This is a genomic window from Streptomyces zaehneri (assembly GCF_032248645.1).
GTDB lineage: Bacteria > Actinomycetota > Actinomycetes > Streptomycetales > Streptomycetaceae > Streptomyces > Streptomyces coriariae.
On sequence record NZ_JASTTJ010000015.1, the window covers coordinates 113,895 to 170,849 of the forward strand.

Here is a 56,955-nt window from a genome sequence, read left to right on the forward strand (position 1 = left end):
GGCTTTCCCTCGCGCCCACGCACGCCCGCCCCACGGGACACCCGTGACGGTGGTGATCTTCCCCGTATGCCCCAAGTCCCGTCCGGCCGGGGCTACCAGCGGAAGGTGCGCATGCGCATCGCGTGGCGCAGCCGGGCGGTCTTGGCGCGGCGCGGCTGGACCCGGTCGCGCAGTTCGCGGGCCTCCGCCAGCTCGCGCAGGAACCGGGCGCGGCGCCGTCGTCGCTCGGCGTCGGTCTCGTCCGGACGCGCCTTCCGCGGCGAGTCGTTGTCGGGCAGGTTGGGCAGCTCAGGCATCAGCACACCACTTCGGGTACCCCGGTCCGGCTCCTTACCTTTCCCCACTTTCCCTCCGACGGGCGGTTTGACGCCAGCCAATGGCCCAACCCGAGGGCAAGCCGAGGGGGAGAGGTTCACTGTGAGTGGGGACGCCGGGCGGGTTCGGCCCGGTTACTGTTGTGGACATGCGTCTCCACGTCGTCGACCACCCTCTGGTCGCCCACAAGCTCACCACGCTGCGCGACCAGCGCACGGACTCCGCGACCTTCCGCCGGCTGGCCGACGAACTGGTCACCCTGCTCGCCTACGAGGCCACGCGTGACGTGCGCACCGAGCAGGTCGACATCAAGACGCCGGTCTCCCCGACCACCGGCGTGAAGCTCTCCCACCCGCGCCCGCTGGTCGTGCCGATCCTGCGCGCGGGTCTCGGAATGCTGGACGGCATGATGCGGCTGCTGCCGACCGCCGAGGTGGGCTTCATGGGCATGATCCGCAACGAGCAGACGCTCGAGGCGTCCACGTACGCCACGCGTATGCCGGAGAACCTCCTCGGCCGCCAGGTGTACGTCCTGGACCCGATGCTGGCCACCGGCGGCACGCTGGTCGCCGCGATCCGCGAGCTGATCCGGCGCGGCGCCGACGACGTGACGGCCGTGGTGCTGCTCGCGGCCCCGGAGGGTGTGGAGCTCATGGAGCGCGAGCTCGCGGGCACCCCGGTCACCGTCGTCACGGCGGCGGTCGACGACCACCTCAACGAGCACGGCTACATCGTCCCGGGCCTGGGCGACGCGGGCGACCGGCTGTACGGCGCGGCCGAATAGGCCGATGCGCGACCGCCTGACCGCCTGAGCGGGCCGAGACGTCCGGCAGGCTCGCTCGCGAGGCGGAAGGCGGAGTGGGGCGGGAAGGGCTGCTGTCAGCAGCCCTTTTTCGTGGACGCCGTCGGCTGCGGTGCGGCCAGGGCCGTCAGCGCCTTGACCGAGGCCGTCGGGCTGGTCAGCGCCTTGAACCGGTTGCCGATGATCAGGTCGACCGCCGTGCCCGCCCGGGCCGCGTCGGTGCGGCGCTCGGCGGTGGTGAGCTGGGTGGCGAGCACCGGCAACGAGGTGTTCAGCGAGGCCGCGGGGCCGAGCAGTATCCCGGTGCCGGTGACCTTCTTGTCGTACTGCTTGGTGGCGTTGCCCACCTCGCCGATCTTGAAGCCACGTTTCTTCAGCTCGTCCGCGGTGGTCTTGGCGAGGCCGCTGCGGGTGGTGGCGTTGAAGACGTTCACGGTGATCTGCGCGGGCTTGGGCACCGCGCCGACTACAGCGGCGGCGGACGCGGAAGGGGAAGCTGAGGCCGCGGGGCTCGCCTTGGTCGCCTTCGTCGAGCAGCCGACCCCGGCAGCGGTGGCCGTGCCCCCACCGCCCGTGAAGACGTCGATGAGCTGGAGGGTGCCCCAGCCGGCCACGCCGAGCACGGCGCCGCAGGCGACGACCACCACGACCAGCCTGCCGCGTCGTCGGTGGGGGCGCATGCGGGGGTATTTGTCCCCCGTGATCCGGTACTTGCCGCCCATGCCGGGGGGAGTCAGCATGCTCATGGGCGCAGCGTAGTGCGCCCGGGCGGCCGTGACGAATAAACGATCATCCGACACCGCTCGAGGCACGGGAAAGCACCCGAAAGGGTCAACCCGAAGGGTCGGCCGGGGCCGGGGCGGGGTTCTGGCAGGGCTCCTCGCGGGGCTCCGGGCTGGGGTCAGTCCAGCTCGAGCACGCGCGCGTGCAGTACCTGTCGCTGCTGGAGTGCCGCCCGCACCGCGCGGTGCAGTCCGTCCTCCAGGTACAGGTCGCCCTGCCACTTCACGACGTGCGCGAAGAGGTCGCCGTAGAACGTGGAGTCCTCCGCGAGCAGGGTTTCCAGGTCGAGTTGCTGCTTGGTGGTCACCAGCTGATCGAGGCGGACCGGGCGCGGCGCGACGTCCGCCCACTGCCGGGTGCTTTCCCGGCCGTGGTCGGGGTACGGCCGGCCGTTTCCGATGCGCTTGAAGATCACACGGAAAGCCTACCGGTCCAGGCGTTCCGGGCGCAGCCATGGAGACGGAGTGCGACGCTGGAAAAGACGTGATGAACAGGGGTAAAACGGAACGAGGGTCTGCCGATGAGTGAGCCGACGAGCGCCGCCGACATCGCCGCCGGGTACGCCTTCGCCGGGCCCGCCCTCGACCTGGGCGCGCTGCTGTGGGACGGGAAGTGTCTGCCCGAGGCCCCCGTCCGCATCCCCCTTCCCATGCTGAACAGGCACGGACTGGTCGCGGGCGCCACCGGCACCGGAAAGACCAAGACGCTCCAGCTGATCGCCGAGCAGCTCTCGGCGCAGGGCGTGCCGGTGTTCCTCGCCGACGTCAAGGGCGATCTGTCCGGGGTCTCGGCGCCGGGAGCGGCGAACGACCGGGTGCGGGGGCGGGCGGCGGAAGTCGGCCAGAAATGGACGGCGACCGGCTTCCCGGCCGAGTTCTACGCCCTCGGCGGCCTCGGCCACGGCATCCCGCTGCGGGCCGCGATCACCAGCTTCGGCCCGGTGCTGCTCGCCAAGGTGCTCCAGCTCAACCACACCCAGGAGCAGTCCCTCGGCCTGATCTTCCACTACGCCGACCAGAAGGGCCTGGAGCTGCTCGACCTCAAGGACCTCCGCTCGGTCGTCGCCTTCCTGACCTCGGACGAGGGCAAGGCGGAGCTGAAGGGCATCGGCGGGCTGTCGACGGCCACTGCCGGGGTGATCCTGCGCTCGCTGACCGCCTTCGAGGCCCAGGGCATGGCGAGCTTCTTCGGCGAGCCGGAGTTCGACACGGCCGAGTTCCTGCGCACGGCCCCCGACGGCCGCGGGGTCGTCTCGGTCCTGGAACTGCCCGCCGTCCAGGAGAAGCCTCAGCTCTTCTCGACGTTCCTGATGTGGCTGCTGGCCGATCTCTTCCACGACCTGCCCGAGATCGGCGACGCGGACAGGCCCAGGCTCGTCTTCTTCTTCGACGAGGCGCACCTGCTCTTCAACGACGCCTCGAAGGCGTTCCTCGACTCCATCACGCAGACCGTCCGGCTGATTCGCTCGAAAGGGGTCGGCGTGTTCTTGGCTTCCGATACTTTCTCCCTATGAACGCGAAGCAGCGGGCCGGGGGGTACATCCGGCAGAGCCAGGAACGGCAGGACAGGTCCGAGGGATCACCGCGCGCTCAGCGCGAGGCGTGCCGGGCGGAGGCCGCGAGGCGGGGTTACGAGTACGCGGGGGACTACGAGGACAGGGACCTGTCCGGCTACAAGGTCGGGGTGGTCCGGCCCGAGTTCGAGCGCATGCTGAGTGACGCCCGCGCCGGACGGCTGGACGTGATCGTCGTCCACTACGTCAGCAGGTTCTCTCGGCAGCGCCCCGAGGACGCGGTTCCGGTCGTGATGGAGCTGCACCGGCTCGGCGTCACGATCGTCTCGGCCAATGAGGGAGACTTCCCGCCGGGCGACACCATGAAGTTGATCATGCTCATCATGCGGCTGGACCAGGCCCATGAGGAGAGCGCCAACAAGTCCAAGGCGGTCAAAAGCACGAAGAAGATCCTCCGTGACGCCGGTTCGTGGGTCGGGGGACTCCCGCCGTACGGGTACGCGACGGAGGAGGTCCGGGAAGGCGGTCTGACGCTCCGGAAACTCGTGATCGTCGAGGACGAGGCCGAAGTGATCCGCGAAGTCGTGAACACGATCCTGGAGAACAAGGACCGCCCAGCGGAGGCGGGTCGCCGGAGCCCCGGCTCACTCGCGGGTATCTGTGCCGACCTCAACGCGCGAGGTGTCCCGACGAAGACCGCCCGCCTGAACGGCAAGTGGCGAGGCGCTGTGACCATCAGTACACCGGGCCGGAGCAAGCCGCCGCAGTGGGAGGTGACCACCCTCAAGCGGATCTTGCAGGACCCCCGCATGATCGGGCACGCGGTCGAGCCGGTCTACGAGCGAAAGGAGACCAAGGACGGGGCGATCCGGGAGCAGATCACGGGCTATCGGACCATCCGCGACCCGAAGACCCAGGAGCCCGTGATCAGCCACGCCGCCATCCTGGAGCCCGCCGACTGGCATGTCGTGCAGGAGTGGCTGAAGACGCGAGGGCGAGGACAGGGGCTCAACCGAGGAAGCGCACTCCTCAGCGGGCTCGCCCTGCTGTTCTGCGAGTGCGGGTTCACGATGTCCAGCAACGGCGTCCGCAGCGCTACGGCGTCCTACAGGTGTTCCCGGCCCAGGGGTGCCGCCACCGAAGGGCACACCGGCGGGAACAGCATCAAGCGCGACCACATCGAGGACCACGTTGCGCGTGCCGCTCTGGCGAAGGTGTCGAGCGCTGACGAGGACGTCCCCGAAACCCTGGAACTGATCGAGGAAGCCACGCGTCGGTTCGCCGCCACCATTGCGAGCCCCGAATTGGTTGCCGAACGCGCCGAGTTGGTGATGAGGAAGAAGGACCGTGAGATTGCGCTCAACGAGCTGTATGACGACCTGGAGAACGACGTCTACAGCGGTCCGATCGGTCGAGAGCGATTCAAGGTGAAGAAGGCGGAAATGGAAGGGGAGATTGCGGGCTTGGACTCTCGTATTGCGGAGTTGTCTCGTATGGAGATGCCCGCTCTCCCTATTGAGCAGTGGGTGGGCGGCGATGAGCCTGACGGAGACCCGATCGGACCGGGGTCGTGGTGGTATTCGGCAAGTCACGAAGAGAGGCGCTCTTTCCTCCGTCTCTTCATCGATCGCATCGAGATCACGAAGGCCGAGGGGCGCGGGAACAGGTGGGAGGAGTACGACGCGGGCAAGCGCGTGACGATCGAGTGGGCCAGGAAGCCCGTACCGTCTGAGGCGTAACACCTCCCCGAACATTGATCAGCCCCGTCCAGGTGTCGAACCCGGGCGGGGCTGATCGCTGTCGCGATGGTGTCTTACGTCGCCGTAGTGCCCTCCGGCAGGAGGAGCGGCTGAAGGTACGTCGACCTGCGGCCGGCCGCGCCTCTGAATTCCACGGTCGAGAGTGAGAGCGCGCACGTCACGGCGTCTCCGGCCTAATTAATCAGGTCGCGTATGGCGGAGGCAGATTCGGCGAACCTCCAGGAAACGGAGTGCATGCGGAAGTATCCGAGTGAGGGAGCGTCGCTGACCTTGAAACTCACTTCCGTGCTCGGTTGAGGTCCCAGATAGCTGCGAGCTCTTTCCTTGCGTTCGCACAGGGATTCAGGACATCCGCAATAACTGCCTTTCTTTTGGTGCGGCGACAAGAACTGACTTCCATCGCAATGATGCATCAGTCCTTTGTGGCCCCACTTCTTCATTTCGGGCGTAATACAGTGCGGGTCATTCAGGGTTATCCGGACCATTGGGGTTCCCGTTAACACCTCAAAGTGGTCTGGGCTGTTCGTCCGCCAACGGTTAGGGATCCCGCCGAAGAATTGGCCGATGGAATTTGCAGTACTCAGGTCCTGGGTCGTGATGCGCCAACTGGACAACGCCTGAGGCTGATTGTCGACCAGGCGACCGAAGCGAAACCATCCGGCGAAGTCGTCAGGCATCCCGCCACCGCCGTTCTTCGGCGATCGCCTCGCGGGCGAGTTCGCGGCTGGTGGCGATGTCATAGGCGATCCCGGCGGCGAGTCGGGCAGCGCCGGGGGTGTAGCCGGAGCCCACGTAGCGCCACTGCGACTCTGTGATCACGGTCGGGTTGTCGGTCGGCCCTGTGTCGCCACGCCGGTATTCGGCTCGTTCCTCGCGCAAGGCCGCGTACGTCGTCGAGTAGTGGCGGGTCTTGGTGAGGATGTGGCCCCGGTAGCCGAGGCTGTGAGCGCATGACCGCAACCTGAGGTGTCCCAGTTCGGGCAGGCCGCCCAGACGCCAGCAGGTGGCCATCAGAGCCCGTACGTGGGGTGTGACGACCGCCGCATGGATGTCGTTCGGACTGGTGACGCGGTAGTCCACTCCCGCGCCGGTGTCGGCCGTGCCCTTGGAGACGTACTTGGCCACGTAGGCGGCGACAGCGTCGTCTGTAGGCCCCTCACCGTCCGCGAAGGCCCGGATCGGCCTTACGTCCAACTGCTGCCCCCAGAGGAGGAGCACGTCCCCGTAGGCGTCCGATTCCGGGGTCCGCACATTCGCCGAGGCGGCAGCCGCGTGTATGGCTTCGGAGAGGAGCTCGGCTGTGGCCCAGGGCGGGGGCGGGTCACCGGGTCCGGCCGGACCGTCGAGGCGTACCACCCCATGGAAATGGATCGCCGCCCGCTTCTGGTGCTCGGCCACTTTCGCGAAGGAGGCCACCAGGTGTTCACGGAGCCTTGAGCGCGGTATGCCCGCTGCGGAGGCGAGGTGCCGCCGTGCGGCGGTGGTGAACCGGTCCCACAGCCGTCCCGCGTGCGCGTGCCACAGCACATGGCCCACGTAGTCGTAGCAGTCGGCGCACAGCGGACGGCCGAGCGCCGGATCTCCCTCGGTGTGGACCAGGCCGCAACCGACGGGTCGTCCGTGTTCACACGTGCCGCCGTCCCTGCGCGGTCGGCACCGCTCGCTGTTGCGGAAGCGATGGACGGCCCCGAACGAGGGTGCCGTCAGGGTCACGAACAGGCGCGGCCGTTCTCGAACGCCTTCGGGCACGCTCTTGCCGCCGGACAGGCCCGCCCGGATCAGCTGATAGGTGTCGCCCGCGTGCAGGTACGCGCACGGCGCGCAGACCGAGGCGCGGCGATTGCGGCAGCGGACGGCCAGTCGCTCGCCCGGTTCTCCGGCGGTCGAGTAGGACGAGATCACCTCACCCGTCAGGGCGTCGGAGGCGATGGTGGAGCCGGACAGGTAGACCGGATGGGCACAACCCCCGACGGCTTTGATCTGCTCCAGCAAGCGCGGAAACAGGGGGTCGTGCGCGAGGCGGATGATGTCCCGATCGGCATCGGACAGCAGCCGCAGACGCTTCTCACGCTCCAGCGCGGCGGAGCGGAAAGTCGAAGAAGTCACCTCGTGTGAGGTGTTGAGCACAGGGCACCTCCAGAACAGACGGGCAGGGAGGAGCGCGAGCCGAGGCGTGGGTGTGGGTCATGTCTGATGTCCTTTGAGTGCGAAGTGATGAAGTGTCAGATGTGAGGGTGAGAGTGCGCCGAGGCATCGTGAACGTGAGTGAGAGCGGAGACAGAGAAGGCAGAAGAAGAATGTGATGTCTGCTGAAGAGAGTCTGTGTCTATGTCTGTGTTTGAGAATCGCCAGAAAGGCTCGTCGCTCGAACCGTCATGATCGCATGTCCGTCCTCAGTGACGCGAACGAATTACCGCCACTGACGCGGCACTTGAGGCCGACCGGGTGGCGTGTCGGAATCTGTCTTCACTTCCTCAAGGCGGCCCGCCTCCGGCGGACCGCGCGCGTTGGCGGCCACGGGCCGCCGCCGCTCCCTGTCTCCGCCACCGCTGCGGCGGCCCCCGGCCACTCAGCGCGCAGTACCAACAGGCGGGACCATGAGCCAAGCCCGTTCCAAGCGCCGGGCGGCTTGCGCTCCCCTACCCGGCATGCGGCCTTCGGCCGGTCCGGTCCGGGGTGCCGCCGCCCGGCGCACCAGACGACGCAGCCATGAGCCCCCTTGCTACGGCCAGGCGTGCTCACCCTCGTGCCCCTCGAACAGGCCGCACACGACGTTGTCCAACCGCGTCTCATCCCCGAACCGGCGCACCATGCACGGATCGCGCATCTCCACTCCTGAGCGCCACCACACCCATGTCATGCGCCCCGTGACGTCCTGCGCTTCCACGATCCCCGCTGCATGATCAGGCCTCTCATGCACCCTGAGCTCGCACCGCAGCACCAACGCGGGAGAGACGTCCGGATCCATCCCCGCCACACGGCACGCCTCCGCCTGCATCTCTGGCGGGGGAGCGAACTGATCGTCACAACGCTTCATGCACACCTCTCTGAGTTGCTGATCACGGATAAGCCCCCTTTCGGCGCGGGCGAGAACGGGGGATGCACACCCTCTTGGGCGGGGGCCGACGGCCTACGAGGCTTTAGACAGCCACCATGGGGCGAGCCTCTAAGAACAGGGGGCCGATCGGGCTATTGCGGGCAGGTCCCAAAGACTGCCCGATCCGCTGGCGAGCGTAAGGCCCCCTGTTCACTCGCCCCATGGCAGCTCCCGTCCAAAGCCTCTACGGCCGGCGGCGTGCCCGCAGCGCGCCGCTACCAGGGCAGAGACCCACCCCGGCGGGGGACGGGGATCTACGGCATGGACGACCCTGAAGCCCGCCAGGTGCGCCACGGGCGGGTGATGATCTCCCGGAAGGTGTGGTGCGACGGGTTCTTGCCGCAGTGCTCCAGTACCCAGCTCTGCGGCTCGGCGAAGTCCTCGTCGACTGCCGAGGACTCCCCGCACACCGCACACTCCATCGCGTACGTGATCGGCTCCGCGTCCGGCTCGCGATCCGGAGTGAGCGTCCACGTCTCATGGCGAATCACTGACCGAATGCTCACAGCCCTCGCTCCGCCCGCAGATTGGCCGCCTTCACGCCCGCGCTGAGGCGTTCGGCAGGAGTAGCCGGGCGGATCAGGGCGGGGTTCGCCTCCCATTCCCGGCCGCCGCCCACCGGGCGCAGCATGGCGTACGGACCGGCCATGTCCTGGTACTCCCCGACCTTGTGTCTTGCCGGGTCGTAGACCAGTTCTCCGCGCTCTGGGACGGCCGTCTGCGCTGTTCTGCCTCGAGTCGCCATGGCAATGACGCTACGTAGTGGCGTGAATGCCCCTCAATGGCACTTTGGCGAGGTGTCAGACCGAAGTGCCACGGGACGTCACAGCGGGACGCCGATCGCGTCGGCAAGGCTCCGCATTTCCGGGGTGAGAGTGCGCCGCCGACCGATCACTCTGCCGAAGATGTCCCGCGCGTACCGCTGGTTGGGCAGCCACTGAGGAGCGTCCGCGCGGATGCCCTGAAGGACTTCGACGGTCTTCGCGTAGTCGCGTGAACGGGCGTGCGCTTCCGCGACGTCCAGGAGGTGACGGTTGCGGTTGTTGGAGGTGGGCCGCATGCCGCCGGTCGGGATACGCGCCGAGAGTTTGAGCACCAGGTCGGGCTTGTCGACGATCATGGCGTTCTCGGCCCGTTTCAGGGCCACCGTGACCGGGCCGAACGCCTGCAAGAAGTCGTCCCGCGGAGCGAACTCCCGCCCCATCGCGACCGCCGCCGAGTTGGCGTAGCGCAACGCGTCATCAGCCTCTCCGGGCCGGTTGTCCCGGATCGCCGCAGCGGAGGACCGCAGCAGCAGCCAGCCCCACGCGCTCAGCTCTGCCGGAGTCGCCCGCGAGATGCGAGGTTCCACCTCGTCGGCCCATCGAGTCGCCAGCTCCCGCGCCTCGGCCAGCCGACCGCGTCGCAGCAGGAGCCAGCACTGTGTGTTGACCGTCGCCGCCGCCTGGAGCCGATCCGACGACTCTTCCAAAGACCGGGAGAGGGCGACGTCCGCCGCCTCGAACTGCCGCGTCTGGGTGAGCAACCAGCCCGTGAGCTGTGAGAGTCGGACGCGTACCGCCCGTCCTTCCGGCCCAGTCTCGGCGATGAGGTCAGCGTCCCGCAGCAGGGGCGGAAGGATCACGCTCAGCTCTGCGAAACGATCGCCGGAGAAGAGCGGGAGGGCCGATTCCAGAGCGTCCTGAACACCGTCCACGGTCGGCTCTTCGGTCACCCCGTCCGCGCGAACCGGAGCTGTGAGCGCACGCCGGACAGCCTCCCAGCGATCGTCAGCCCCCGGCGCTGCTTCCGGTTCGTCCTCATGTCCGGCGAGCAGGTTCGTCGTCGGAACCCTTAGCGCTTGCGCCAGTTGGCGCGCGGTCTCCAGACGCGTGTCAGCCCGCTCCCCTTGCTCCAGCTTCCTGATCAAGGACAGGGGCACGCCGGATTCACTCGCAAGCTGACGCTGTGTCATACCGCGTCGCCTGCGCACCTCCTGAAGCCGCCTGCCAATGTCGGCACTCATGATTCGAGCGTACGGCGACTGACGACCATCCGGGCAGGCTTGTTGCACCTGCCGCCCTTCGGGGGGAGCCGTACGCTTCACTTCGGGGAGAGAGGCCACGAGCCCGCTGGTCCGGTACATCGGGTGGAAGTGACAGAAGCGTTCGTCACGCAGACCCCGAAGGACGTGCCCGGGGACGTCCTCGCCCAGCTCGGCAACCGGGTCCAGCACGCCCTTCGGGCCTTCACGCCGGACGACCAGAAAGCCCTCAAGGCCACGGTGAAGACGTTCCCGAACTCCTCCTACGACCTGGAGGAACTGCTCACCGGCCTCGGTACCGGCGAGGCCGTCGTGACCGTCCTGAGCGAGCGGGGCGCCCCGACGCCGGTGGCCGCGACCCGGCTGCGTGCCCCCGAGTCGCTGATGGGGCCGGTCGACGGCCCCGCGCTCGAACGGGCGGTGCGGGAGTCCCCGCTCCACGAGCGGTATGCACAGGCTGTGGACAGAGAATCCGCGTTCGAGAAGCTGGCGGCCCGGCCCGCCGGGCAACCGGAGTCACCGCACGGGACGCGGGACACGCGAGACACGCGAGGGACGGACGGGACGAAGAAGGCGAAGCAAGCACGGGAGGCGGGAGAAGCGGGAGAAGTGGGGGAAGCGGGGGAAGCGAAGGGGCCCAGGTCCCGGAAGCCCGAGGAGGATCGCTCCGTCGTCGAGCAGGTCGTCGGCAGCGGCATGTTCAAGTCGCTGGCCCGGTCCGTCGGCACGCAGATCGGCCGCGAGATCACCCGGTCGCTCTTCGGCACGGCCCGGCGGAGGCGGTAGTCCCGCCTCCGCCGACCGGTCAGCGGTCCCGGTGTTCCGGGGACTGCTGCGGCTTCGCTTCCTTCACCTGCGGTTTCCGTGTGCTGCGCGCGGCCTCCGCGCGCAGCAGGGCGCGCAGGATCGCGTACGGGTCTGTGGGCATGACTCTTTCCCTCGCATGTTCCTTGCGTGAGCGTGATCGCCGACGGGCCTGGGAACGGCGTCCGTCAGCAGCGCAGGACCACGGTGCGCAGGGCGTGCAGGGTGTACGACGGCCGGTGCGGCGCGGGGCGCGGCCGGTCCGCGGGGACACCGGGCGCCGGGGCCGGAAGGGCCGCGGGGCGCAGCGGGGCGGCGGGGCGGTGCGCGCAGGGGGCCGGTCGCAGCGCCGTGTCGAGGACGTCGTACTCGGCGGTCTCGGCGGCGGCTACGGGTGCCGCCGAGATCTCGGTGGCGGCCCCCGGCACCAGCAGGGCGAGCAGCAGCACGAGTGTCCGCAGCCAGCTGCGGCTGCGGGAGAGGCGTGCTGCGGGGCTCATGAGAGGTCATCTCCCCGCGACACGCCCTGGGTTCAGCATGCCGGGGGTCGGATCCGCCCGTTCGGCGGACAACCGCCTCACACGGTCTGCGGCACCTTGCGGGCCCACCCGGCAGCCCGGCCGCCCACCTGGCGGGCCCACCCGGCCGCCCACCCGGGCGGGCTACCCGGGCGGGCTACCAGGGCGGGTGGCCCGGGCTCTTCCGTCGACCCGGGCGGGCTGCCTGGCGGGCCACCCGGGCGGCTGCCCGGCCTGATCGGCGGACGTGGGCGGGCTGCCCGGCCTGTTCCGCTCAGCCGGGCGTGTGACCCCGGCCTGTTCCGTCGACGTGGGCGGGCCCCCGGCGGCCCACCCGGGCGGGCTGTCGGGTGGCCCGTCCACTACTTCTTCGCGGGCCTGTCCGCTCTGTTCGCCGTCCCCGCCTTGGCCGCCTTGGCCGCCGCCTTCATCTCCTGCTTGTGTGCCCGTACCTTCGTCAGCGACTCCGGGCCGGTGATGTCGGCGACGGAGCGGAAGGACTTCGGCTCGCCGTAGGCGCCGGCCGCCTCGCGCCAGCCCGTGGGCCGCACACCGAGCTGCTTGCCCAGCAGCGCGAGGAAGATCTGCGCCTTCTGGCTGCCGAAGCCGGGCAGTTCCTGGAGCCGCCCAAGCAGCTCCCTGCCGCTGCTCACGTCCTTCCAGACCGCGGCGGCGTCCCCGTCGTAGTGCTCGACCAGGTACTGGCAGAGCTGCTGGACGCGCTTGGCCATGGACCCGGGGTAGCGGTGCACGGCCGGCTTCTCGGAGAGCAGTGCGGCGAAGGCCTCCGGGTCCTGGGCGGCGATGTCGTGCGCGTCCAGGTCGTCGGCGCCGAGCCGGTCGGCGATCGTCCGGGGTCCCTTGAACGCCCACTCCATCGGGACCTGCTGGTCCAGCAGCATCCCGACCAGCGCGGCGAGCGGGGACCGCCCGAGGAGCTCGTCGGCCTCGGGGTCCTGCGAGAGGTGAAGGGTGACGTCCATGCGTCGATGATCCCGCCTGGGCCGTCAGCTCGCGCGCCAGTACCCCAGGGCGTGCAGCCGCTCCTTGGGGAGGCGCAGCTCCTTGCGCAGGTAGGCCGAAAGGGTCCTGGTGGTGCGGGTGTCGCAGGCGATCCAGACGTAGGGGTCGGGGGTGGCCGTCAGCAGGGCGGGCAGCTCGGCCTTGACCCGTTCGACGAGGTGGGCGCCCGAGTCCGCCCGGGGCACGTGCCGTATCTCGTGGCGTGCGGGGTCGGTCCGGAAGGGGAGGCCGTCCGTACCGTCGGGCGAGCCCTCGAACCAGACGGTCGCCGGGGCTGCGCCGAGCGCCCCCTCGCCCTCGCCGAGCAGGGAGTTGATGGCGGGCAGGGAGGCCGGGTCGCCGATCACGAGGACGTGCGAGGGAGCCGGGGCCGGCGCTTCGAAGCCGGTGCCCTGGACGGTCGCCTCGATGGTGTCGCCGGGCTTCGCCGCCCGCGCCCAGTCGCTGGCCGCGCCCTCGTGCAGCGCGAACTCCAGGGCGAAGGCGCCGGCCGCCGGGTCGGGGTCGACCAGGGTGTAGGCCCGCTGGTGCGGCCGGCCCGCGTTCTCGAACCAGAGCCGGATCCAGATCGTCGGGTGGACGCCGGTGGCGGCGAGCAGGCCGCCGTCCGAGAGGCGCAGCCTGCGGTACTCGCCGGTGACCTCCTCCACGCCCGTGACCGTGAGCGTGAAGTCCTTCGCACGCATCAGTCTGAGGACCGTGCCCTCCCAGCCCCGCCCCTGCGTCATGGCTTCCCCGCCCCTCGCGTACGATTTCCGCACAATCTACTTAGGCAAGCCTAACCTAAAGCAAAGAAGGGCCAGAGGGTGACCACCGAGATCTACCGTGACGCCTGGGGCGTCCCGCATCTGCGTGCCGACAGCGCGCACGCCCTCGCCCGCCTCCAGGGATCGGTCACCGCCCGCGACCGCGCCTGGCAACTGGAGGTCGAACGGCACAGGGCGCGCGGCACCTCGGCGTCCTTCCTCGGCTCCGAGGCCCTCCCCTGGGACCGGTTCGTGCGCCGCGCCCGCCTCGACGACACGGCGAGACGCTGCTTCGACGAACTCGTGCGACGGGACCCGGAGACGGCCGACTGGGTCCGGGCGTACGTCGACGGAGTCAACGAGGGGCTGGCCGCCTGCGAGGCCCCCGAGTTCACCCGGGTCGGCCTCGCGCCCGGCCGCTGGGAACCCTGGACCCCGCTCGCCGTCTGGCTGGCCACGCACATCCTGTTCGCCGGGTTCCCCGCCAAGCTGTGGCGCGAGGAGGCCGCCCGGCACCTCGGCCCCGAGGCGGTCGGCCTGTTCGCCACCGACGGGCCCGGCACCTCCGGCAGCAACGGCTGGCTGGTGGAAGGGACGCGGACGGTCACCGGGCAGGCGGTCATCGCCGGCGACCCGCACCGCTTCATCGAGGACCCCGGCGTCTACCAGCAGATCCGGCTGGCCTGCGACGAGTTCGACGTCGTCGGGCTCGCCGTCCCCGGTGTCCCCGGCATCGCCCACTTCGGCCACACCGGCACGGTCGCCTGGGCCATCACCAACGCCATGGCCGACTACCAGGACCTCTACCGCGAACGGCTGCGCCGCACCGGCGCGGGCGTCGAGGCGCTCGGCCCGGACGGCGCCTGGCGGCGGGTCGCCCGGCACACCGAACTCGTACGCGTGGCGGGCGAGGAGACCGTCGAGGTGGAGGTGCTGGAGACCGAGCGGGGCCCGGTGATCGCGGGCGGCCCGGAAGGCCTCGACGACGGCACCCCGCTCGCGCTGGCCCTGCGCCTTCCGCCCCGCGTCACCGCCGACCTGGGCTTCCAGGCGCTCCTCCCGCTGCTCCGGGCCCGCCGGGTCGCCGACGTGGACCGCGCCTTCGACCTCTGGGTCGAGCCCGTCAACGTCGTCCAGGCCGCCGACACCGAGGGCGGACTGCTGCACCGGGTCGCGGGCCGGGTGCCGCTGCGCGCCGAGGCGAACGGCACCCGGCTGGTGCCCGCCTGGGAACCCGGTCACGAGTGGACCGGCTGGCACGAGATGCCCCGCGCGGGACTGGCCGACGGCGTCGCGGTGATGGCCAACCAGCGGGGCCCCGCCGAGGAGCTGGGCGTCGAGTTCGCCCCGCCGCACCGCGCCGACCGCATCCGGGCGCTGCTGGCGGAGCGCCGGCGGTGGTCCGCGTCCGACATGCCGGCCATCCACACGGACACCCATCTGGCCTCCGCCGCGCCCCTGCTGGACCGGCTGGCCGCCCTCGACGACCTGACCGGCCCGGCCGCCGAACTCCGCGACCGCCTGCTGCGCTGGGACCGCCGGATGGACGCCGACAGCCAGGACGCGGCACGGTTCGCGGCCCTGCGCAGCGCCCTGGTCCGCCGTCTCGCCGCCCACCCGGCCTTCGCGGCCCTCACGACGCCGCCCGCCTACCCGGAGGTCTTCCTCCCCTGGCTGGCCCTCCTCCCGCGCATCGGCTTCGCCCTCGAACACCTGCTGCGCGCCGAGGAGCTGTACGGCATCGACCGGGCGGAACTCGTACGGGAGTCCCTCGAGGAGGTCGCCGGCCGGCCCGCCGCCCGTTGGGGCGACACCCACCGCCTGGCCCCCTGGCAGGCGCTGCCCGACCCCGGGCGGCAGGCCCCGGCCCTCGCAGGCGACCACGACTGCGTGCTGTGCACCTCGGCCGTGCCCGGCTGGACCGACCTCGCCGCGCGGGGCCCGGCCGCCCGGTACGTGTGGGACCTGGCCCGCCGCGAGGACAGCCTGTGGGTCGTCCCGTACGGCGCGTCCGGCCTTCCCGACCACCCCCACCACCACGACCAGCTCCCCCTGTGGCTCCGGGGCGAACTGGCCCCGGTCGTCACCGACTGGGCACATCTGAAGAAGGAGAGCGACGATGAGTGACCGCCAGGACAGCCGCAACGCGCGGGACGTCTACGTGCACGAGCAGGTGGCCGACGGGTTCGGGACCATCGGCATCCGTCCGCTCGACGCCGAGGGCGACGCGGACGTCGTCCACGGCTGGGTGAGCGAGGAGCGGGCGGCGTTCTGGGGCATGAACGGTCTGACGCGGGACCAGGTCGCCGAGATCTACGCCCACATGGCGGGTCTCGACACCCATCACGCCTTCCTGACCGAGCTGGACGGCGAACCGGTCGCCCTCCTGCAGACCTACGAGCCGACCGAGGACCGGGTCGGTGAGTGCTACCCGGTGGAGCCCGGGGACATCGGCGTCCATGTGCTCATCGCACCGGCCGGCGGGCGCGGGGCGCGACCGGGCTGGTCGGCGGCGCTGATGGGCGCGTTCGCCTCGTACGTGCTGGTCGGCCTGGACCGGACGCGCGTCGTGGTGGACCCCGACGTGCGCAACGAGAGGGCGGTCTCCCGCTTCGTGAGGCAGGGCTTCGAACAGGGGCCGGTCGTCACGCTGCCGGAGATCGACCTGCCGGACGTGTACCTGCCGGAGAAGAAGGCGCGGCTGGCCTTTCTGCGCCGGGAGGTAGCGTTCCCGGGGTGACCTCACCGCTCACCCCCGAAGACCTCGTCGCGCACTACGGCCTGGAGCCGATCCCCCGCGAGGGCGGCCTGTTCCGCCGTACCTGGGCGGGCCCGGAGGGGCCGGACGGCCGCCCCGCCGGCTCCGCGATCGTCGCGCTGCTCACCGCCGACGACTTCTCGGCCCTGCACCGCCTGCCCACCGACGAGGTCTGGCACTTCTACCTCGGCGACCCGCTCACGCTGCTGCTCCTCGCCCCCGACGGCACCTCCCGTACGGCGGTGCTCGGCCCGGACCTCGTCGGCGGACAGCGGCCGCAGCTCACCGTGCCCGCGCGCACCTGGATGGGCGCGCGGGTGGCCACCGGGGGCGCCTGGACCTTCTTCGGCTGCACGATGGCCCCCGGTTTCACCTACGGGGACTACGAGCACGGCGACGCGGCCGACCTCACGGCGCGGCACCCGGACCGGGCGGACCTCATCACGGAACTGTGCCGTCCATGACGTTGCTGGCGGGCCGGGTGGCCCTGATCACGGGTGCGGGCGGCGGCATCGGACGCGGCATCGCGCTGCGGTTCGCCCAGGAGGGCGCGGCGGTGGCGCTGCACTGCCGTACGGGGACCGAGGCGGCCCACGCGCTCGCCGAGCGGATCGCCGACGAGGCCGGCGCGCGGGCCGTCGTCCTGGCCGGCGTCGATCTGACCGTCGAGGACGAGTGCCGGAGGCTGGTCGCCCAGGCCGCCGAGTGGGGTGGCGGGCTCGACGCACTCGTCAACAACGCGGGCGTACAGCCGGTGCAGGCCCTGCCGGGCATGCCGGCGGCCGACTGGCGTGCGGTCGTCGACACCAACCTGACCAGCGTGTTCGCCTGCACGCAGGCGGCGGCGGAGGTGATGCGGGAGCACGGAGGCAGCATCACGCACATCGCCTCCGTGGAAGCGGCGAAGCCGGCTCCCGGGCACGCCCACTACGCCGCCTCCAAGGCCGCCGTCGTGATGCACGCGCGGGCGGCGGCACAGGAGTACGGGGCGTACGGCATCCGCGTGAACACGGTCTCGCCCGGGCTGATCGACCGCGAGGGGCTGGCCGAGGCATGGCCCGAGGGCGTGCGGCGGTGGCGGGAGGCGTCCGCCGTCGGCCGGCTGGGCCGCCCGGAGGACGTCGGCGACGCCTGTGTCTTCCTGGCCTCGCCGCTCGCGTCCTGGATCACCGGACACGATCTGGTGGTGGACGGCGGGGTGTCGGCACGGCCGACGTGGTGAACCGGATGTCCCGTGCACGCGTACGTATCTCCGAGCACACGAGTCTCGAGTCCCAGGCAAGGCGGAGCGCTGACGTGAGCGAAGGGCGAGATGGCGGACGACACGGTGGTGGGCGGTACGGCAGCGGGGGACCCGGCGGCGGCCGAAGGGGACTTCAAGGGCTGGTGCTGCTGGGCACCGTGCTGGTCCTGCTCCTCCTCGGCGGCGGCCCGGCCTCGGCGCACGCGGCCCTCCGCAGCGCCGATCCCGCCGACGGAAGCGTCGTCAGGACGGCCCCCGACGCCCTCACCCTCACCTTCACCGAGTCCGTAGGCCTCCTCGACGACTCCTTCCGCGTCTTCGACCCCCACAACCGGCGGGTCGACACGGGCAGGGCGGGTCACGCGGACGGCCGCGCCGACACCGCGCGGATCAAGCTCCCCGCGAAGCTCGGCACCGGCACGTTCACGGTGGCCTGGCGCGTGGTGTCGGCGGACAGCCACCCGATCGCCGGCGCCTTCACCTTCTCGGTGGGCACACCGTCCGCGACCCCGCCGGCCCTGCCCGGCACCTCCGTGGAGAACCCGGCCACCGGAGGCCTCTTCAACATCGGCCGCTACCTCGCGTACCTCGCCGCGGCGCTCCTCGTCGGCACGGCCGCCTTCATCGCCGTCTGCCGCCCGCCGGACGTCCGGCCGCTGCGCAGGCTGCTGCTGGCCGGCTGGTGGGCGCTCGCCGGATCGACGGTGTTCCTGCTGCTGCTCCGCGGCCCCTACGAGGCAGGCACCGGCCCCGCGCAGGCGCTGGACCCGTCGGTTCTGACCCGCACGCTGGGCACCCGGCCGGGCCTGGCCCTGGTGGCGCGCCTCGCGCTGCTCGCGGCGGTCGCGGCCCTGCTGCTGTGGCAGCGCAAGGCTCTCGGGCAGGGGCGGCGGCCGTCCCGCGCGGCGCTGCTGACCGGCGCCACGCTGGCCACGTGCCTGGCCCTGACCTGGGCCGGCGCCGAACACGCGTCGGCCGGTATCCAGGTCCCGGTGGCGATGACGTCCACCGTGCTGCACCTGCTGGCGATGGCGGTGTGGCTGGGCGGCCTGGCGTCCCTGCTCACCCTGTTCTACCGCGCGTCCGTCCCGTCGCGCGTGGTCGGCCGCTTCTCGCAACTGGCGGGGCTCTCGGTGACCGTCCTGGTGGTGACGGGCGTCTACCAGTCCTGGCGCGGCCTCGGCTCCGTGGCCGCGCTGACGGACACGACGTACGGGCGGGTCCTGCTGGCCAAGCTGGTCGCCGTGACGCTCCTGCTGCTGGCGGGGGCCCGGTCGCGGCGGACGGTGACAAGGGAAAGGACGGCGAGGAACGTGACGGTGGAGGTGACCTCGGTCGGCACGGAGGGCCCGACGCGGGTACCGGAGCCGGTGGGCGGCCGGGCCGAAGGCGCGGCGGACGGCCTGGCGGACGGCCGGGTGACCGGCACGGTCGACGCCCCGGCGGGCGGGCCGCCGCTCCCCGGGAAGCCCAGGCCACCGGCCGGTGCGGCCCTCACCCCGGCCGAGGACGCCCAACGCCGGGCGCTGCGCCGCTCCGTGCTGGCCGAGGTCGTCGTCTCCGTCGTGGTCCTCGTCTTCACGACCGTCCTGACGGGCACCCTGCCGGGCCGGGCGGCGGCCGAGGCGGCCACGGCGGAACAGTCCGCCGGGCTGCCCGTGGCCTCCGTGACCAACATCCCCTTCACCATCGGCTCCGGCTCCCCCGGTGTCCGCGGCGTCAGCGGCAAGGTGCAGGTCACCCTCGATCCGGGCCGGGTCGGCGACAACGGCCTCCAGGCCGTGGTCTACGGCCCCGACGGCGGCTTCGTCAGCATCCCCGAGCTGCGTGTCTCCTTCAGCCTGCCCGACCAGGACATCGGCCCCCTCGACGCCAAGGTCACCGACCGGGGCGGCTACTGGGCCGCCGACACGGTCAACCTGCCGCTGCCCGGCACCTGGGAGATGAAGGTGACGGTACGGGTGTCGGAGACCGACCAGGTGAGCGAGTCGAAGCCGGTGGAGATCGTGCGCTGAGACAGCGGCCCGCCCCCGGCGGGGCGGCCGGTCAGCGCGTCGGGTCGGGAGTGGCGTGCCGGGCCGCGAGGGCACGTTCCTCCTCCTCGAGCCGACGGGAGCAGCGGGCGTCCGGGTCGTAGGCGACGGCCGTGCTCACACAGGTGCAGAACACCCGGGCGTCGCGGGTCACGCGGCTGGTGACGCGGAAGGTCGAGCGGCGCAGGTCACCGATGGTCGTGGTGATGGTGACCGGCTCCGGCTGGAGGACGAGGGGCTCCGTGTAGTCGAGTTCGTGGCGTGCGTAGACGAACCTCGGGCGGATCTCCTGTCCGGGCAGTCCGGGGCGCAGATAGAACATGTCGATATGGGCGTCCTGGATCATCTCCAGCAGCCGGACGTTGTTCACGTGGTGCATGGAGTCCAGGTCGCTCATGCGTACCTGGCGCAGATAGAGGTGCGGCCGGCAGTCCGGCACATCGAGGGGCGCGCGGCCGGTGCCGGTGCGGCGGATGTCGGACGCCAGGGCGTGGGTCAGGGTCAAGGTGTCACTCCTCGGAACATCGGAACAGGGTCCCGGCCTCCTGGCCGGTACGCGGTACCGGTGCCGGGGCTACGGGGACTGCGGGTCTACAGGGCCCGCTCGATCAGGTCGGCCGCGGCTGCCGCCCCGCCGGCCGCCGCGATCTCCCGGCGCATGGCGGACACGCCCGCGCGGATGTCCCGGTCGGACGAGACCCGCAGGACGGCCTCGCGCAGCGCCTCGGGGGTGACGCTCTCGCGCGGCAGGTGGACGCCCAGCCGTAGGTGTTCGATCCGGGCGGCGTTGACCCGCTGCTCGGCCATCTGCGGGACCGCCACCAGCGGCACGCCGTAGTGCAGGGCCTCCATCGTGCCGCCCATCCCGGCGTGGGTGACGAAGGCGTCCGCGTGTGCGAGCACGGCGAGTTGGGGCACATGCGGATGGACCTCGACGTTGGCGGGCAGCGGCCCCAGCCCGTCCGGCGGGACGGCGCCGACGGACATGACCACATGCCAGGGCAGCTCGGCGAAGGCCTGGACGCAGGACCGGTAGAACTCCGGCCGCCGGGTGAACTGGGAGCCCAGCGAGACCAGCAGGACGGGCACGTCGGGCCGCGGCGGCTGCCAGGAACCCTGGTAGGAGCGGTCCCCGAGTGCCGGCCCGACGTACGCGACGCGCTGTGCCTCGACGGTGTCCGCCCTGCGCTGGAAGGTCCGGGGGAAGAACGCGACGGCGTGTTCGGGCCGTACGAGGTCCTGGATCCGCGCGGCCTCGATCCCCTGGTCGGCGAAGGCGGCCGCCAGCCGCGCGAAGCCCGGCAGTTGCGGGAGGCCGGGCACGCCGAAGAACTCCGGGACGATGCCGTCGTAGGCGAGATGGGTGGGCGAGGCCACGACGGTCGGCACCTGCCACCGCGCCCCCAGCAGCAGGCCCGCGAAGGCGTAGATGTCGCACAGCACCAGGTCCGGACGGTCCCTGCCGAACGCCCGGGTCAGCGCGGGCAGGGCCGCCAGCGCCACTTCGACGACCCGCGCGAACCCCTCGCCCATGTCCTCCGGCGCGTCCGAGCCGTCCCCCGCGTCCGGGTAGAGCACGGGTTCGGCACCGGCCGCCTTCACCTGGTGCACGAAGTCCTCGGTGACGGCGTAGCTGACCCGGTGCCCCCGCCGGACGAGTTCCTCGACGACCCCCAGGGTCGGATTCACGTGCCCGTGCATCGGAACGTTGAACACGGCGATGTGCGCGGGGATGTGCGCGGGATTCGGATGAGTACCAGGCACGACACACAACTCCTGTCCGGCACGGAGCCGGGGCGGGGGATTCGGGAACGGGACGCCCTGACGGCGGACGCGGAGTCCCGATTAAAGGCGCACGGACACCGTTCGTGACCGCAAACCTGCGGCAGTGTCACCCCATCAGGGAGCCTCCACGGCCGTGCGTTGACACCTGCGGAACACCTGCGGGGTACCTGGCGAGGCTGCCGGTGACGCGTCGGACGTGACCGCCGGTCCGATCGGCCGTTGGGGGTACAGGACGTCGTCCGTCAGCAGCCGGCCCACGACAGGACCGGCCCACGGCACGGACGGCCCACGACAGGAGCAGTCTCATGCCCGGATCGCATCTGCCCTTGATGGAAGAGGGGATGGCCCGCTGGCCGTTCGGCCCGCCCAACGCCGGGATCGCCCTGGACCTCGCGGGCGACCCGCCGTCGTTGGACGAGCTGCGGGCGTTGGTGGAGGAACGCTGGAAGGCGTTGCCCAGGCTCACCCAGACCCTGGTCGCTCCCGGCGGCGCCCGGACCGGCCTGGCCTGGTGGACCGGCCGGCACCGCTGGGCGCGGCGGGACGGCCACGACCTGGCCCAGCAGATCGACAGCGCGGACCTCACCCTCCGGGACGCGGTCCGGCAGTGGTTCCACAGCCCGTTCCCGGCCGACCGGCCGCCATGGAGCCTCCACCTGCTGCGCGGGGCGACGGAGGGGGAGTTCTCCCTGCTGTTCCGGATGCACCACAGCCTGCTCGACGGCCGTTCCCTGACGACCCTGCTGCGCGCCCTCTTCGACGACGGCGGGCCGCTGGACGGCGCCGCGTCCCTGGCGGTGCCCGGCCCCCGGCGACGTACGGTCGGCCCCGGCCCGACGGGGGGCGGCCCGCCGGGGCTGCTCACCACGGGCCGCGCGGTGCCGCTGCCGCACCGGGGCCCGCGGGAGCCCGCTTACACCGTCGTACGGCTGCGCGCCGACGTCCTGCTGGCCGCGCGCGCGGCCGTCTCCGTGGGAGCGGCCGGCGCCTCCCGCCCGGCGACCACCAACGAGGTGTTCCTGGCGACGGTCTCCGGAGTCCTGCGCGCCTGCCTCTCGGCTTCGGACTCCGGTTCCCGCGCCGACTCCGACGCCGAATCCGATGGTGCCTCCGTCTCCGGCGGCGGTGACCGGGATCCGGACGCGAGGCAGGTGTGGCTGTCGGTACCGGTCGACGAACGGCCCGACGACTGCGGTGAGTTCCTCGGCAACGCGTTCGCCAACGTCCGGGTCCCCGCGCCGGTGACCCTCGCCGACCCGGCGGCCCGCCTGACCGCGTGCACCGGCCTGCTGACCACCGTGACCCGCCCCCGGCGCACCGCCGAGAAGCTGGTCGAGGGCACGCTCGCGGCGGTTCCCGGGGCGACCCTGGCGCTGGCCGGCGGAAAGATCTTCGCGCCCGCGTACGCGCCGGCGGCCTGCTCCTACGTCCATCTGCGCGAGCAGGGCCAGACCCTGGCCGGACGCAGCCTGCGCCACCTCACCATCGTCCCCATGGTGCCCCCGGCCGACACGGCCACCTTCGCGCTGGGCGGCTGCACCAAGGGCCACACGCTGAGCGTCGCCACCAACTCGGGCGGCGAGGACGCCGGCCTGCTGGCGGAGGCGTTCCTCGACGAGCTGACACTGCTCGCCGAAGGGGCTCGCTGACCCGCCGGTTCCGCACATGTCGAAGGGCCCCACAGCGAACGGTGGGGCCCTTCGGCATGCGCGGAACCGGGACGGCGCGTGGCCGCCGACTGCGGGGCCACGGTCACCGGCCGGAGTTAGCTCGCCTGGCGTCGAGCCGCACCCGTGCCGGAGAGGGATGCCTGCGCATCCTCGATCAGGAAGATCTCGTCCTCCCCGAAGTCCGGGGCCTGGAAGGGGTTGGTCGTCGGAGGCGGCGATGCCGCGGTGGCATAGCGAGTCGCCCCTTCCGGAGCGGAGAACAGCGAGGTCGGGTCGATGAGAGGTCTCCCATTCGTTACAGGGCCGCGAACGGACCTGGCGTGCCGTGACCGGGCACAGCGGTCCTACAGCTTGCTCATCTTGGTGTACGGGCTCAAGATCCGCATTTGCGCCGAACCGAAATCCACGAGGGCCGCGATTCCGTCCTCGATGCCGATCACGCGGCCGAGGCCGTACATGTCGTGCGTCACCTGGTCGCCCACCTCGAAGTGCTTCGGAGACGGCGCGGCCGGGGCCTTGAAGGGACTGGTGGGCAAGTAGCGCTTCGGTGCCGATGGCTTTGTCATTGCCTCCAGTATGGGCCTGCATGCGCCAGTCGTAGCGGCCGTCTTTCCCCGCTGTTCGTCACAGACCCGGACAGCGATCATCAGCTCGGCCGGAATACGGGCAGCCATGCGCCTCTGACCTGGTGCTTCGCCGGAGAGCCCGCCGAAGCGCCCGCGGGACCCCACCACAGACCGTTACCTTCGGAACCCACTCCACCTCAGCCGGTCGCGAGCACCGGCCTCAGGGTCATGAGCATGACGCACAGCGTCGCACGCCGCCCCACCGGATGTTCCCGGACCGTCGAACGAGACGGGCATCCGCGAGGACGGCGTACGGGGACGGCGTACGGGACGGCATCGGAGACGGGCGGTCGGTTCGGGACGGGCAACGTCGAAGGGCCCCACCGCGAACGGTGGGGCCCTTCGACTTAGTGCCCGGTGAGGCACTGGCGGAGGATACGAGATTCGAACTCGTGAGGGGTTGCCCCCAACACGCTTTCCAAGCGTGCGCCCTAGGCCACTAGGCGAATCCTCCGCGGCAAACAATACAAGACGTTGAGGAGTGCTCGCGAACTCGTTCCCCCCGCTCGGATCCTGTAGCCTGTGCGCAGCCCCTCACGCGGCGCTATCTGACTGAACTCCCCCAGGGCCGGAAGGCAGCAAGGGTAGGTCGGCTCTGGCGGGTGCGTGGGGGGCGCTTGCGTGTGCGGTGGGGGCCGGGTGCCGGGTCCGCGCGTGGGACCCGATGTCAGCGGTCGCCTATAACCTCGTAAGCGTGTCGTCTCTCGCGCTGTACCGCCGCTATCGCCCGGAGTCGTTCGCCGAGGTCATCGGGCAGGAGCATGTCACCGGCCCGTTGCAGCAGGCGCTGCGGAACAACCGGGTCAATCACGCGTACCTGTTCAGCGGGCCGCGTGGGTGCGGGAAGACCACCAGCGCGCGGATCCTGGCCCGGTGCCTGAACTGCGAGCAGGGGCCCACCCCGACCCCGTGCGGGGAGTGCGAGTCGTGCAAGGACCTCGCCAGGAACGGGCCGGGGTCCATCGACGTCATCGAGATCGACGCGGCTTCGCACGGTGGTGTGGACGACGCCCGTGACCTGCGAGAGAAGGCGTTCTTCGGGCCCGCCCGCAGCCGGTACAAGATCTACATCATCGACGAGGCCCACATGGTCACGCCGGCCGGTTTCAACGCGCTCCTCAAGGTCGTCGAGGAGCCGCCGGAGCATCTCAAGTTCATCTTCGCGACCACCGAGCCGGAGAAGGTAATCGGGACCATCCGGTCGCGGACCCACCACTACCCGTTCCGGCTCGTGCCGCCGGGGACGCTGCGGGACTACCTCGGCGAGGTCTGCGGGCAGGAGGCCATCCCCGTCGAGGAGGGCGTGCTGCCGCTCGTCGTGCGCTCCGGCGCCGGTTCCGTGCGTGACTCCATGTCCGTCATGGACCAGCTGCTCGCCGGCGCGAGCGACGCCGGTGTGACGTACGCCATGGCCACCTCCCTGCTCGGTTACACGGACAGCTCGCTGCTCGACTCCGTCGTCGAGGCCTTCGCCACCGGTGACGGCGCCGCCGCCTTCGAGGTGGTCGACCGGATCATCGAGGGGGGCAACGACCCCCGCCGCTTCGTCGCCGACCTGCTGGAGCGGCTCCGGGACCTCGTCATCCTCGCCGCCGTGCCGGACGCGGCCGACAAGGGGCTCATCGACGCCCCCGCCGACGTGATCGAGCGCATGCAGGCCCAGGCCGGCGTCTTCGGCGCCGCGGAGCTGAGCCGCGCCGCCGACCTCGTCAACGAGGGGCTGACGGAGATGCGGGGCGCCACCTCGCCCCGTCTCCAGCTCGAGCTGATCTGCGCGCGCGTGATGCTGCCGGCCGCCTACGGCGACGAACGCTCCGTCATGGCCCGCCTCGACCGCATCGAGCGCGGCGTGAACTTCGCGCCGGGCGGCGCTGCGCAGGGGGCGGCGACCGGTGCGCCGGCGATGCCGACGATGGGTTACGTGCCCGGCCCCGAGGCGCACGCCGGTGCCCCCCTGGCCGGGGGCGCGCCGATCCCGCCCGGTGGCGGGGCCGCCGCCGCCCGCGCCGCGGTACGGGGCCCGGGTCCGGGGCAGGGTCCCGTACCGGGTCAGGCACCGGACCGGTCGGCAGCGCCGCCCGCGCCCGCCCAGCCTCCGGCCGCCCCGCCCGCCCCGGCGCACACCTCCGCTCCCGCCCCCGTCGCGGCCTCCGCCCCGCCGGTGGAGGAGGCGCCGGCCGCGAGCCCCCAGGCTCCCGCCCAGCCCGCCCCCGGTGCCTGGCCCACCGCCACCGCGGCGGGCAGCGGGCGCCGCCCCGGCGGCTGGCCCACGGCCGCGCCCGCGGGCGGCGGCCGACCCCCGGCGACGCCGGCCCCCGCTTCCGCCCCCGCCGCCTCGGCCGGCCCCCCGGCCCCGGCAGCCACCCCGGCGCCCGCGCCCGGCGGGTACGCGCCCCCCTCCGGCGGCCTGGACCCCCGCATGCTCTGGCCGAACATCCTGGAGGCGGTCAAGAACCGCCGCCGCTTCACCTGGATCCTGCTCAGCCAGAACGCCCACGTGGCGGGCTTCGACGGCACGACCCTCCAGCTCGGCTTCGTCAACGCCGGCGCCCGCGACAACTTCACGAGCAGCGGCAGCGAGGACGTGCTGCGGCAGGCGCTGGCCGAGCAGTTCAGCGTCCAGTGGAAGATCGACGCGGTCATCGACCCGTCCGGCGGCTCGGGCCCCCCGCCGACCGGCGGCCTCGGTGGCGGCGGAGGCGGTGCGCCCGGCGGCTACGGCAGCCCCGGGGGTCACCACAGCCCCGGTGGCTACGGCGGTGGCGGCGGTTCGTCGGCCCCGTCGGGCGCGGCCCCGACCCAGGCACCGGCGGCTCCCGCGGCCCCGGCCCAGCACGCGCCGTCGTCGACATCGGCGGCGGCCCATGCCCACGGGGCGTCCGCCCCAGCCCCGTCCCGTCCGCCCGCCCCGGAACCGGTGGCCCCGGAGGACGACACCCCCGAGGACGACGACCCCGACCTCAACGAGTCGGCCCTCTCCGGCTACGAGCTGATCGTGCGCGAGCTCGGAGCGACGGTGGTGGAGGAGTTCACCAACGAGTAGGGGGCGACACCGTCCTCGAAGGCGCCTTCCCCGCGCCCTGCCGCTTGGAGGAACGCACGACATCCGTGCCTCCCGGCTTTCGGAAGCCCGCACAAAACACCCCCGCCCCCGCCCGTTAGGCTGACCCACGTGAACGTCCTCGTCATCGGCAGCGGCGCCCGCGAACACGCCCTGTGCCGCTCACTGTCCCTCGACCCCGCCGTCACCGCGCTGTACTGCGCCCCCGGCAACGCCGGCATCGCCGAGGTCGCCGAGCTGCGCCAGGTCGACGCCCTGGACGGCGAGGCCGTGTCCGCGCTGGCCGTCGAGCTCGGTGCCGAGCTGGTCATCGTCGGCCCGGAGGCGCCGCTGGTCGCCGGGGTCGCCGACGCCGTACGCGACGCGGGCATCCCGGTGTTCGGCCCCTCGAAGGAGGCCGCGCAGCTCGAGGGCTCCAAGGCGTTCGCCAAGGACGTGATGGCCGCGGCCGGCGTGCCGACCTCCCGCTCCTACGTCTGCACCACCCCCGAGGAGGTCGCCGAGGCCCTCGACGCCTTCGGCGCGCCGTACGTCGTCAAGGACGACGGCCTGGCCGCCGGCAAGGGCGTCGTCGTCACCGACGACCTGGAGGCCGCCGCGGCGCACGCGGCCGGCTGTGAGCGTGTCGTCATCGAGGAGTTCCTCGACGGCCCGGAGGTCTCCCTCTTCGCGATCACCGACGGCGTGAGCGTCGTCCCGCTCCAGCCCGCCCAGGACTTCAAGCGCGCGCTCGACGGCGACGAGGGCCCCAACACGGGCGGCATGGGTGCCTACTCGCCGCTGCCCTGGGCCGACCCGAAGCTGGTCGACGAGGTCCTGGAGACGGTTCTCCAGCCGACCGTCGACGAGATGCGCCACCGCGGCACCCCCTTCTCCGGACTGCTCTACGCGGGCCTCGCGATCACCAGCCGCGGTGTCCGGGTCATCGAGTTCAACGCCCGTTTCGGCGACCCCGAGACCCAGGTCGTCCTGGCCCGGCTGAAGACCCCGCTGGCCGGTGTCCTCAAGGCTGCCGCCACCGGTGACCTCGCCGACCTGCCGGCCCTGCGCTGGAGCGAGGACGCGGCCGTCACCGTCGTCATCGCCTCGCACAACTACCCCGGCACCCCGCGCACCGGCGACCCGATCTCCGGCCTCGCCGAGGTGGCCGCCGAGGACGCCCCGCACGCGTACGTCCTGCACGCCGGGACGAAGTACGACGCTGACGACCGCGACACGGTCGTCAGCGCCGGCGGGCGCGTGCTGTCCGTCACCGCGACCGGCACGGACCTCACCGAGGCTCGCGAGCGCGCTTACCAGGCGGTCGGGCGCATCGGGCTCGACGGTTCGCAGCACCGCACGGACATCGCCGCGAAGGCGGCGGCAGGCGCGTAGCCACCCGCCGCGGCACGCAGCAGCCGGCGCCCTCGAGCAGGGACCCCGGCAGGCACCCCGAACGGGCACCCCGACCGGGCACCCCGGCAGGCGTCAGCAGGTATCAGCAGGGATCTCCCAGGCCCCGGGCCACCATGGAACTCCGCACGGAGGACCCGTGGAACCCGGGGCCTGATCGTTGCCCATCGTCATACACCTTTCCCCAAAGCCATTCCATCGTGTGAGCGCTGAGCTATCCGGCTGACGTGGGCCGGAGCGCCAACTAGGGTGCGGCGCAAGCGTTCCGGCACTCGTTCCGGCACTTGGCCCACCGGCATTGCGATGTCGGTGGTCGGTGCCACAGTGGGGGAGTGACCACTGCGAAGACAGCCGGGGGAAACAGGACCGTAGGGAGGGGGTGAGGTCCGGTCGTGACCGGTATGGGAGTGGAGATGGGCGCGCAGGCCGCGCGGGCCCGGGCACTGGCGGTGCTACGCATCCGCAGCCGGGCGCTCGCCGTCGCGCTGCTGCCCGCGGCCGCCGCGGTGATCCTGCTGGCGGGCGGTTCCACCGGGCACTTCGTGGGCCCGGGATGGGATGCCGCCCGCTGGACGGTGTCCGTCGTCGCGTTGGTCGTACTGCTGGCCGCCGGCGTCATCGGCCTGGTCGTCGCCCGCGCGCGTCCCGCGGTCAGCCCCACGGTCGCCGTCGCCGAGGAGGCGGCCCCCGATCTGTACCGGCTGGTCCGGGACCTCGCCGACCGCCTCGACGTCCCCGCTCCCTCCGCGATAGCGCTCACGCCGGACTGCGACAGCTGGCTGGAGGACCGTACCCACCCGGCCCACGGCCCGTCGCCGTCCCGCGGCGGTGACGAGATAGCAGGCCCTGGCGGCCCCCACGGCCCCCTCCACCGCCGTACGGGAGCGTCACCGGTGCTCGTCATCGGCTCCCCCTTCCTGTGGTGGATGCGCGTGGGCGAGCTGCGCGCCGTGCTGGCCCCGGTCGTCGCCGGTACGGGCCCTTCGGCGCACCCCGACATAGCCGCGGCCCGGCGCTTCGTGCGCGGGCTGGACGCCGCGGTGGCCGTCAGCGCCTACCGGGGAGAGCGGTATCCCGTGCTGCGCCCGGTCTGCTCGGGCATCGGCTGGGCCGCCCGCCTGATGCTGCGCGGCTGTCAGACACACGCCGGGGAGATGGAGCGGGGCGTCGCCGCCGCGGCCTCCGAGCGCGCACAGGCTGTGGATTACGGTCTGCGCATCGTCGCCCAGGAGCAGGTGGGCCTCGCCTACGCGGGCTGGGACCGTCTTCTGACGCGGGTTGCGCTGCCCGCCTGGCGGATGGGCCGCTGGCCCTCCCGGCTGGACGCCGGCGTGGTCGCCGCCCTCACCGAACTGTCCCGGCGCGACCGGCTGGCCGAGGGGTTCGCCTCCCGGCTCGGCGAGCGCCCGGCCTGCGACCTGCTCGAAGAGCCCGGCACGATCGACGAGGCCGCCTCGCTGCTCGCCGCCCGCCTCTTCCACGGCGGCCCCGCGGATCCGGGCCCGGACTGGTCACCTGTGGCCTGGGAGGACTACCCGGACGAGGTGGTCGACCGCAAGTGGCGCACCGACGCGGCCCGGCTCCACCGGGTCCTCGACACCCTCGGCGTCCGCCGCACCTGCGACCCGACCGGCACCGCCCACCCCGCCGGCCCCAACCCCGGCGGCCACAGCGGTCCCACTCTGGCCCGAGTCCTGGACCACCTGACGGACAGGCCCACCGACACGGAGGCCCCCCACCCGACGACCCTGACGGACGTGGTGGACCGGACCGACCTGGCGGCCCCGACTGACCTGGTGGACCCGCCGGACCGGAGTGACCTGGCGGACCCGACGGACGTGGTGGACCGGACCGACCTGGCTGACCCGACTGACCTGGCGGCCCCGCCGGACCGGAGTGACCTGGCGGCCCCGCCGGACCGGAGTGACCTGGCGGACCTGACGGACGTGGTGGACCGGACCGACCTGGCTGACCCGACTGACCTGGCGGCCCCGCCGGACCGGACCGACTTGGCGGCCCCGCCGGACCGGACCGACTTGGCGGCCCCGCCGGACCGGAGTGACCTGGTTGACCCGCCGGACCCGCCGGACCCGACGGACGTGGTGGACCGGACCGACCTGGCTGACCCGACTGACCTGGTTGACCCGCCGGACCGGAGTGACCTGGCGGACCCGACCGCCCTGGCCAGCCCGACGGCCACCCCTGCCGCTGCCCCCGTCCCCTCCTCAGCCGACCAGGGCACCGTCCCGAACCCGAACCCGAACCCGGCCCAGGACCAGGACCCGAGCCCCGGCCCCGCCCCCGGTGTCGGCCCCGCCCCGGGTGGCCCCGCCCCTGCTCCCGTCACAGACCCCGCCCCTGCTCCCGTCGCAGCGGCCCCCCTCTCAGCCCCCGAACCCGTCTACCTCGCCGATGACGAGGACCTCGCGCCTCCGAACCCCCGCAGCGCGGCCCTCGCCGCCGGTATCGGTGCCGAGCTGGGGCGGGAGGAGGCCGCAGCCGCGGCGGCGGTGCCCTCCGCTCCGTCCGGTTCTCCGGCGTCCGGGCAGGGCCCTGACATGGCCCTCTGGGACCAGGACGCGCTCCCCCTCTTCCCCCTCCAGCCTCCGCGCACCGACCGCGAGCTCCTGGCCGATCACGTCACGGCGATGGTCTGTTGCGCCGCCATGGACACCGTCGGTGCCATTCCGGGTCTCGACTGGCTCGACGGCCCGACCCTCCTGGTCGACGGCGAGCGCGTGGCCGACCTGGCGCCCCGGGTGCTCAGCCTCGTCGAGGACGGCGACGCGGTCCCCCTGCGCACCTGGCTGGTGGAGCTCGGGATACGCCCGGAGAAGCCGGTACGGCTCGGCTGAGCGCCCCGAAGCACCGACGCTGCCCGTGCCGTCCGACCCCAACCGACCCCAACCGATCCCAACCGATTCTCCGACCCCAGCCGACCCCAGCCGACCCTCGGCAACCCCCGGCACCTCATCGCCCAAGCCCTAGCGGAGCTCTATATTCCACTTTCGGCCAATTCGCAACGAATAGTGACTGTCTGCGCGCGTTATGTGATGTGCTGGGACCGATCGGGCCCATGGCAAGGGCTTGCGACATAGGACAACACGCGGGGCGGTCACGTACGGCGTACGCACGAACCAGTACGGGGGCACAAGGGAGGGGAGCACCATGGGACCCGGACCAGGACCGGAACACATCCGCCGATGGGAGTCGGGAGCACTGGCCCACGCCGTGACGGACCCCTTCGGGCAGGGCCCCGTCCCCTGGCTCCGCGGCGGCGAGACGTACTTCGACGACACCGGCCAGGTCGTCCCCTGGTACGTGGATGCGGCCCCCGCCCCAGCCCGGGGCGGCCTGCGCGTCCCGGCCCCCCGCACCGAGCCCTCGGCCGGCGGCCCCCGCTCGGCCGACGACGTGCGCCGCCAGATCAAGGGCTTCGTCTCCACCGGCGCGGTTGCCCCCGGTGACGCGGTCGACTTCCACATCACGGTCGACCCGCCCCAGGAATTCAGCGTCGACGTCTACCGCATAGGCCACTACGACGGCGACGGCGCCGCCAAGATCACCACCAGCCCACGCCTCTCCGGCATCGTCCAGCCCCCGCCGCTGACCGCCGACCGCACGGTCTCCTGCCACCACTGGTGGCTTTCCTGGCGCTTACAGGTCCCGTCGTACTGGAACGTCGGCGCGTACGTGGCCGTCCTCACCACCGTCGACGGCTACCGCTCGCACGTCCCCTTCACGGTCCGCGACCACCGCCCCGCCGATCTGCTCCTGCTGTTGCCCGACGTCACCTGGCAGGCCTACAACCTCTACCCCGAGGACGGCCGCAGCGGCGCCAGCCTCTACCACGCGTGGGACGAGGACGGCCGTCTCCTCGGCGAGGCCGACGCCGCGACCACGGTCTCCTTCGACCGCCCGTACGCAGGCGCGGGCCTGCCCCTGCACGTCGGCCACGCCTACGACTTCATCCGCTGGGCCGAGCGCTACGGCTACGACCTCGCCTACGCCGACGCCCGCGACCTGCACGCCGGTCACATCGACCCCACCCGCTACCGCGGCCTGGTCTTCCCCGGCCACGACGAGTACTGGTCGACGAGCATGCGCCGCACCGTGGAACTGGCCCGAGACAGCGGCACCTCACTGGTCTTCCTGTCCGCCAACACCCTTTACTGGCAGGTGGAGTTGGGTCCCTCCCCGTCCGGCGTCCCCGGCCGCCTGCTTACCTGCCGCAAGCGCAAGGGACCCGGCAAGTCCGTCCTCTGGCGGGAGATCGACCGCGCCGAGCAGCAGTTGGTCGGCATCCAGTACGCGGGCCGGGTGCCCGAGCCGCATCCGCTGATCGTCCGCAACGCCGACCACTGGCTGTGGGAGTCGACCGGCGCGTGCGACGGCGACGGCATCGAGGACCTGGTCGCGGGCGAGGCCGACCGCTACTTCCCGCGCACCCCCCTCCCGCCCCACGAGGACCGCATACTCCTCGCCCACTCCCCGTACGCCGACAGCGAGGGCGTCCTCCGTCACCAGGAGACCTCCCTCTACCGGGCCCCCTCAGGCGCCCTGGTCTTCGCCTCCGGAACCTTCGCCTGGTCCCCGGCCCTGGACCGCCCCGGCCATGTGGACCCACGCGTCCAACGCGCCACGGCCAACCTCCTGGACCGCATCTGCAAACGCGACTGACGCCGTTACGCCCGCTCGCGCCACCCGCTGTCCTTGATCGATCCCGATGTACGGGACAATCAGCCCACTAGGACAGAACCACGGGGAGGAACCGTGTCCGGATTCGTAGAAAAGCCCGAGCCCCTTCAGGTGCCGGGTCTGGTGCATCTGCACACCGGCAAGGTGCGCGAGCTGTACCAGAACGAGGCGGGCGACCTCGTGATGGTCGCCAGCGACCGCACCTCCGCCTTCGACTGGGTGCTGCCGACCGAGATCCCCGACAAGGGCCGCGTCCTCACCCAGCTCTCCCTGTGGTGGTTCGACCAGCTCCGCGACCTGGTCCCGAACCACGTCCTGAGCACGGAACTGCCCGCCGGCGCCCCCGCCGACTGGGCCGGCCGCACCCTGGTCTGCAAGTCGCTCCGGATGATCCCCGTCGAGTGCGTGGCCCGCGGCTACCTCACCGGCTCGGGCCTCGCCGAGTACAAGGAGTCCCGCACGGTCTGCGGCCTCGCCCTCCCCGAGGGCCTGGTCGACGGCAGCGAACTTCCCGCGCCGATCTTCACCCCGGCGACCAAGGCCGCCGTCGGTGAGCACGACGAGAACGTCTCCTACGAGGAGGTCGCCCGTCAGGTCGGCGCCGACACCGCCGTCCAGCTCCGCCAGGCGACCCTCGCCGTCTACGGCCGCGCCCGCGACATCGCCCGCGACCGGGGCATCATCCTCGCCGACACCAAGTTCGAGTTCGGCTTCGAGGGGGAGGACCTGGTCATCGCCGACGAGGTCCTCACCCCGGACTCCTCCCGCTTCTGGCCGGCCGACCAGTGGCAGCCCGGCCGCGCGCAGCCCTCGTACGACAAGCAGTTCGTGCGGGACTGGCTGACCTCGGCCGAGTCCGGCTGGGACCGGGCGAGCGAGCAGCCCCCGCCGCCCCTGCCGCAGCACATCGTGGACGCGACCCGCGCGAAGTACATCGAGGCCTACGAGCGCCTGACGGGCATCGGCTGGGCCTGACGCGAAAGGCCCCGGTCGATGACCGGGGCCTTTGCGATGGAGCGGACGACGAGGCTCGAACTCGCGACCTCAACCTTGGCAAGGTTGCGCTCTACCAACTGAGCTACGTCCGCAGTGCGCCGTGGCGCGAGGCCAACTATACCCAACCCCGCTCCCGGGCGAGCCGCACGGCCGCGTGCCGGTTCTCCGCCCCGAGCTTGGAGACGGCCGACGACAGGTAGTTCCGTACGGTCCCCTGGGACAGCGCGGCCCGCTCGGCGATCTCCGCGACGGGCGCCCCGTCGGCGGCGAGTTCGAGAACCTCCGTCTCACGCGAGGTCAGCGGGGAGTCACCGGCGGCGATCGCGTCGGCGGCCAACTCCGGGTCGACGTACCGGTTCCCGGCGTGCACGGTACGGATGATCTCCGCGAGCCGCTGCGCGCTCACCGTCTTGGGGACGAACCCCCGCACACCGGCCGCGAGCGCCCGCTTGAGATGCCCGGGCCGGCCGTGGCTGGTGACGATCAGTGCCTGGCACTGCGGCAGTTCGGTGCGCAGGGATGTGGCGACGTTCACACCGTCGGTGCCCGGCATCTGCAGATCCAGGACGGCGACGTCGGGCCGGTGCGCGAGCGCCATCGCCAGCGCCTCCGGCCCGGTGGCCGCCTCGGCGACGATCATCAGGTCGTCCTCCAGGGAGAGCAGCGCGGCCAGCGCACCCCGGATGAGATGTTCGTCGTCGGCGAGCAGCACCCGCACGGTCATGAAGCGACCTCTCTCACAGCAGCCTTCCCGCTCAACGGAACCTCGGCGACGACCCGGAACACGCCCGCCTCGACGAATCCGGCCTCCAGCGTCCCGTCGACGCCCCGCAACCGCTCCCGCAGCCCGGCCAGTCCCGACCCGTCGCCGCTTTCGGTGGTGGCCGGTCCGGCGCCGTCGTTCTCCACCGTCAGCACCACGTGTCCCTCCTGTATCCGCAACGCCACCGAGCAACGCCCGGCGTCTCCGTGCCGCAGCACATTGGTGGTGGTCTCCCGCACCACCCAGCCGAGCGCCGACTGCACCTCGGCCGGCAGCCCGCCGGCCTCCCCGCTCACCTCGCACACGATCCCCGCCGCCCTCAGCACCCCTTGAGCTCCGGCGAGTTCGACCCCGAGGTCGGCCTCCCGATAGCCCCGCACGACCGCGCGCACCTCCCGCTGCGAATCCTGCGCCATCCGCTGGACCTCGATCATCTGCTCCACGGCCTCCGGCCGCCCGCGCCGGGCCAGCTGCACGGCCAGCTCGCTCTTCAAAGCGATCACCGCCAGATTGCGCCCCATCACGTCGTGCAGATCCCGTCCGAACCGCAGTCGCTCCTCGGCGACGGCGAGCCGGGCCTCGACCTCCCCGGCCCGGTCCGCCTCCCACAGCACCGCCAGGTTCCAGGCGCTGCAGCGGCAGGCGAACAGGGAGAAGCAGGTTGCGAAGGCGGTCAGGAACCCGACCATGAAGATCCCCGCCGCGTCCGGTTCGGCCCAGCCGAACGCGGCCATGAGGACCACGGCGAGCAGTGCGGAGTGCCGCAGGAACCGCCGGATGGTCACCACGAGTGCGTACAGCATCCCGAAGGGCAGCAGCGCGGCTCCTATGCAGAGCCTGGTCGTCACCGGGTCGGTGGCGCCCACCAGGGTGAGCACCAGCGCCAGCGCCAGTCCGAGGGCCAGCAGCCCGGCCGCGGGGTACAGGGCGCGGGGCGGGAGCTCGGCGCGGCGCAGGTAGTGGTCGAGGACGGGCCGGGTGAGCCGGTTCGCCTCGGCGCACTGGAGGGCGCTCGCCAGCAGGAGCAGCCCGCCGACGAGCAGCGACCCGGGATTCCGCTCGAGCCCGCCCACCAGGGGCAGCGCGAGCCAGCCGAAGGGGAAGAACCAGGTGGTGAAGTACCAGGTGCCCAGGGTCTGCAACTCGACCCGCTCGGCCTTGCTGCGGTCCCGCCAGTGACGCCGCTGCCACCCCCGAATGCGACCCAACATCCTTGTCCTCCCCCGTCGTTCGGCCCACTGCGATCCCGGCCCGCCCCGGCTCCCCCGGCTCCGCCCCGGCTCCGTCCCGGCGGGTCAGCGCCGGGGCTCCCATCGGAACCACCGGCGTACAGCAAACACCGCCAGCAGGGTCCAGGCCAGTGCGGTCGCCAGGGCGCCCAGAGCCTCGTACGCCGACAGACTGCCGGTCCAGCCGCCGCGTATCAGGGTGATCACCGGGGACAGGGGCAGCAGTTCGCAGACGGAGGCGAGCCGGTCGGGCAGCAGTTCCAGGGGGACGGTCACGCCGGAGCCGGTCATCGACAGGAGCACCAAGGGCATCGTGGTGACCTGTGCGCTCTCGACGTTCCGGGTCACCGTGGCCGTGGCCGCGGCGAGCGCCGCGCACATCACCAGGCCCAACAGCATTCCCAGGAAGGCGAGATGAGGGGCCTCGGGGGCCGGCACGTCGAGCAGGACCGTGCAGCCGGCCACCAGCACCAGGGACTGCACCAGTCCCGTGGCGACGACGGGCAGCGCCGCCCCGCCGAGGATCTCCGGGTCCCGCAACTCACCGGTACGCAGCCGCTTCAGCACCAGTTCCTCGCGCCGGGCGGTGTAGATGGCCGCAAGCGCCGAGTACACCCCGAACAGCAGCGAGAAGCCGATCGCGGCGGGCAGCAGCACCAGGCCGACGCTGAGCCCGACGTCCTCCACGTCCATGTCCTCGACCACCGACGCCAGGCTCACCGGCAGCACCAGCGGCAAGAACACGGCGGCGATGATCGTGCTCTTGCTCCGCCCGAGCAGGGTCAGCTCGGCGCGGGCGAGGGCGGCCATCCGGCTCGCGGGAGTCGTGACCGCACGGCCGGCCGCACGGGTGGCCGGGTCCTTCACCGATGCCCCGCTCATGCCGCGACCTCCTCGGTCTCGTCGTCCCTCGACGCCTCCCGGGCGATCCCCAGGAACGCCTCCTCCAGCGAGGCCGAGCGCACATCCAGCCTGCGCAGCGCGACCTGGGCCCGCTCGGCCCACACCAGGAGCCCGGTCGCCGCCCGCTGGAGCTCCCGGGTGCGCAGCCGTACGACGCGCCCGTCGACCTCGTGACCGCACACGCCCAGCTCGGCCAGCGGAGGCAGATCGCCCACGAAGTACCCCTCGGGCAGTTCGAAGGTGATCCGGGACGGCTGGGCGCCGGTCACCTCGGCGGGTGTCCCGGCGGCCGCGATACGGCCCTCGTGCAGGATGGCCAGCCGGTCGGCGAGGTTCTCCGCCTCTTCCAGGTAGTGCGTGGTCAGCAGCACCGTCGTACCGGCGTCGCGCAGGGCGCGCACCAGGTCCCAGGTGTCCCGGCGGCCCTCGGCGTCCAGGCCGGTGGTCGGCTCGTCCAGGAACAGCACCTCGGGTTCGCCGAGGACCGCGAGCGCCAGGTCGAGGCGCCGCCGCTCACCGCCGGACAGCTGCTTGACCCGGACGTCGGCCCGTCCGGCGAGCCCGACCAGTGCCAGGGCCTCCCTGACGGGGCGGGCGCGGCTCACACAACCGGCCCACATGCGCGCGGTCTCGGCGACGGACAGCTCGGAGGGGAAGCCGCCCTCCTGGAGCATCACGCCGGTGCGCGGCCGGACGTCGGCCCGCTCGGCGTACGGATCGTGGCCCAGAACCCTGATCCGCCCGCCGTCGGGGCGCGCGAGCCCCTCCAGCAACTCGACCGTCGATGTCTTTCCGGCGCCGTTGGTGCCGAGCAGCGCGAAGATCTCACCGCGGTCGACGTGGAAGGAGATCCCACGGACCGCTTCGAACCCGCCCCCGTACACACGCCGTAGGTCGGTGACCTCGATCACGTGTTCATTCGTGTCCATGCCTCAAGCCTCCCCGCGGGCGGAGGCCGGCAGCAGTGCGAGGTGTCACCACTCCGCATGACAAATGTCAGACGGTCGCTCGCGCCACGTACCCGCTCAGGGAAGTTGCCGCCCCACTCACGGCGGCGGTCGCGCCCGCCCGTCCACGGCAGTCGCGCACGCCCGTTCACGGCAGTCGCGCACGCGCTCACGGCATACGAAAAGACCCCGGTCCAATGGACCGGGGTCTGATTCCCGAGCGGACGACGAGGCTCGAACTCGCGACCTCAACCTTGGCAAGGTTGCGCTCTACCAACTGAGCTACGTCCGCATTGCCTCCGACCGGCTTTCACCGATCGGCGCGAGCACCACCCTACCTGATCCACAGCAGTGGTCAGACAGGTCATGCAGAGCGGGTGACAGGGATCGCACACTGCGCCTTCCCCCTGGAAGGGGGATGTTCTACTACTGAACTACACCCGCGTGTACTCCGTGAGCTGGGCTTTTCGGCCTGGCCCCTCGGCGTGCTCCAGACTCTAGCTGACCAGGAGGGGTGCAGCGCAAGTCGGTACGTTCGAGGGGCCGGTGACCGGCCGTCGGCCCTCGGCTCACGGGGAGCCGATCAGCGGGTGCGGCTCACTGCGCGTCGGCGAACGCCTCGTAGACCTTCTTGGGGATGCGGCCGCGCGCCGGCACCTCCAGCTTGTTGGCCTGGGCCCAGGCCCGGACGGCCGCGGGGTCGGGTGCGACCTCCGTCTGCTTGTACGCCTTGCCGGACCTCGACCGCTTGCGGCCGGCGTCGACGTAGGGCTCGAGAGCCTTACGCAGTTTCTTGGCATTGGCTTCATTCAGGTCGATCTCGTACGACTTGCCGTCGAGCCCGAAGGCGATCGTTTCCGCCGCTTCCGAGCCGTCGATGTCGTCAAAGAGAGTGACCACGACCTTCTGCGCCACGAATATCGGTCCCTTCGTGCGACACCTCTGCGATGACGTGCCAAGACGTCATGGAGATGTCGACTGTCCGCCTGTTATGGGGCAAAGTATCGGCTATTGGCAATTCATTTGTACAGTGCCCGGCATTGCAATGTGAAGCTCGACTAAATCTGCCCGCGTGTCCCAGGGCAATAGGGAACGTCGGCGCACCCCGGATCTTTCCCTGAAATTTTCACCGAGGCACTGCTCCGATACCCGATCGTGATGGCGCTCACGTAGTTTCCTACAACTCTACCCGCGTAGAAATTTTGTACGGGTAGTCTGAAGACACCTGTTGGAGACACCCGCAGGCACCTGCTCAGCACCACACCACCGGGAGTGCCAGTGGCACGCGTCGTAGTCGACGTCATGCTCAAGCCGGAGATCCTCGACCCCCAGGGCCAGGCGGTGCAGCGCGCACTGCCGCGGCTGGGTTTCGAAGGCATCTCCGACGTACGTCAGGGAAAGCGATTCGAACTGGAAGTTGACGGGCCGGTCGACGAGGCCGCCCTCGCCCGCATCCACGATCTTGCGGAATCCTTCCTCGCGAACACCGTGATCGAGGACTTCACCGTCAAGGTCGAGTCGGAAGAAGCAGTCGCGGGAGCCGCGAAGTGACCGCTCGTATTGGCGTCGTCACTTTCCCGGGCAGCCTCGACGACCGGGACACTCAGCGTGCGATCCGGCTCGCGGGTGCCGAACCCGTCGCTCTCTGGCACAAGGACAAGAACCTCCATCAGGTGGACGCCGTCGTGCTGCCCGGCGGTTTCTCCTACGGCGACTATCTGCGGGCCGGAGCCATCTCCCGCTTCTCGCCGGTGATGGAGACCGTCATCGAGCAGGCGAAGGCCGGTCTTCCGGTCCTGGGTATCTGCAACGGCTTCCAGATCCTCACGGAGGCCCACCTGCTTCCCGGCGGGATGCTCGGCAACGACCACCTCCACTTCATCTGCCGCGACCAGAAGCTGCGGGTGGAGAACGCGGGGACCGCCTGGACCGCCGACTACGAGGCGGGCCAGGAGATCCACATCCCGCTGAAGAACATGGACGGCCGGTACGTCGCCGACGAGCGCACCCTCGACCAGCTCGAGGCCGAGGGCCGGGTCGTCTTCCGCTACCTGGACGTCAACCCCAACGGCAGCCTCCGTGACATCGCCGGCATCACCAACGAGGCCGGCAACGTCGTGGGCCTCATGCCGCACCCGGAGCACGCCGTCGAGCCCCTCGTCGGCTCCGGCCGCACCGACGGTCTCCCGTTCTTCACCTCGATCCTCAAGAAGCTGGTCAACGCATGAGCCGGACGCCTCTGGACACGGTCGAGCACGCGGCCGAGACCCCCGACGTCGAGCTGCCCTGGGCCGAACTCGGTCTGAAGAAGGACGAGTACGAGCGCGTGGTCGAGATCCTCGGCCGCCGCCCGACCGGCGCCGAGCTGGCCATGTACTCGGTCATGTGGTCCGAGCACTGCTCGTACAAGTCCTCCAAGGTCCACCTCCGTCAGTTCGGTGAGAAGGCCCCCCAGTCCGACGCGCTGCTCGTGGGCATCGGCGAGAACGCGGGCGTCGTCGACGTCGGCCAGGGCTACGCGGTCACCTTCAAGGTCGAGTCGCACAACCACCCCTCCTACGTCGAGCCCTACCAGGGCGCGGCCACGGGCGTGGGCGGCATCGTCCGCGACATCATCGCGATGGGCGCGCGTCCGGTCGCGGTCGTGGACCCGCTGCGCTTCGGCGCGGCCGACCACCCCGACACCAAGCGCGTCCTGCCGGGCGTCGTGGCCGGCATCGGCGGCTACGGCAACTGCCTCGGCCTGCCGAACATCGGCGGCGAGGTCGTCTTCGACGCCTGCTACCAGGGCAACCCGCTGGTCAACGCCGGTGCCATCGGTGTGATGCGGCACGAGGACATCCACCTCGCGAAGGCATCCGGCGCCGGCAACAAGGTCATCCTCTACGGGGCCCGGACCGGCGGCGACGGCATCGGCGGCGCGTCGATCCTCGCCTCCGAGACCTTCGACGACGCCAAGCCGTCGAAGCGCCCGGCCGTGCAGGTCGGCGACCCCTTCCAGGAGAAGCTCCTCATCGAGTGCACCCTGGAGGCCTTCCGGGAGAAGCTCGTCGTCGGCATCCAGGACCTCGGCGCGGCCGGCCTGTCCTGCGCCACGTCCGAGCTGGCCTCGAACGGCTCCGGCGGCATGCGCGTCACCCTGGACGACGTACCGCTGCGCGACTCCACGCTCTCGCCCGAGGAGATCCTCATGAGCGAGTCGCAGGAGCGCATGTGCGCGGTCGTCGAGCCGGCGAAGGTCGAGCGGTTCCTGGAGATCTGCGACAAGTGGGACGTCATCGCGACCGTCATCGGTGAGGTGACCGACGGCGACCGGCTGGAGATCTTCTGGCACGGCGGCAAGATCGTCGACGTCGACCCGCGGACCGTGGCCCACGACGGCCCGGTCTACGAGCGCCCCTACGCGCGCCCGGAGTGGCAGGACGCCCTCCAGGCGGACGACGCGAACCGGCTGGCCCGGCCCACGACCGGCGCCGAGCTCAAGGACCAGGTGCTCAGGCTGGTCGCCTCGCCCAACCAGGCGTCCAAGAAGTGGATCACCTCGCAGTACGACCACTTCGTGCAGGGCAACACCGTCCTCGCGCAGCCCGAGGACTCCGGCATGATCCGGATCGACGAGGAGACCGGCCTCGGCGTCGCCATCGCGACCGACGGCAACGGCCGGTACGCCAAGCTCGACCCGTACGCGGGCGCGCAGCTGGCCCTCTCCGAGGCCTACCGGAACGTGGCGACGACCGGCGCCAAGCCGCTCGCCGTCTCCGACTGCCTGAACTTCGGCTCGCCCGAGGACCCGGCCGTGATGTGGCAGTTCGCGGAGGCCATCCGCGGCCTCGCGGACGCCTGCCAGCAGCTGGGCACCCCGGTGACCGGCGGCAACGTCTCCCTCTACAACCAGACGGGCGAGGTGGCCATCCACCCGACCCCGGTGGTGGCCGTGCTCGGTGTGATCGACGATGTCGCGCGCCGCACGCCCGTCGCCTTCCAGGAGGAGGGCCAGCTGCTCTACCTCCTCGGCGACACGCGTGAGGAGTTCGGCGGTTCGGCCTGGTCCCAGGTCATCCACGACCACCTCGGCGGTCTGCCGCCGAAGGTCGACCTGGAGCGTGAGCGGCTGCTCGGCGAGATCCTGATCTCCGCCTCCCGCGACGGCATGATCGACGCCGCGCACGACCTGTCCGACGGCGGTCTGATCCAGGCGGTCGTCGAGTCGGCGCTGCTCGGCGGCAAGGGCGCGCGGCTGGTCGTCCCCGACGGGATCGACGCCTTCACCCTCCTGTTCTCCGAGTCGGCGGGCCGTGCCGTGGTGGCCGTCCCGCGCTCCGAGGAGCTCCGGTTCAACGACATGTGCGGGGCGCGCGGCCTGCCCGTCACCCGCATCGGTGTCGTCGACGGCGACACGGTCGAGCTCCAGGGTGAGTTCGAGCTGTCCCTGGAGGAGCTGCGCAAGGCTCACGAGGACACCATCCCGGCGCTGCTCGCGTAAGCACCACCCGCGGCATCCGTACGGCGGTCAGGCCTCGCCCGTTCCCACGGGCGGGGCCTTCGCCGTGCCGCCACACGGCCGCTGCCGTCACACGGTCACGCGGAGCGGGACGGCGCCGGTGTCACAGGAGGCCACTAGGCTCACCGCCATGCCCCCGGCCAGGAAACGCACCCGCGCGTACGACCCCGCCAAGACCCGCGCCGCGGTCACCGCGCAGTTCGGGAACGTACGGCGGGCCGTGGCCGGCCTCGGCCCCGAGCAGCTCGCGCTGCCCACGCGGCTGCCGGGCTGGACCGTGCGGGACCTGGCCGCGCACGTGGCCATGGCGGTGGCGACGGTCAGCCGCAACCTGGACCGGGACGAGCCCCCGAAGGCGGAGCTCACGCTCCTCGAGTGGCCGTTCGCCACCGCTGCCCGGGCCGCCGACATCTCCGACGGCACCCGGGACCTGGCCGCGGCCCATCCCGACCTGGACGCCCTGTTCGCCCGCACCGAGGAGCGCATCGCCGAGGACCTCGCCACCGCCTCCGGTGACCGCCTCCTCGCCACCCGCACCGGCGCGATGACCCTCGCCGACCACCTCGTCACCCGGACCGTCGAGCTCGTCGTCCACACCGACGACCTGAACGCCGCCGTCCCCGGCCTGGACATCCCGTACGACCGCCAGGCGCTCGCCGCCGCCACCCGGCTCCTCGCCGACGCCCTCGCCGCCAGGGCCCCCGGCGGCGCGACGGAGGTGCGGATCCCGCCATACGCCGTCGTGCAGTGTGTCGAGGGCCCCCGGCACACCCGGGGCACCCCGCCCAACGTCGTCGAGACCGACCCGCTGACCTGGATCCGGCTGGCCACGGGCCGGGTGACCTGGCCGGACGCCGTCGAGCAGGCGAAGGTCGCGGCGAGCGGCGAGCGGGCCGACCTGACGGCGCTGCTGCCCCTCATGTCCTGAAGGCTGTCCTGAATCCGACCCCAGGTGGAACCGACCGCCCCACCTGTCCCGTCGAACCGGCATGTACAGGCAGAGGCACAGCCCTACGCACACGTACACGCAGCGACTGACGCTGACCGCGGCCGTCCTGCTCATCCCGCTCGCCGCGGCCTGCGGCAGCGAGCAGGCGGGCGGCGAGCAGCCCGGCAGCGGGGCGGTGAGCGCCGAGCAGCCCGTCACCGGGGTCCGCTGGAACGTCGACAGCGTCACCGTGGACGGCGCCACCCACCGTGCCCCGGCCGGCGCGCACGTCGAGATCCGGGACGGCAAGGCGGCAGGCAGTTACGGCTGCAACAACTTCACGGCCAAGGCCGCCGTCGAGGGCGACAGCATCCGGTTCAGCGACGCCAGGTCGACCAGGATGGCCTGCGCGGACCAGCCTATGGACTTCGAGCGCACGCTGGCCGGCACCCTCGCCGAGGGCGCCCTCAGCACCGAGGTCGACGGCGCCACGCTGACGCTCGCCACGGCCGACGGCGATCAGGTCCTGCTGACCAGGAAGTGACCCGCGGGTGGCTCCTCGGCTCCGGCGAGGCGCGCCCGTCGGCCCCGACGGTGTGCGACACCTCACTCACCCCTGCGGAACGGGTGCTCGGGCACTCACCCCCGGAGCCCGTCCGACCCTCCAATGGATCACCATATCCGGCCAGTGACCTGCGGAAACGAGTCGATCATGGAGCTGGCGGTCGGCCAGTGATCGAGTTACCGGCGGGTATCCCCAATTCGGACCAGTGGTCGATCTCGCCTACACTCGGTGGCGTGCCACGTGGTGACGGTCGACTCAGTCATGATCTGCTCCCCGGCGAGAAGGGCCCCCAGGACGCTTGCGGCGTCTTCGGGGTCTGGGCTCCCGGTGAAGAGGTCGCCAAGCTCACTTACTTCGGGCTCTACGCCCTCCAGCATCGAGGTCAGGAATCCGCGGGGATCGCGGTCAGCAACGGCTCCCAGATCCTCGTCTTCAAGGACATGGGCCTCGTGTCCCAGGTCTTCGACGAGACCTCGCTCGGTTCGCTCCAGGGTCATATCGCGGTCGGACACGCCCGCTACTCGACCACCGGTGCCTCCGTGTGGGAGAACGCCCAGCCGACGTTCCGTGCCACCGCGCACGGCTCGATCGCGCTCGGCCACAACGGCAACCTCGTCAACACCGCCCAGCTCGCCGAGATGGTCGCCGACCTGCCCAAGCAGGAAGGCCGCAGCGCGCGCGTCGCGGCGACCAACGACACCGACCTGCTCACCGCGCTGCTCGCGGCCCAGGTCGACGAGGACGGCAAGCCGCTGACCATCGAGGAGGCGGCCCACCAGGTCCTTCCGCAGGTCAAGGGCGCCTTCTCGCTCGTCTTCATGGACGAGCACACCCTCTACGCCGGCCGCGACCCGCAGGGCATCCGCCCGCTGGTCCTCGGCCGCCTGGAGCGCGGCTGGGTGGTCGCCTCCGAGTCCGCCGCGCTCGACATCTGCGGCGCCGCCTACGTCCGTGAGATCGAGCCCGGCGAGTTCATCGCCATCGACGAGAACGGACTGCGGACCTCCCGGTTCGCGGAAGCGAAGCCCAAGGGCTGTGTCTTCGAGTACGTGTACCTGGCCCGCCCGGACACCGACATCGCCGGCCGGAACGTGTACCTCTCCCGCGTGGAGATGGGCCGCAAGCTGGCCAAGGAAGCGCCGGTCGACGCCGACCTGGTGATAGCGACCCCGGAGTCCGGCACCCCGGCCGCCATCGGTTACGCGGAGGCCTCCGGCATCCCCTTCGGCGCGGGTCTCGTGAAGAACGCGTACGTCGGCCGGACGTTCATCCAGCCCTCGCAGACCATCCGCCAGCTCGGTATCCGGCTGAAGCTGAACCCGCTGAAGGAAGTCATCAAGGGCAAGCGCCTGGTCGTCGTCGACGACTCGATCGTGCGCGGCAACACCCAGCGGGCCCTCGTGCGTATGCTCCGCGAGGCGGGTGCGGCCGAGGTCCACATCCGGATCTCCTCGCCGCCCGTGAAGTGGCCCTGCTTCTTCGGCATCGACTTCGCCACGCGCGCGGAGCTCATCGCCAACGGCATGACCATCGACGAGATCGGCACCTCCCTGGGCGCCGACTCCCTCTCCTACATCTCCATCGACGGCATGATCGAGGCGACCACCATCGCCAAGCCGAACCTCTGCCGCGCCTGCTTCGACGGCGAGTACCCGATGGAGCTCCCGGACCCCGAGCTGCTCGGCAAGCAGCTCCTGGAGACCGAGCTGGCCGCGGGTCCCGCAGCCACGGCCGCGGCTGACGCCATCCGTCGCCCGTAGCGCCGCAGAGCCCCGTTTCACCAACCCGAAAGATCCCAGGCAATGTCTTCTGTGTCTGATCAGTCCCCTCCGGCCACGGGCAGTGCCTCCGGCGCGTCCTACGCGGCCGCCGGAGTCGACATCGAGGCGGGCGACCGCGCCGTAGAGCTGATGAAGGAGTGGGTGAAGAAGACGCGGCGCCCCGAGGTCCTCGGCGGCCTCGGCGGCTTCGCCGGCCTCTTCGACGCCTCCGCCCTCAAGCGTTTCGAGCGTCCGCTGCTCGCCTCCGCCACGGACGGCGTCGGCACGAAGGTCGACGTCGCCCGTCAGCTGGGCGTGTACGACACCATCGGCCACGACCTGGTCGCCATGGTCATGGACGACATCGTGGTGTGCGGCGCCGAACCGCTGTTCATGACCGACTACATCTGCGTCGGCAAGGTCCACCCCGAGCGGGTCGCCGCCATCGTCAAGGGCATCGCCGAGGGCTGCGTGCTCGCCGGCTGCGCCCTCGTCGGCGGCGAGACGGCCGAGCACCCGGGTCTGCTGGGCGAGGACGACTTCGACGTGGCCGGCGCCGGTACGGGCGTCGTGGAGGCCGACCGGCTGCTCGGCCCGGATCGTATCCGCACGGGTGACACGGTGATCGCCATGGCGGCCTCCGGTCTTCACTCGAACGGATACTCCCTGGTCCGGCACGTCCTGCTGAAGCAGGCCGGGCTGTCCCTGGAGGCGCGGATCGACGACCTCGGCCGCACCCTGGGCGAGGAGCTCCTGGAGCCCACCAAGATCTACTCGCTGGACTGTCTGGCGCTCACCCGCACGACGGACGTGCACGCCTTCTCGCACATCACCGGCGGCGGCCTCGCGGCCAACCTGGCCCGGGTGATCCCGGACGGGCTGCACGCCGTCGTGGACCGCTCCACCTGGACCCCGGCCCCGATCTTCGACCTGGTCGGCAGGACCGGCTCCGTCGAGCGCCTGGAGCTGGAGAAGACCCTGAACATGGGCGTCGGCATGATGGCGATCGTGCCCGAGGAGTCGACGGACGTGGCCCTGGCGACGCTGGCCGACCGCGGCGTGGAGGCCTGGGTCGCCGGCGAGATCACCGAACGCGGCGAGCACCCGACGGGCGCGGAGCTGGTCGGTGACTACGCCGGCTGAGGACCGGGCGGGCCTGCGACCGTGCAGGCCCATGACCGCGTAGGCAGCACAAGACCCGGTCGGTGACCGAAGTCACCGACCGGGCGGGTGCTCAGTACAAGGTCAAGCGCCGCGACGGTGTTGCGAGGAATCCTCGCCGTCATCCTCGTCGTCGTCCCCGTACAGCTCGGCGTACCGGGCGTACGGGTCGTCGTCTTGCTCATCGTCATCGTCATCGTCCTCGAATGGCTCACCATTCGGCGGAATATTCGATGGCGATGCGCCCAGCTCTTCGGCCAGGCGTGAGAGATCTGTCCCGCCGCTGTTGTACTTCAGCTGGCGGGCGACCTTCGCTTGCTTGGCCTTGGCCCGGCCGCGCCCCATGGCTCGACCCCCTCAACGACGGGGCTCGACGGCCCCAGGTTGACACGCGTTCATGATCCAGGACGGTCTCTCCGTGGAGAGCCCGTCGTAGGGCTCCCACGGTACCTGAGCCCACGCCCGTACGGTACGTCGCCCGTAGCACGCGCGTGTGCGCAGCACCTTTCGGTTGCCCCGTCCTCGCTGGTCAGTGGCGATTTTAACCACTTATCCGCGGCCGACCCGCCGGGAAGAGTGAGAGTTCTCTCCAACTTTCCTCCCGGCGGTACCGCCGAGACCCCCTCGGGGGTCGCCGCGGGGCCCTACGCGAGGGTCACCAGCCGCGCGCCTGGGCGGCCTCGTGCATCCGCTGCTCGGCGATCCGGTCGGCCGCCGCGGCCGGCGGAATCCCGTCCGCCTTCGCACGAGCGAAGATGGCGAGCGTGGTGTCGAAGATCTTCGCGGCCTTCGCCTTGCACCGCTCGAAGTCGAAACCGTGCAGCTCGTCGGCGACCTGGATGACCCCGCCGGCGTTCACCACGTAGTCGGGTGCGTAGAGGATCCCGCGGTCGGCGAGGTCCTTCTCCACACCCGGGTGGGCGAGCTGGTTGTTGGCCGCGCCACAGACGATCCTCGCCGTCAGCACCGGCACGGAGTCGTCGCTCAGCGCACCGCCGAGCGCGCAGGGCGCGTAGATGTCGAGCCCGTCGATCCCGATCAGGCGCTCGGTGTCGGCGACCACACCCACCGAGGGGTGCTTGTCGGCGATCCGCCGCACGGCTTCCTGGCGCACGTCCGTGATCACGACCTGGGCGCCCTCCGCCAGCAGGTGCTCCACCAGGTGGTGGCCGACCTTGCCGACGCCCGCGATGCCGACCGTGCGGCCCCGCAGCGACGGGTCGCCCCACAGGTGCTGCGCGGAGGCCCGCATGCCCTGGTAGACACCGAAGGCGGTCAGCACGGACGAGTCGCCGGCCCCACCGTTCTCCGGTGAGCGCCCGGTCGTCCAGCGGCACTCGCGGGCCACGACGTCCATGTCGGCGACATAGGTGCCGACGTCGCAGGCGGTCACGTACCGACCCCCGAGCGAGGCCACGAAACGGCCGTACGCGAGCAGCAGCGCTTCGGTCTTGATCGTGTCGGGGTCGCCGATGATCACGGCCTTGCCGCCGCCGTGGTCGAGACCGGCCATGGCGTTCTTGTACGACATCCCGCGCGCGAGGTTCAGCGCGTCGGCGACGGCCTCCGCCTCGGTCGCGTACGGATAGAAGCGGGTACCGCCGAGGGCCGGGCCCAGGGCGGTGGAGTGGAGGGCGATGACGGCCTTGAGGCCGCTGGCGCGGTCCTGGCAGAGCACGACTTGCTCATGGCCACCCTGGTCCGAGTGGAACAGGGTGTGCAGTACATCAGCAGGTGCGCCGGAAACGTCGGTCACTGTGGTGACTCCCGGGTATCGAGCGGCGGTCGGGACGCAGGCACCGTAAGGGTGGCGGGCCTGATGGACTGAGAGTAGAGCCTGCCCGGCCCGCCGATCTCGCAGTGTCGGGGATCACCTTCTCCCGGAGTACCGCCGTGGGACGATTCGCGGGGTTTCCCGATCGGCCGAAGGGGGAGGGAGCAGGCGTGCCCAAGGTGTCCTCGGTGGTCGTTCCGTACGCGGTCTATCTGCGTGTGTACGAGCCGCTGGCCGCCTTCCCCGAGCCCGAGCGCACCCACTGGACGCGCTACGCCGGCCGTCCCGAGCTCCCCTCCTACCAGGACGAGCTGCGCCGCTCGCTGGCCGACCTGCTGCCCACGCCGCCGGTCGCGGTGCCCGTGCACGAGAGCGGCGACGCGTTCCTGGCCCAGGTGGACGGGGTGCTCTGTGTCTGCCCCTGGCGCACCCGGCTGCGCGGCTGGCTGGCCCTGGCGGAGCTGGACGACGAGCTGCCCCGGCCGGTCCTGGAGGCGGCGCTGCCCGAGGTCGTGCGTCTGGAGGCCGCCCAGGACCACGAGCGGTGGCTGGAACGCAACCCCGATGCCCGCCCGTGGATCCGTACCGCCGTCTGGCAGGTGCCCCTGAACTGGTTCGTGCTCTTCTCCGACGAGGAGCGGGAGTACGAGAAGGGGACGGCGGAGGTGGCACCCGTGCTGCGCTACCGCACCCCGATGGTGCAGGCGCGGCGCAGGGTGGCCCGGTCGCTGCGGACGCTGAAGGACACCATGGACGGCGGGCCGCTCGTCGAGGGCCTGGTGGACGTGGGTCGCTGGCTCGAGGAGTTCCACCCGCGTTCGCTGGTGGAACTGGATTACGGCGGTCTGGTGCACGTGCTGCCGGCGGGTGATCTGGAGGACGATCACTCGGCGAAGGACGTGGCCGAGGGCATCGAGGCGCTGCGGGTGGGCGACGGCGCGGCGGCCGGCGAGGCGTACGCGCGGCTCGTGGAGCGGTGGCGTTCGGTACGGGAGCGGCGCTCGGCGAACTGACGGCCGCCGTGGGTGCGCACGGCCGCCGATCTCCCGCGCTTGCTGTGATCTGACGATGTGACAGACGCGACAGCGCTTCCATTAGTGACGTACGTCACGGCCGTGAAGTAGTGGAACAGCGTACGGTCAACCGCACTTCACGGAACTGACGGGACGTAGGTCCCGATCCGGGCTTATGTCGCAAGGGTGATGGAACGCACGTACGCGGCCCTTGCGCCGCTTGCCCCTCCTCGTGCCAAAATAGGACAAGGAGTCCGGGGAGGGCTCCGTCCGCCTGCTTATGCTCCACTGTGGGGGGAAATCTCAGCATTGCAGCGCTTTGGGGGGTCTGATGCCTCCTGATCGCCCTGTGACTGATCGTCACAGTGGCGTGACTGTCCGCTATGGCATGGTCCATCGGCTTCCGTCGCCGATGAACACCTGGGGGGCAATTCCATCGGTTTGGCCGACGCGGCTGGACGGATGGTGTAGTTGTAGTGCCGAGGACAAGCCGTTCGTCCTATAACCGACTCGACTCGCGTCCGCCATTTCGGGCAACGCGGGTCAAGGTGCAGAATTTAGAGGAAAGAACCGAGAAGGTTCGGTTCTCCCGAGGAGGCCGCTCATGACCGCTCGCACCCCTGATGCTGAGCCGCTGCTGACCCCGGCTGAGGTCGCCACCATGTTCCGTGTCGACCCCAAGACGGTCACACGGTGGGCGAAGGCCGGCAAGCTCACATCGATTCGTACGCTCGGCGGACATCGCCGTTATCGCGAGGCCGAGGTCCGCGCACTGCTTGCGGGTATCCCGCAGCAGCGCAGCGAGGCCTGAACAAGTGAATAACCGGGCAACACGTCAGGTCCCCCAACCTGTTCGGACGCCCGAAACCTAGCTGTAAGCGACGTGGGTCCTGCCCCAACAGGCCCCTCGCCCACTGGGAACGTCGTCGATCGCGCTGGACTCCGCCGGGTCCAGCGCGATCTTTTTTGTGCGCTTGGGACTGCTTGAGGGTGCTCGGCGGGTCGTATCAGGTGGCTCTGTGAGCGGCCTTGTCGGAGTCTGGGGAGGCTCTGGGAGGGTTCCTGGGGGCATCCTCCGGAGTGGTGCAATTGCACATATAAAATTGACCAGTTGTAGGAGCCTGGTAAGAACCCGGCTTTTCAAAACTCATGCCGTGACACCCGTCACATGCAAGTGGCCTTGTTGCCTCCGGCTCATGTGCGCTAGAGGAGGCTCGCGTCCCAGCACCCCACGCGGGTACGGCCGTTGGCGCTCTCGTCGGCCCGCAGAGCGATCGTGGGCACGCAGGTCACGCCGTCGACGGGCTCTCCTCCTCCACGGCCCCCTCAGGGGCCTCCGTGCCCTGTGGGGCGCCGTCCATCGCCAGCCGCAGCAGGCGATGGCAGATCGGACAGTGGCGGGTCAGATGCCGGTAGGGGGTCGCGGCCGACAGGTGCGCGCGAAGCAGTGCCCGCGTCTCGTGCCTGACCGATGCCGCCATGCCCCACCTCCGTCGGGGCCACGCGGGAACGGGCCCTGACTTCTGGGGTACCGGCGGAAGGTGGCGGCGTCAAGGGAGCGTCGGACAACGTCCGGCGGACGACGCACAGAGCCCGGATCCGAAGATCCGGGCTCTGTGCGACTCACGGCGTCACTCACGACCGAGGCCCGCGTCCCTCGAGGGGAAGCGGGCCTCGCTCTTCACTGCGGTCCTGACGGGATTTGAACCCGCGGCCTCCACCTTGACAGGGTGGCGAGCACTCCAAACTGCTCCACAGGACCAGGTTTTGCGGCACTTGATGTTGCGTTGCGCTGCGAGAAGGACTGTACAGGAGGGTGAGCCCGGTGGTCGAACTCACCCTCCGTACGGGAGCCGTTACGGCGCCAGCGCGTCGATCGCCTTCACGATCCGCTTGTCGGAGACCGCGTACGCCGTGCCCAGCGCGTGGGCGAAATAGCTGACCCGGAGCTCCTCGATCATCCAGCGGACGTCCAGGACCTGCTGGGGAACCGGCCGGCCCTGCGGCAGCTGCTCCAGCAGCCACGCGTACTCGTCCTGCATCTCGTGGACCTTCTCCATGCGGCTGGTGTCCCGCTGGACGCCGGTCGGCATCTGCTGGAGCCGCCGGTCCGCGGCCACCAGGTAGCGCATGAGGTCGGGCAGGCGGCGCAGCCCCGCCCAGGTCACGAAGCCGGGCTTCACGAGGGCGTCCAGCTGTTTGCGCACGTCCGCCAGGTTCGCGAGCAGCACGGGGCTGCGTACGCCCTTCAGACGGCGCTCACAGGCCTGCCAGGCGGCCAGGACCTGCTGTACCTGCCCGACCGTGCGCACGGTCGTGTCGACGATCTCCGCGCGCACCTTGTCGTAGAGCTTCCGGTACGACTCCTCGTCCCAGGCCGGACCGCCGAAGTCGGCGATCAGCCGGTCCGCCGCCGCCATCGCGCAGTCGTCGAACAGCGCCTGGATCGAGCCGTGCGGATTCGCGGACAGAGCGAGCTTCTGGGCGTTCGTCAGCTTCTCGGATGCGAACTTTGCCGGATTGACCGGGATGGTGCGCAGGATCAGCCGGCGCGTGCCCTTCCACATCGCCTCCGCCTGCTCCGCCTCCGTGTCGAAGAGGCGCACGGACACGGTGTCGCCGTCGTCGACGAGCGCCGGATACGCCTTCACCGGCTGGCCCGCGCGGCGGGTCTCGAAGACGCGGGCGAGCGAGCCGATCGTCCAGTCCGTCAGACCCGACCGCTCCAGGGACTCGCCGCCCTGCCGTTCGGCGGTGGCCGCGGCCGCCTGTGAGATGGCCTGCCTCGCCTTCGGCCTCAGCCGGAGCTTCAGGGCTTCGAGATCCTTGTCCTCGGCCAGGTTCCGGCGCCGCTCGTCGACGATCCGGAAGGTGATCCGCAGATGGTCGGGGAGCCGCGACCAGTCGAAGTCGTCGGCCTCGAACGGGACGCCGACCATGCGCTTCAGCTCACGCGCCATGGTCGTCGTGAGCGGCTCCTGCAGGGGCACCGCCCGGTCCAGGAAACGCTTCGCGAAGTTCGGCGCGGGTACGTAGTGGCGGCGGATCGGCTTGGGGAGGGAACGGATCAGTTCCGTGACGACCTCCTCCCGCAGACCCGGGATCTGCCAGTCGAAGCCCTCGTCCGTGACCTGGTTGAGGACATGGAGCGGGATGTGGACGGTCACGCCGTCCGCGTCCGCGCCCGGCTCGAACTGGTACGTCACCCGGAACTTCAGCTGACCCTGTCGCCAGGAGTCCGGATAGTCGGCCTTGGTGACGGCCTCCGCCGACTCCCGGATGAGCATCTCCCGCTCGAAGTCCAGGTGATCGGGCTGCTCGTGCCGCTTGTGCTTCCACCACGAGTCGAAGTGCGCGCCGGACACGACGTGTTCGGGCACCCGCTGGTCGTAGAAGTCGAACAGCGTCTCGTCGTCCACCACGATGTCCCGGCGCCGGGCGCGGTGCTCCAGCTCCTCGACCTCGCTGAGGAGCCGGCGGTTGTCGGCGAAGAACTTGTGGTGCGTACGCCAGTCGCCCTCGACCAGCGCGTTGCGGATGAACAGGTCGCGGGAGGTCTCCGGGTCGATCCGCCCGTAGTTGACCTTCCGCTGGGCGATGATCGGGACGCCGTACAGCGTGACCTTCTCGTCCGCCATCACGGCCGCCTGGTCCTTCTCCCAGCGCGGCTCGCTGTACGTCCGCTTCAGCAGGTGCCCGGCGAGCGGCTCGACCCACTCCGGCTCGATCCGCGCGTTGACGCGGGCCCAGAGCCGGCTCGTCTCGACCAGCTCGGCGGACATCACGAAGCGCGGCTGCTTCTTGAAGAGGGCCGACCCCGGGAAGATCGCGAACTTGGCGCTCCGCGCACCCAGGTACTCGTTCTTGTTGCCGTCCTTCACGTCCTTCATGCCGATGTGCGAGAGCAGCCCGGCGAGGAGCGAGACATGGACGCTCTGTTCGGGCGCGTCCTCCTCGTTCAGATGGATCCCCATCTGCTTGGCGACCGTGCGGAGCTGCGAGTAGATGTCCTGCCACTCACGGATGCGCAGGAAGTTCAGGTACTCCTGCTTGCACATACGCCGGAAGGAGGAGGAACCGCGCTCCTTCTGCTGCTCGCGCACGTACCGCCACAGGTTGAGATAGGCGAGGAAGTCGCTGGTCTCGTCCTTGAAGCGGGCGTGCTGCTGGTCGGCCTGGGTCTGCTTGTCGGCCGGGCGCTCGCGCGGGTCCTGGATGGACAGCGCTGCGGCTATCACCATGACCTCGCGCACACAGCCGTTCTTGTCGGCCTCCAGGACCATCCGCGCGAGGCGCGGGTCGACGGGCAGCTGGGCCAGCTTGCGGCCGGTCTGGGTGAGCCGCCGGCGGGGGTCCTTCTCGGCCGGGTCCAGCGCGTTCAGCTCCTGGAGCAACTGCACGCCGTCGCGGATGTTGCGGTGGTCCGGCGGGTCGATGAAGGGGAACTTCTCGATGTCGCCGAGGCCCGCCGCGGTCATCTGGAGGATGACGCTGGCCAGGTTCGTACGGAGGATCTCGGCGTCCGTGAACTCCGGGCGGGCGAGGAAGTCGTCCTCGTCGTAGAGCCGGATGCAGACGCCGTCGCTGGTCCGGCCGCAGCGGCCCTTGCGCTGGTTGGCGCTGGCCTGCGAGATCGGCTCGATGGGCAGGCGCTGGACCTTGGTGCGGTGGCTGTAGCGGCTGATGCGGGCGAAGCCGGGGTCGATGACGTACTTGATGCCGGGGACGGTCAGGGACGTCTCGGCCACGTTCGTCGCCAGAACGATCCTGCGGCCCGTGTGCTGCTGGAAGACCCGGTGCTGCTCGGCGTGCGAGAGCCGGGCGTAGAGGGGCAGCACTTCCGTGAAGCGGTACTTCTTCTTCTCCAGCGCGTCCGCCGTGTCCCGGATCTCCCGTTCACCGGAGAGGAAGACGAGGATGTCGCCCTTCCCTTCGGACTGGAGCTCCTCGACGGCATCGCAGATCGCGGTGATCTGGTCGCGGTCGGCGTCCTCGGAGTCCTCTTCGAGGAGCGGCCGGTAGCGGACCTCCACCGGGTACGTCCGCCCGCTGACCTCGACGATCGGGGCTTCGCCGAAGTGCCGGGAGAAGCGCTCGGGGTCGATGGTCGCGGAGGTGATGACGACCTTGAGGTCCGGGCGGCGGGGGAGCAGCTGGGCGAGATAGCCCAGCAGGAAGTCGATGTTGAGGGACCGCTCGTGGGCCTCGTCGATGATGATCGTGTCGTACGCGCGCAGCTCACGGTCGGTCTGGATCTCCGCCAGGAGGATGCCGTCCGTCATCAGCTTCACGAAGGTGGCGTCCGGGTTCACCTGGTCGGTGAACCGCACCTTCCAGCCGACGGCCTCGCCGAGAGGTGTGCGGAGTTCCTCGGCGACCCGCTCGGCGACGGTGCGGGCGGCGATCCGACGAGGCTGTGTGTGCCCGATCATGCCGCGGACGCCGCGCCCCAGCTCGAGACAGATCTTGGGGATCTGGGTGGTCTTGCCGGACCCGGTCTCACCGGCGACGATCACGACCTGGTGATCACGGATGGCGGCCGCGATCTCGTCCTTCTTCTGGCTGACCGGAAGCTGCTCGGGGTACGAGACGGCGGGCACCCGGCCGCGCCGTAGGACCATCCGCTCCTCGACCTGTGCGACCTCCGCCTCGATCTCGGCGAGGACGGCGGCACGGGCCTCCGGCTTGCGGATCTTGCGCGCGCCTTCGAGCCTGCGCCCGAGCCGGTGCGCGTCGCGCAGGGACAGCTGGGTCAGGCGGGGGGCGAGGTCGCCGAGGGCGGGAGTGCCCGGAGCGGAGGCGCCGGGAGTGGGGTGCGTAGACATACGCGATCCAGGATCTCATCTCGGCGAAAGAAGGGGCGAGTGCTTTTGGGCCCGCCCCGTCCGACGCGCAGCGACGAAAACCCCCTCCGGGCGACCGGAGGGGGTTTTCGTTCTTGTGGCTGGGGCCGGGGTCGAACCGGCGACCTATCGCTTTTCAGGCGATCGCTCGTACCAACTGAGCTACCCAGCCACGAGGTTTCACGTGAAACCTCAGCGGTCCTGACGGGATTTGAACCCGCGGCCTCCACCTTGACAGGGTGGCGAGCACTCCAAACTGCTCCACAGGACCAAGCTGTTGTGTACGACAGTGTCGCACACGGTGTTGCGTGCCCCCAACGGGATTCGAACCCGTGCTACCGCCTTGAAAGGGCGGCGTCCTAGGCCGCTAGACGATGAGGGCTATCGGCCCGCCTGGGCGCTTCTCAGCGCGTCGGGGACGTCATGAGCATATGGGATGGCGGGGGGTATCGCCAAAACGGTTTACGGGGCGGTCCTGGAGGGGGTTCCGGAGGGGCTCACGGAGGGGCTGGGCGGCGGGCTGGGGGAGGGGGTCGGAGAGGGGCTCGGCGACGGCACGGCTCCGGGCAGGTTCTCCTTCGGGAGGTGGCGGCTGACCTCGGCCGTCGTCAGACCCAGGCCGCCGAGTTTGATCTCGTCCCAGGCCTGGAGGCGGCGGGTGTCGCGGTCGAAGTAGAGGATCGACGCCTCGATGGGGTCCGGGTACTTGCCCTCGACGGCACGCAGGCCGCTGCCGCCGGTGGAGCCCTCGACGCGCAGTCGCGTGCCCTTCTTCATGACCTCCATGTCCTCGTGGTGGAGATGCCCGGCCAGGACGAGGGGCACCTCACCGTCCGTGCCCCGGGCGGCGGAGGGCTCGTGGGCGATGGCCACGTCCGCCGGGGTGCCGGCGCCGCGCTGGGCGCGCAGGGCCTCGGCCAGCCGGGCGCCCGCCTCCTCCTGGGACTCCTCGGCGCCCGGCGCGGAGGAGCGGTCGGGGGTGAACTGGGGGTCGCCGATGCCGGCGAAGCGCAGCCCGGCGAGGCTGACCGCGCGGCCGTCGTCGAGGACGTGCACGTTCTTCATGCCCTCCAGGTAGCGCTGGGTGACGAGCGAGTCGTGGTTGCCCCTGACCCAGACGTAGGGCGCGCCGAGCGTGGCGATGGGGTCCAGGAAGCCGTTCTCCGCGGCCGAGCCGTGGTCCATCGTGTCGCCGGAGTCGACGATCACGTTGACCTTGTACTGCTCCACGAGCGAGGCGATGATCTTCCAGCTCGCGGGGTTCAGATGGATGTCGGACACGTGCAGGACGCGGACGGTGGTCGGGTCCGGCTGGAAGGCGGGGAGCGTGGAGGTGACGTCGTAGAGCTTGGTCACGTTGGTGACCAGGCGGGCGAGTTCCTGCTGGTAGACGTCGAACTCGGTGACGATGCTGCGGGCGTTGCCGACGAGCGAGGGCGCGGAGGACAGCAGGCCCGAGAACCGCGGCTCCAGCACCGACTCGGGGTTCCAGGTGGCGTACGCGGTCGCGCCCGAGGCGGCCAGCAGGGTGAGGGCGAGACCGCCGGCGGCGAGGGCGCGGCGGGGGCGGCGGTAGACGGCGAGGCCGAGCGCGGTGGCGCCCGAGACCACGGCGACGCAGGAGCGGAGCGCGAGGTCGAGGGTGCCGTGCTCGATGTCACGGGCGACCTCGTCCTGGAGGCCGGAGAGGCGTTCGGGGTGGTCGACGAGGGCCTGGGAGCGCTCCGCGTCGAGCTGGTCCACGTTCACGTCGAGGCGGACCGGGGCGATGTGGCTGTCCAGGCTGAGCGCGCCCAGCGGAGAGATGTTGATCTTCGTGCCGCCGGTGACGGACGGGCGCAGGGTCATCGTCGTGTCCATGGGGCCGACGGACACGCGGACGTCCCCGACGATCAGCAGACCGAGCCAGGCGCCGACGATGA

Annotated in this window: 47 protein-coding genes, 8 tRNA genes, 1 other RNA gene and 2 pseudogenes (1 of these 58 cut by a window edge); 25 read left to right on the forward strand and 33 right to left on the reverse strand. The window is 71.1% G+C overall.

Annotation, left to right across the window (positions count from 1 at the left end; all coding sequences use genetic code 11):
* Positions 1–92: 92 nt before the first annotated feature.
* A complete protein-coding gene (locus QQM72_RS24250) occupies positions 93–296 on the reverse strand; it encodes a hypothetical protein (RefSeq protein ID WP_082412854.1) in 204 nt (67 codons plus the stop codon).
* A gap of 167 nt (positions 297–463) precedes the next feature.
* On the opposite strand from QQM72_RS24250, the gene upp reads away from it, so the two are divergent.
* Complete coding sequence (gene upp / locus QQM72_RS24255; protein WP_314222971.1) at positions 464–1,099, forward strand: uracil phosphoribosyltransferase; 636 nt, start codon at positions 464–466, stop codon at positions 1,097–1,099.
* Positions 1,100–1,194: 95 nt separating this feature from the next.
* Here upp and QQM72_RS24260 read toward each other — a convergent pair whose 3' ends face one another.
* Together QQM72_RS24260 and QQM72_RS24265 are read right to left on the reverse strand one after the other, a co-directional pair.
* Positions 1,195–1,839, reverse strand: coding sequence for a LytR C-terminal domain-containing protein (locus QQM72_RS24260; protein ID WP_314223037.1), 645 nt, complete (start codon positions 1,837–1,839; stop codon positions 1,195–1,197).
* 179 nt (positions 1,840–2,018) lie between these two features.
* Positions 2,019–2,315, reverse strand: a complete 297-nt coding sequence (locus QQM72_RS24265) for a type II toxin-antitoxin system VapB family antitoxin (RefSeq protein WP_004943146.1) — start codon at positions 2,313–2,315, stop codon at positions 2,019–2,021.
* Between the two features lie 105 nt (positions 2,316–2,420).
* Between QQM72_RS24265 and QQM72_RS24270 the strand changes: the two are divergent.
* Together QQM72_RS24270 and QQM72_RS24275 are read left to right on the forward strand one after the other, a co-directional pair.
* Positions 2,421–3,401, forward strand: a pseudogene (locus tag QQM72_RS24270) (helicase HerA-like domain-containing protein); the annotation flags it as partial.
* A gap of 8 nt (positions 3,402–3,409) precedes the next feature.
* Positions 3,410–5,152 (forward strand): recombinase family protein, encoded by a 1,743-nt coding sequence (locus tag QQM72_RS24275; RefSeq protein WP_314222972.1) that lies wholly within the window; start codon positions 3,410–3,412, stop codon positions 5,150–5,152.
* Between the two features lie 194 nt (positions 5,153–5,346).
* On the opposite strand, the gene QQM72_RS24280 is transcribed toward QQM72_RS24275, so the two are convergent.
* The 5 genes from QQM72_RS24280 to QQM72_RS24300 form a co-directional block, all read right to left on the reverse strand.
* The gene (locus tag QQM72_RS24280) at positions 5,347–5,850 is read right to left on the reverse strand and encodes a recombination directionality factor (RefSeq protein ID WP_314222973.1); all 504 of its coding nucleotides are present in this window, start codon (positions 5,848–5,850) and stop codon (positions 5,347–5,349) included.
* A complete protein-coding gene (locus tag QQM72_RS24285) occupies positions 5,843–7,279 on the reverse strand; it encodes a replication initiator (RefSeq protein ID WP_314222974.1) in 1,437 nt (478 codons plus the stop codon). Before QQM72_RS24285 ends, QQM72_RS24280 begins: the two co-directional genes overlap by 8 nt.
* Before the next feature lie 1,245 nt (positions 7,280–8,524).
* Complete coding sequence (locus QQM72_RS24290; protein ID WP_399078430.1) at positions 8,525–8,761, reverse strand: DUF7848 domain-containing protein; 237 nt, start codon at positions 8,759–8,761, stop codon at positions 8,525–8,527.
* A gap of 11 nt (positions 8,762–8,772) precedes the next feature.
* Complete coding sequence (locus tag QQM72_RS24295; RefSeq protein WP_314222976.1) at positions 8,773–9,015, reverse strand: hypothetical protein; 243 nt, start codon at positions 9,013–9,015, stop codon at positions 8,773–8,775.
* Positions 9,016–9,093: 78 nt separating this feature from the next.
* Entirely contained in the window at positions 9,094–10,275 is a 1,182-nt protein-coding gene (locus QQM72_RS24300) for a helix-turn-helix transcriptional regulator (protein ID WP_314223038.1), read from the reverse strand.
* Positions 10,276–10,416: 141 nt separating this feature from the next.
* Here QQM72_RS24300 and QQM72_RS24305 point away from each other — a divergent pair.
* Positions 10,417–11,079, forward strand: a pseudogene (locus QQM72_RS24305) (helicase HerA-like domain-containing protein); the annotation flags it as partial.
* 19 nt (positions 11,080–11,098) lie between these two features.
* Here the strand turns inward: QQM72_RS24305 and QQM72_RS24310 are convergent.
* The 4 genes from QQM72_RS24310 to QQM72_RS24325 all read right to left on the reverse strand — a co-directional run bounded on the left by QQM72_RS24310 (position 11,099) and on the right by QQM72_RS24325 (position 13,366).
* The gene (locus tag QQM72_RS24310; RefSeq protein ID WP_314222977.1) at positions 11,099–11,221 is read right to left on the reverse strand and encodes a hypothetical protein; all 123 of its coding nucleotides are present in this window, start codon (positions 11,219–11,221) and stop codon (positions 11,099–11,101) included.
* A gap of 64 nt (positions 11,222–11,285) precedes the next feature.
* The gene (locus QQM72_RS24315) at positions 11,286–11,597 is read right to left on the reverse strand and encodes a hypothetical protein (RefSeq protein WP_314222978.1); all 312 of its coding nucleotides are present in this window, start codon (positions 11,595–11,597) and stop codon (positions 11,286–11,288) included.
* 380 nt (positions 11,598–11,977) lie between these two features.
* Positions 11,978–12,598, reverse strand: a complete 621-nt coding sequence (locus tag QQM72_RS24320) for an HhH-GPD-type base excision DNA repair protein (RefSeq protein WP_314222979.1) — start codon at positions 12,596–12,598, stop codon at positions 11,978–11,980.
* A 24-nt stretch (positions 12,599–12,622) separates the two neighbouring features.
* Positions 12,623–13,366 carry a siderophore-interacting protein gene (locus QQM72_RS24325; RefSeq protein ID WP_314222980.1) on the reverse strand — a complete coding sequence of 248 codons (744 nt, stop codon included), beginning with the start codon at positions 13,364–13,366 and terminating at the stop codon, positions 12,623–12,625.
* 78 nt (positions 13,367–13,444) lie between these two features.
* Here QQM72_RS24325 and QQM72_RS24330 point away from each other — a divergent pair, with 78 nt between their 5' ends.
* The 5 genes from QQM72_RS24330 to QQM72_RS24350 all read left to right on the forward strand — a co-directional run bounded on the left by QQM72_RS24330 (position 13,445) and on the right by QQM72_RS24350 (position 19,400).
* A complete protein-coding gene (locus tag QQM72_RS24330; protein WP_314222981.1) occupies positions 13,445–15,511 on the forward strand; it encodes a penicillin acylase family protein in 2,067 nt (688 codons plus the stop codon).
* Entirely contained in the window at positions 15,504–16,124 is a 621-nt protein-coding gene (locus QQM72_RS24335; RefSeq protein ID WP_314222982.1) for a GNAT family N-acetyltransferase, read from the forward strand. Before QQM72_RS24330 ends, QQM72_RS24335 begins: the two co-directional genes overlap by 8 nt.
* A complete protein-coding gene (locus QQM72_RS24340) occupies positions 16,121–16,606 on the forward strand; it encodes a cupin domain-containing protein (protein ID WP_314222983.1) in 486 nt (161 codons plus the stop codon). Before QQM72_RS24335 ends, QQM72_RS24340 begins: the two co-directional genes overlap by 4 nt.
* Positions 16,603–17,364 (forward strand): SDR family NAD(P)-dependent oxidoreductase, encoded by a 762-nt coding sequence (locus tag QQM72_RS24345; RefSeq protein ID WP_314222984.1) that lies wholly within the window; start codon positions 16,603–16,605, stop codon positions 17,362–17,364. Before QQM72_RS24340 ends, QQM72_RS24345 begins: the two co-directional genes overlap by 4 nt.
* Before the next feature lie 164 nt (positions 17,365–17,528).
* A complete protein-coding gene (locus QQM72_RS24350) occupies positions 17,529–19,400 on the forward strand; it encodes a copper resistance CopC/CopD family protein (protein ID WP_314222985.1) in 1,872 nt (623 codons plus the stop codon).
* Positions 19,401–19,431: 31 nt separating this feature from the next.
* Here QQM72_RS24350 and QQM72_RS24355 read toward each other — a convergent pair whose 3' ends face one another.
* The gene (locus tag QQM72_RS24355) at positions 19,432–19,923 is read right to left on the reverse strand and encodes an acyl-CoA thioesterase (RefSeq protein ID WP_314222986.1); all 492 of its coding nucleotides are present in this window, start codon (positions 19,921–19,923) and stop codon (positions 19,432–19,434) included.
* Positions 19,924–20,009: 86 nt separating this feature from the next.
* The gene (locus tag QQM72_RS24360) at positions 20,010–21,182 is read right to left on the reverse strand and encodes a macrolide family glycosyltransferase (protein ID WP_314222987.1); all 1,173 of its coding nucleotides are present in this window, start codon (positions 21,180–21,182) and stop codon (positions 20,010–20,012) included.
* 326 nt (positions 21,183–21,508) lie between these two features.
* On the opposite strand from QQM72_RS24360, the gene QQM72_RS24365 reads away from it, so the two are divergent.
* Positions 21,509–22,852, forward strand: a complete 1,344-nt coding sequence (locus tag QQM72_RS24365; RefSeq protein WP_314222988.1) for a wax ester/triacylglycerol synthase domain-containing protein — start codon at positions 21,509–21,511, stop codon at positions 22,850–22,852.
* A 365-nt stretch (positions 22,853–23,217) separates the two neighbouring features.
* On the opposite strand, the gene QQM72_RS24370 is transcribed toward QQM72_RS24365, so the two are convergent.
* Complete coding sequence (locus tag QQM72_RS24370) at positions 23,218–23,439, reverse strand: hypothetical protein (RefSeq protein ID WP_028807083.1); 222 nt, start codon at positions 23,437–23,439, stop codon at positions 23,218–23,220.
* 426 nt (positions 23,440–23,865) lie between these two features.
* Positions 23,866–23,953, reverse strand: a tRNA-Ser gene (locus tag QQM72_RS24375).
* A 71-nt stretch (positions 23,954–24,024) separates the two neighbouring features.
* On the opposite strand from QQM72_RS24375, the gene ffs reads away from it, so the two are divergent.
* The 6 genes from ffs (at position 24,025) to QQM72_RS24405 (ending at position 33,625) form a co-directional block, all read left to right on the forward strand.
* Positions 24,025–24,123, forward strand: an RNA gene (gene ffs, locus QQM72_RS24380) — signal recognition particle sRNA small type.
* Positions 24,124–24,193: 70 nt separating this feature from the next.
* Positions 24,194–26,542 (forward strand): DNA polymerase III subunit gamma and tau, encoded by a 2,349-nt coding sequence (locus QQM72_RS24385; RefSeq protein ID WP_314222989.1) that lies wholly within the window; start codon positions 24,194–24,196, stop codon positions 26,540–26,542.
* A gap of 129 nt (positions 26,543–26,671) precedes the next feature.
* Positions 26,672–27,934, forward strand: coding sequence for a phosphoribosylamine--glycine ligase (gene purD, locus QQM72_RS24390; RefSeq protein ID WP_314222990.1), 1,263 nt, complete (start codon positions 26,672–26,674; stop codon positions 27,932–27,934).
* A 419-nt stretch (positions 27,935–28,353) separates the two neighbouring features.
* Positions 28,354–30,807, forward strand: a complete 2,454-nt coding sequence (locus QQM72_RS24395) for a hypothetical protein (RefSeq protein ID WP_314223039.1) — start codon at positions 28,354–28,356, stop codon at positions 30,805–30,807.
* Between the two features lie 313 nt (positions 30,808–31,120).
* The gene (locus QQM72_RS24400) at positions 31,121–32,632 is read left to right on the forward strand and encodes a N,N-dimethylformamidase beta subunit family domain-containing protein (protein ID WP_314222991.1); all 1,512 of its coding nucleotides are present in this window, start codon (positions 31,121–31,123) and stop codon (positions 32,630–32,632) included.
* A gap of 93 nt (positions 32,633–32,725) precedes the next feature.
* On the forward strand, positions 32,726–33,625 hold the full coding sequence (locus tag QQM72_RS24405) for a phosphoribosylaminoimidazolesuccinocarboxamide synthase (protein ID WP_314222992.1): 900 nt from the start codon (positions 32,726–32,728) through the stop codon (positions 33,623–33,625).
* 37 nt (positions 33,626–33,662) lie between these two features.
* Here the strand turns inward: QQM72_RS24405 and QQM72_RS24410 are convergent.
* The 8 genes from QQM72_RS24410 to QQM72_RS24445 all read right to left on the reverse strand — a co-directional run bounded on the left by QQM72_RS24410 (position 33,663) and on the right by QQM72_RS24445 (position 38,403).
* A tRNA-Gly gene (locus QQM72_RS24410) sits at positions 33,663–33,738 on the reverse strand.
* A gap of 23 nt (positions 33,739–33,761) precedes the next feature.
* Positions 33,762–34,370, reverse strand: a complete 609-nt coding sequence (locus tag QQM72_RS24415; RefSeq protein WP_314222993.1) for a response regulator transcription factor — start codon at positions 34,368–34,370, stop codon at positions 33,762–33,764.
* The gene (locus tag QQM72_RS24420; RefSeq protein WP_314222994.1) at positions 34,367–35,620 is read right to left on the reverse strand and encodes a sensor histidine kinase; all 1,254 of its coding nucleotides are present in this window, start codon (positions 35,618–35,620) and stop codon (positions 34,367–34,369) included. Before QQM72_RS24420 ends, QQM72_RS24415 begins: the two co-directional genes overlap by 4 nt.
* 84 nt (positions 35,621–35,704) lie before the next feature.
* Entirely contained in the window at positions 35,705–36,520 is an 816-nt protein-coding gene (locus QQM72_RS24425) for an ABC transporter permease (RefSeq protein ID WP_314222995.1), read from the reverse strand.
* On the reverse strand, positions 36,517–37,470 hold the full coding sequence (locus QQM72_RS24430; protein ID WP_314222996.1) for an ABC transporter ATP-binding protein: 954 nt from the start codon (positions 37,468–37,470) through the stop codon (positions 36,517–36,519). Before QQM72_RS24430 ends, QQM72_RS24425 begins: the two co-directional genes overlap by 4 nt.
* 237 nt (positions 37,471–37,707) lie before the next feature.
* Positions 37,708–37,780 (reverse strand) — tRNA-Gly (locus QQM72_RS24435).
* A gap of 80 nt (positions 37,781–37,860) precedes the next feature.
* A tRNA-Gly gene (locus tag QQM72_RS24440) sits at positions 37,861–37,932 on the reverse strand.
* A gap of 153 nt (positions 37,933–38,085) precedes the next feature.
* On the reverse strand, positions 38,086–38,403 hold the full coding sequence (locus QQM72_RS24445; RefSeq protein ID WP_020131279.1) for a histone-like nucleoid-structuring protein Lsr2: 318 nt from the start codon (positions 38,401–38,403) through the stop codon (positions 38,086–38,088).
* 363 nt (positions 38,404–38,766) lie between these two features.
* Between QQM72_RS24445 and purS the strand changes: the two genes are divergently transcribed.
* The 7 genes from purS (at position 38,767) to purM (ending at position 46,385) form a co-directional block, all read left to right on the forward strand.
* On the forward strand, positions 38,767–39,039 hold the full coding sequence (purS, locus tag QQM72_RS24450; protein WP_020131278.1) for a phosphoribosylformylglycinamidine synthase subunit PurS: 273 nt from the start codon (positions 38,767–38,769) through the stop codon (positions 39,037–39,039).
* Positions 39,036–39,716 carry a phosphoribosylformylglycinamidine synthase subunit PurQ gene (gene purQ / locus QQM72_RS24455; RefSeq protein WP_314222997.1) on the forward strand — a complete coding sequence of 227 codons (681 nt, stop codon included), beginning with the start codon at positions 39,036–39,038 and terminating at the stop codon, positions 39,714–39,716. Before purS ends, purQ begins: the two co-directional genes overlap by 4 nt.
* Positions 39,713–41,971, forward strand: a complete 2,259-nt coding sequence (gene purL, locus QQM72_RS24460) for a phosphoribosylformylglycinamidine synthase subunit PurL (RefSeq protein WP_314222998.1) — start codon at positions 39,713–39,715, stop codon at positions 41,969–41,971. Before purQ ends, purL begins: the two co-directional genes overlap by 4 nt.
* A 148-nt stretch (positions 41,972–42,119) precedes the next feature.
* A complete protein-coding gene (locus tag QQM72_RS24465) occupies positions 42,120–42,917 on the forward strand; it encodes a maleylpyruvate isomerase family mycothiol-dependent enzyme (protein WP_314222999.1) in 798 nt (265 codons plus the stop codon).
* Between the two features lie 61 nt (positions 42,918–42,978).
* A complete protein-coding gene (locus QQM72_RS24470; protein ID WP_314223000.1) occupies positions 42,979–43,461 on the forward strand; it encodes an META domain-containing protein in 483 nt (160 codons plus the stop codon).
* Positions 43,462–43,715: 254 nt separating this feature from the next.
* Entirely contained in the window at positions 43,716–45,242 is a 1,527-nt protein-coding gene (gene purF / locus QQM72_RS24475; RefSeq protein WP_314223001.1) for an amidophosphoribosyltransferase, read from the forward strand.
* A 51-nt stretch (positions 45,243–45,293) separates the two neighbouring features.
* On the forward strand, positions 45,294–46,385 hold the full coding sequence (purM, locus tag QQM72_RS24480; protein ID WP_399078453.1) for a phosphoribosylformylglycinamidine cyclo-ligase: 1,092 nt from the start codon (positions 45,294–45,296) through the stop codon (positions 46,383–46,385).
* 102 nt (positions 46,386–46,487) lie between these two features.
* Here the strand turns inward: purM and QQM72_RS24485 are convergent, their stop codons facing one another.
* Positions 46,488–46,748 (reverse strand): DUF3073 domain-containing protein, encoded by a 261-nt coding sequence (locus QQM72_RS24485; protein ID WP_020131270.1) that lies wholly within the window; start codon positions 46,746–46,748, stop codon positions 46,488–46,490.
* A 310-nt stretch (positions 46,749–47,058) separates the two neighbouring features.
* The gene (locus QQM72_RS24490) at positions 47,059–48,159 is read right to left on the reverse strand and encodes a Leu/Phe/Val dehydrogenase (RefSeq protein ID WP_314223003.1); all 1,101 of its coding nucleotides are present in this window, start codon (positions 48,157–48,159) and stop codon (positions 47,059–47,061) included.
* A 188-nt stretch (positions 48,160–48,347) separates the two neighbouring features.
* Between QQM72_RS24490 and QQM72_RS24495 the strand changes: the two genes are divergently transcribed.
* A complete protein-coding gene (locus QQM72_RS24495) occupies positions 48,348–49,190 on the forward strand; it encodes a hypothetical protein (protein WP_314223004.1) in 843 nt (280 codons plus the stop codon).
* Positions 49,191–49,794: 604 nt separating this feature from the next.
* On the forward strand, positions 49,795–50,001 hold the full coding sequence (gene bldC, locus QQM72_RS24500) for a developmental transcriptional regulator BldC (RefSeq protein WP_003949541.1): 207 nt from the start codon (positions 49,795–49,797) through the stop codon (positions 49,999–50,001).
* Positions 50,002–50,479: 478 nt separating this feature from the next.
* Here bldC and QQM72_RS24505 read toward each other — a convergent pair whose 3' ends face one another.
* From QQM72_RS24505 to QQM72_RS24535, 7 genes are all read right to left on the reverse strand, one after another.
* Positions 50,480–50,671, reverse strand: coding sequence for a DUF6274 family protein (locus QQM72_RS24505; protein WP_314223005.1), 192 nt, complete (start codon positions 50,669–50,671; stop codon positions 50,480–50,482).
* A 206-nt stretch (positions 50,672–50,877) separates the two neighbouring features.
* Positions 50,878–50,952: transfer RNA gene (locus QQM72_RS24510), tRNA-Asp, on the reverse strand.
* A 94-nt stretch (positions 50,953–51,046) separates the two neighbouring features.
* Positions 51,047–55,015: an ATP-dependent RNA helicase HrpA gene (gene hrpA / locus QQM72_RS24515; protein WP_314223006.1), complete on the reverse strand. Its 3,969-nt coding sequence runs from the start codon at positions 55,013–55,015 to the stop codon at positions 51,047–51,049.
* Between the two features lie 116 nt (positions 55,016–55,131).
* A tRNA-Phe gene (locus QQM72_RS24520) sits at positions 55,132–55,205 on the reverse strand.
* A gap of 24 nt (positions 55,206–55,229) precedes the next feature.
* A tRNA-Asp gene (locus QQM72_RS24525) sits at positions 55,230–55,304 on the reverse strand.
* 38 nt (positions 55,305–55,342) lie between these two features.
* Positions 55,343–55,415 (reverse strand) — tRNA-Glu (locus QQM72_RS24530).
* Between the two features lie 80 nt (positions 55,416–55,495).
* Positions 55,496–56,955, reverse strand: partial view of a metallophosphoesterase family protein gene (locus QQM72_RS24535; protein WP_314223007.1) — the 3' portion only. It continues 127 nt past the right edge of the window; the window shows 1,460 of its 1,587 coding nt (coding positions 128–1,587); the start codon falls outside the window, past its right edge — the gene reads right to left on this strand; it ends in the stop codon at positions 55,496–55,498.

Excerpts from the sequence above, each read along its gene's own strand:
- QQM72_RS24250 (WP_082412854.1), bottom strand. The coding sequence starts at position 296 with ATGCCTGAGCTGCCCAACCTGCCCGACAACGACTCGCCGCGGAAGGCG.
- upp (WP_314222971.1), top strand. The coding sequence starts at position 464 with ATGCGTCTCCACGTCGTCGACCACCCTCTGGTCGCCCACAAGCTCACC.
- QQM72_RS24260 (WP_314223037.1), bottom strand. The coding sequence starts at position 1,839 with ATGGGCGGCAAGTACCGGATCACGGGGGACAAATACCCCCGCATGCGC.
- QQM72_RS24275 (WP_314222972.1), top strand. The coding sequence starts at position 3,410 with ATGAACGCGAAGCAGCGGGCCGGGGGGTACATCCGGCAGAGCCAGGAA.
- QQM72_RS24280 (WP_314222973.1), bottom strand. The coding sequence starts at position 5,850 with ATGCCTGACGACTTCGCCGGATGGTTTCGCTTCGGTCGCCTGGTCGAC.
- QQM72_RS24295 (WP_314222976.1), bottom strand. The coding sequence starts at position 9,015 with ATGGCGACTCGAGGCAGAACAGCGCAGACGGCCGTCCCAGAGCGCGGA.
- QQM72_RS24300 (WP_314223038.1), bottom strand. The coding sequence starts at position 10,275 with ATGAGTGCCGACATTGGCAGGCGGCTTCAGGAGGTGCGCAGGCGACGC.
- QQM72_RS24310 (WP_314222977.1), bottom strand. The coding sequence starts at position 11,221 with ATGCCCACAGACCCGTACGCGATCCTGCGCGCCCTGCTGCGCGCGGAG.
- QQM72_RS24315 (WP_314222978.1), bottom strand. The coding sequence starts at position 11,597 with ATGAGCCCCGCAGCACGCCTCTCCCGCAGCCGCAGCTGGCTGCGGACA.
- QQM72_RS24320 (WP_314222979.1), bottom strand. The coding sequence starts at position 12,598 with ATGGACGTCACCCTTCACCTCTCGCAGGACCCCGAGGCCGACGAGCTC.
- QQM72_RS24325 (WP_314222980.1), bottom strand. The coding sequence starts at position 13,366 with ATGACGCAGGGGCGGGGCTGGGAGGGCACGGTCCTCAGACTGATGCGT.
- QQM72_RS24335 (WP_314222982.1), top strand. The coding sequence starts at position 15,504 with ATGAGTGACCGCCAGGACAGCCGCAACGCGCGGGACGTCTACGTGCAC.
- QQM72_RS24345 (WP_314222984.1), top strand. The coding sequence starts at position 16,603 with ATGACGTTGCTGGCGGGCCGGGTGGCCCTGATCACGGGTGCGGGCGGC.
- QQM72_RS24365 (WP_314222988.1), top strand. The coding sequence starts at position 21,509 with ATGCCCGGATCGCATCTGCCCTTGATGGAAGAGGGGATGGCCCGCTGG.
- QQM72_RS24370 (WP_028807083.1), bottom strand. The coding sequence starts at position 23,439 with ATGACAAAGCCATCGGCACCGAAGCGCTACTTGCCCACCAGTCCCTTC.
- QQM72_RS24395 (WP_314223039.1), top strand. The coding sequence starts at position 28,354 with ATGGGAGTGGAGATGGGCGCGCAGGCCGCGCGGGCCCGGGCACTGGCG.
- QQM72_RS24400 (WP_314222991.1), top strand. The coding sequence starts at position 31,121 with ATGGGACCCGGACCAGGACCGGAACACATCCGCCGATGGGAGTCGGGA.
- QQM72_RS24415 (WP_314222993.1), bottom strand. The coding sequence starts at position 34,370 with ATGACCGTGCGGGTGCTGCTCGCCGACGACGAACATCTCATCCGGGGT.
- QQM72_RS24420 (WP_314222994.1), bottom strand. The coding sequence starts at position 35,620 with ATGTTGGGTCGCATTCGGGGGTGGCAGCGGCGTCACTGGCGGGACCGC.
- QQM72_RS24425 (WP_314222995.1), bottom strand. The coding sequence starts at position 36,520 with ATGAGCGGGGCATCGGTGAAGGACCCGGCCACCCGTGCGGCCGGCCGT.
- QQM72_RS24430 (WP_314222996.1), bottom strand. The coding sequence starts at position 37,470 with ATGGACACGAATGAACACGTGATCGAGGTCACCGACCTACGGCGTGTG.
- purL (WP_314222998.1), top strand. The coding sequence starts at position 39,713 with ATGAGCCGGACGCCTCTGGACACGGTCGAGCACGCGGCCGAGACCCCC.
- QQM72_RS24465 (WP_314222999.1), top strand. The coding sequence starts at position 42,120 with ATGCCCCCGGCCAGGAAACGCACCCGCGCGTACGACCCCGCCAAGACC.
- QQM72_RS24470 (WP_314223000.1), top strand. The coding sequence starts at position 42,979 with ATGTACAGGCAGAGGCACAGCCCTACGCACACGTACACGCAGCGACTG.
- QQM72_RS24485 (WP_020131270.1), bottom strand. The coding sequence starts at position 46,748 with ATGGGGCGCGGCCGGGCCAAGGCCAAGCAAGCGAAGGTCGCCCGCCAG.
- bldC (WP_003949541.1), top strand. The coding sequence starts at position 49,795 with ATGACCGCTCGCACCCCTGATGCTGAGCCGCTGCTGACCCCGGCTGAG.
- QQM72_RS24505 (WP_314223005.1), bottom strand. The coding sequence starts at position 50,671 with ATGGCGGCATCGGTCAGGCACGAGACGCGGGCACTGCTTCGCGCGCAC.
- hrpA (WP_314223006.1), bottom strand. The coding sequence starts at position 55,015 with ATGTCTACGCACCCCACTCCCGGCGCCTCCGCTCCGGGCACTCCCGCC.